This is a genomic window from Sphingomonas sp. T1 (assembly GCF_902506585.1).
Lineage (GTDB): Bacteria > Pseudomonadota > Alphaproteobacteria > Sphingomonadales > Sphingomonadaceae > Sphingomonas > Sphingomonas aerolata.
Genome location: NZ_LR733875.1, coordinates 2,351,733 through 2,409,403 on the forward strand (window position 1 = coordinate 2,351,733; position 57,671 = coordinate 2,409,403).

Annotated in this window: 42 protein-coding genes and 1 pseudogene (2 of these 43 cut by a window edge); 16 read left to right on the forward strand and 27 right to left on the reverse strand. The window is 67.4% G+C overall.

The window, feature by feature from the left end; genetic code table 11:
• From GV027_RS10610 to GV027_RS10635, 6 genes are all read right to left on the reverse strand, one after another.
• A protein-coding gene (locus GV027_RS10610) for a xanthine dehydrogenase family protein molybdopterin-binding subunit (RefSeq protein WP_159511851.1) crosses the window boundary here: on the reverse strand, positions 1 to 1,372 show its 5' portion. 971 nt of this gene lie to the left of the window's left edge; only the first 1,372 of its 2,343 coding nucleotides appear in the window; the start codon lies at positions 1,370 to 1,372; the stop codon falls past the left edge of the window.
• Positions 1,369 to 2,358 (reverse strand): FAD binding domain-containing protein, encoded by a 990-nt coding sequence (locus GV027_RS10615; protein WP_159511852.1) that lies wholly within the window; start codon positions 2,356 to 2,358, stop codon positions 1,369 to 1,371. The genes GV027_RS10610 and GV027_RS10615 overlap by 4 nt, the downstream gene beginning before the upstream one ends.
• Positions 2,355 to 2,885 carry a 2Fe-2S iron-sulfur cluster-binding protein gene (locus tag GV027_RS10620; protein ID WP_159511853.1) on the reverse strand — a complete coding sequence of 177 codons (531 nt, stop codon included), beginning with the start codon at positions 2,883 to 2,885 and terminating at the stop codon, positions 2,355 to 2,357. The genes GV027_RS10615 and GV027_RS10620 overlap by 4 nt, the downstream gene beginning before the upstream one ends.
• 188 nt (positions 2,886 to 3,073) lie before the next feature.
• The gene (locus GV027_RS10625) at positions 3,074 to 3,517 is read right to left on the reverse strand and encodes a VOC family protein (protein WP_159511854.1); all 444 of its coding nucleotides are present in this window, start codon (positions 3,515 to 3,517) and stop codon (positions 3,074 to 3,076) included.
• 190 nt (positions 3,518 to 3,707) lie between these two features.
• Positions 3,708 to 6,743, reverse strand: coding sequence for a TonB-dependent receptor (locus GV027_RS10630; protein WP_236559165.1), 3,036 nt, complete (start codon positions 6,741 to 6,743; stop codon positions 3,708 to 3,710).
• Between the two features lie 212 nt (positions 6,744 to 6,955).
• A complete protein-coding gene (locus GV027_RS10635) occupies positions 6,956 to 7,702 on the reverse strand; it encodes a FadR/GntR family transcriptional regulator (protein WP_031439703.1) in 747 nt (248 codons plus the stop codon).
• Positions 7,703 to 7,978: 276 nt separating this feature from the next.
• On the opposite strand from GV027_RS10635, the gene GV027_RS10640 reads away from it, so the two are divergent.
• From GV027_RS10640 to GV027_RS10665, 6 genes and pseudogenes are all read left to right on the forward strand, one after another.
• Complete coding sequence (locus GV027_RS10640; protein WP_159511855.1) at positions 7,979 to 9,376, forward strand: 3-keto-disaccharide hydrolase; 1,398 nt, start codon at positions 7,979 to 7,981, stop codon at positions 9,374 to 9,376.
• 13 nt (positions 9,377 to 9,389) lie between these two features.
• Positions 9,390 to 10,700 carry a Gfo/Idh/MocA family protein gene (locus GV027_RS10645; RefSeq protein ID WP_159511856.1) on the forward strand — a complete coding sequence of 437 codons (1,311 nt, stop codon included), beginning with the start codon at positions 9,390 to 9,392 and terminating at the stop codon, positions 10,698 to 10,700.
• Between the two features lies 1 nt (position 10,701).
• The gene (locus GV027_RS10650; RefSeq protein WP_236559166.1) at positions 10,702 to 11,556 is read left to right on the forward strand and encodes an FAD:protein FMN transferase; all 855 of its coding nucleotides are present in this window, start codon (positions 10,702 to 10,704) and stop codon (positions 11,554 to 11,556) included.
• On the forward strand, positions 11,553 to 12,824 hold the full coding sequence (locus GV027_RS10655; RefSeq protein ID WP_159511857.1) for a Gfo/Idh/MocA family protein: 1,272 nt from the start codon (positions 11,553 to 11,555) through the stop codon (positions 12,822 to 12,824). The genes GV027_RS10650 and GV027_RS10655 overlap by 4 nt, the downstream gene beginning before the upstream one ends.
• A gap of 14 nt (positions 12,825 to 12,838) precedes the next feature.
• Positions 12,839 to 13,996, forward strand: a complete 1,158-nt coding sequence (locus GV027_RS10660) for a Gfo/Idh/MocA family protein (protein WP_159511858.1) — start codon at positions 12,839 to 12,841, stop codon at positions 13,994 to 13,996.
• Positions 13,993 to 16,229: pseudogene (locus GV027_RS10665) on the forward strand (GH92 family glycosyl hydrolase). Before GV027_RS10660 ends, GV027_RS10665 begins: the two are co-directional and overlap by 4 nt.
• Before the next feature lie 12 nt (positions 16,230 to 16,241).
• Here the strand turns inward: GV027_RS10665 and GV027_RS10670 are convergent.
• Positions 16,242 to 17,396, reverse strand: coding sequence for a cellulase family glycosylhydrolase (locus GV027_RS10670; protein ID WP_159511859.1), 1,155 nt, complete (start codon positions 17,394 to 17,396; stop codon positions 16,242 to 16,244).
• A 258-nt stretch (positions 17,397 to 17,654) separates the two neighbouring features.
• Here GV027_RS10670 and GV027_RS10675 point away from each other — a divergent pair, with 258 nt between their 5' ends.
• From GV027_RS10675 to GV027_RS10685, 3 genes are all read left to right on the forward strand, one after another.
• Entirely contained in the window at positions 17,655 to 18,554 is a 900-nt protein-coding gene (locus GV027_RS10675; RefSeq protein ID WP_159511860.1) for a 2-dehydro-3-deoxygalactonokinase, read from the forward strand.
• Complete coding sequence (locus GV027_RS10680; protein ID WP_159511861.1) at positions 18,551 to 19,186, forward strand: 2-dehydro-3-deoxy-6-phosphogalactonate aldolase; 636 nt, start codon at positions 18,551 to 18,553, stop codon at positions 19,184 to 19,186. The genes GV027_RS10675 and GV027_RS10680 overlap by 4 nt, the downstream gene beginning before the upstream one ends.
• 260 nt (positions 19,187 to 19,446) lie before the next feature.
• A complete protein-coding gene (locus tag GV027_RS10685) occupies positions 19,447 to 19,929 on the forward strand; it encodes a nuclear transport factor 2 family protein (RefSeq protein ID WP_159511862.1) in 483 nt (160 codons plus the stop codon).
• A 230-nt stretch (positions 19,930 to 20,159) separates the two neighbouring features.
• Here GV027_RS10685 and lldD read toward each other — a convergent pair whose 3' ends face one another.
• Genes lldD through fucP form a run of 5 tightly spaced genes read right to left on the reverse strand, consistent with a single transcriptional unit; the run spans position 20,160 to position 25,551 of the window.
• Positions 20,160 to 21,293 (reverse strand): FMN-dependent L-lactate dehydrogenase LldD, encoded by a 1,134-nt coding sequence (gene lldD, locus GV027_RS10690; protein ID WP_159511863.1) that lies wholly within the window; start codon positions 21,291 to 21,293, stop codon positions 20,160 to 20,162.
• A gap of 7 nt (positions 21,294 to 21,300) precedes the next feature.
• Positions 21,301 to 22,590 carry an L-fuconate dehydratase gene (locus GV027_RS10695; RefSeq protein ID WP_159511864.1) on the reverse strand — a complete coding sequence of 430 codons (1,290 nt, stop codon included), beginning with the start codon at positions 22,588 to 22,590 and terminating at the stop codon, positions 21,301 to 21,303.
• On the reverse strand, positions 22,587 to 23,435 hold the full coding sequence (locus GV027_RS10700; RefSeq protein ID WP_159511865.1) for a fumarylacetoacetate hydrolase family protein: 849 nt from the start codon (positions 23,433 to 23,435) through the stop codon (positions 22,587 to 22,589). The genes GV027_RS10695 and GV027_RS10700 overlap by 4 nt, the downstream gene beginning before the upstream one ends.
• Before the next feature lie 44 nt (positions 23,436 to 23,479).
• Positions 23,480 to 24,220 carry an SDR family oxidoreductase gene (locus tag GV027_RS10705; protein ID WP_159511866.1) on the reverse strand — a complete coding sequence of 247 codons (741 nt, stop codon included), beginning with the start codon at positions 24,218 to 24,220 and terminating at the stop codon, positions 23,480 to 23,482.
• Entirely contained in the window at positions 24,217 to 25,551 is a 1,335-nt protein-coding gene (gene fucP, locus GV027_RS10710; protein ID WP_236559167.1) for an L-fucose:H+ symporter permease, read from the reverse strand. The genes GV027_RS10705 and fucP overlap by 4 nt, the downstream gene beginning before the upstream one ends.
• A gap of 118 nt (positions 25,552 to 25,669) precedes the next feature.
• Between fucP and GV027_RS10715 the strand changes: the two genes are divergently transcribed.
• Together GV027_RS10715 and GV027_RS10720 are read left to right on the forward strand one after the other, a co-directional pair.
• Positions 25,670 to 26,524 carry an amidohydrolase family protein gene (locus GV027_RS10715; protein ID WP_159511867.1) on the forward strand — a complete coding sequence of 285 codons (855 nt, stop codon included), beginning with the start codon at positions 25,670 to 25,672 and terminating at the stop codon, positions 26,522 to 26,524.
• Positions 26,521 to 27,297, forward strand: coding sequence for an SDR family oxidoreductase (locus GV027_RS10720; RefSeq protein WP_159511868.1), 777 nt, complete (start codon positions 26,521 to 26,523; stop codon positions 27,295 to 27,297). The genes GV027_RS10715 and GV027_RS10720 overlap by 4 nt, the downstream gene beginning before the upstream one ends.
• 4 nt (positions 27,298 to 27,301) lie before the next feature.
• Here the strand turns inward: GV027_RS10720 and GV027_RS10725 are convergent, their stop codons facing one another.
• Positions 27,302 to 27,640, reverse strand: a complete 339-nt coding sequence (locus GV027_RS10725; protein WP_031396389.1) for an L-rhamnose mutarotase — start codon at positions 27,638 to 27,640, stop codon at positions 27,302 to 27,304.
• A gap of 49 nt (positions 27,641 to 27,689) precedes the next feature.
• Positions 27,690 to 28,502 carry an IclR family transcriptional regulator gene (locus tag GV027_RS10730; RefSeq protein ID WP_159511869.1) on the reverse strand — a complete coding sequence of 271 codons (813 nt, stop codon included), beginning with the start codon at positions 28,500 to 28,502 and terminating at the stop codon, positions 27,690 to 27,692.
• 144 nt (positions 28,503 to 28,646) lie between these two features.
• On the opposite strand from GV027_RS10730, the gene GV027_RS10735 reads away from it, so the two are divergent.
• On the forward strand, positions 28,647 to 28,967 hold the full coding sequence (locus tag GV027_RS10735) for a hypothetical protein (protein ID WP_031441677.1): 321 nt from the start codon (positions 28,647 to 28,649) through the stop codon (positions 28,965 to 28,967).
• A 13-nt stretch (positions 28,968 to 28,980) separates the two neighbouring features.
• Here GV027_RS10735 and GV027_RS10740 read toward each other — a convergent pair whose 3' ends face one another.
• The 8 genes from GV027_RS10740 to GV027_RS10775 form a co-directional block, all read right to left on the reverse strand.
• Positions 28,981 to 30,249, reverse strand: coding sequence for a histidine-type phosphatase (locus tag GV027_RS10740; RefSeq protein ID WP_159511870.1), 1,269 nt, complete (start codon positions 30,247 to 30,249; stop codon positions 28,981 to 28,983).
• Entirely contained in the window at positions 30,249 to 33,149 is a 2,901-nt protein-coding gene (locus GV027_RS10745; RefSeq protein WP_236559168.1) for a TonB-dependent receptor, read from the reverse strand. Before GV027_RS10745 ends, GV027_RS10740 begins: the two co-directional genes overlap by 1 nt.
• A gap of 90 nt (positions 33,150 to 33,239) precedes the next feature.
• Positions 33,240 to 34,166 carry a FecR family protein gene (locus GV027_RS10750; RefSeq protein WP_236559169.1) on the reverse strand — a complete coding sequence of 309 codons (927 nt, stop codon included), beginning with the start codon at positions 34,164 to 34,166 and terminating at the stop codon, positions 33,240 to 33,242.
• Positions 34,167 to 34,173: 7 nt separating this feature from the next.
• The gene (locus GV027_RS10755; protein WP_236559170.1) at positions 34,174 to 34,659 is read right to left on the reverse strand and encodes an RNA polymerase sigma factor; all 486 of its coding nucleotides are present in this window, start codon (positions 34,657 to 34,659) and stop codon (positions 34,174 to 34,176) included.
• A gap of 105 nt (positions 34,660 to 34,764) precedes the next feature.
• The gene (locus GV027_RS10760) at positions 34,765 to 36,177 is read right to left on the reverse strand and encodes an efflux transporter outer membrane subunit (protein ID WP_159511873.1); all 1,413 of its coding nucleotides are present in this window, start codon (positions 36,175 to 36,177) and stop codon (positions 34,765 to 34,767) included.
• Positions 36,178 to 36,187: 10 nt separating this feature from the next.
• Positions 36,188 to 39,367, reverse strand: coding sequence for an efflux RND transporter permease subunit (locus GV027_RS10765; RefSeq protein WP_159511874.1), 3,180 nt, complete (start codon positions 39,365 to 39,367; stop codon positions 36,188 to 36,190).
• 134 nt (positions 39,368 to 39,501) lie between these two features.
• A complete protein-coding gene (locus GV027_RS10770; RefSeq protein ID WP_159511875.1) occupies positions 39,502 to 40,770 on the reverse strand; it encodes an efflux RND transporter periplasmic adaptor subunit in 1,269 nt (422 codons plus the stop codon).
• A gap of 371 nt (positions 40,771 to 41,141) precedes the next feature.
• Positions 41,142 to 42,014, reverse strand: a complete 873-nt coding sequence (locus GV027_RS10775) for an oxygenase MpaB family protein (RefSeq protein ID WP_236559171.1) — start codon at positions 42,012 to 42,014, stop codon at positions 41,142 to 41,144.
• A gap of 117 nt (positions 42,015 to 42,131) precedes the next feature.
• Between GV027_RS10775 and GV027_RS10780 the strand changes: the two genes are divergently transcribed.
• Positions 42,132 to 43,943, forward strand: coding sequence for a DUF885 domain-containing protein (locus GV027_RS10780; RefSeq protein WP_159511876.1), 1,812 nt, complete (start codon positions 42,132 to 42,134; stop codon positions 43,941 to 43,943).
• Between the two features lie 11 nt (positions 43,944 to 43,954).
• On the forward strand, positions 43,955 to 46,597 hold the full coding sequence (locus tag GV027_RS10785; protein WP_236559172.1) for a M1 family metallopeptidase: 2,643 nt from the start codon (positions 43,955 to 43,957) through the stop codon (positions 46,595 to 46,597).
• On the opposite strand, the gene GV027_RS10795 is transcribed toward GV027_RS10785, so the two are convergent.
• Together GV027_RS10795 and GV027_RS10800 are read right to left on the reverse strand one after the other, a co-directional pair.
• A complete protein-coding gene (locus tag GV027_RS10795) occupies positions 46,594 to 48,777 on the reverse strand; it encodes a penicillin acylase family protein (RefSeq protein WP_159511878.1) in 2,184 nt (727 codons plus the stop codon). The genes GV027_RS10785 and GV027_RS10795 overlap by 4 nt on opposite strands.
• An 81-nt stretch (positions 48,778 to 48,858) precedes the next feature.
• On the reverse strand, positions 48,859 to 50,142 hold the full coding sequence (locus GV027_RS10800) for a DEAD/DEAH box helicase (RefSeq protein ID WP_159511879.1): 1,284 nt from the start codon (positions 50,140 to 50,142) through the stop codon (positions 48,859 to 48,861).
• 562 nt (positions 50,143 to 50,704) lie between these two features.
• Between GV027_RS10800 and GV027_RS10805 the strand changes: the two genes are divergently transcribed.
• Both GV027_RS10805 and GV027_RS10810 read left to right on the forward strand, forming a co-directional pair.
• Positions 50,705 to 53,851 carry a TonB-dependent receptor gene (locus GV027_RS10805; protein ID WP_159511880.1) on the forward strand — a complete coding sequence of 1,049 codons (3,147 nt, stop codon included), beginning with the start codon at positions 50,705 to 50,707 and terminating at the stop codon, positions 53,849 to 53,851.
• Between the two features lie 110 nt (positions 53,852 to 53,961).
• Entirely contained in the window at positions 53,962 to 55,629 is a 1,668-nt protein-coding gene (locus GV027_RS10810) for a glycoside hydrolase family 43 protein (protein ID WP_159511881.1), read from the forward strand.
• A 95-nt stretch (positions 55,630 to 55,724) separates the two neighbouring features.
• Here the strand turns inward: GV027_RS10810 and GV027_RS10815 are convergent, their stop codons facing one another.
• The 3 genes from GV027_RS10815 to GV027_RS10825 form a co-directional block, all read right to left on the reverse strand.
• The gene (locus GV027_RS10815; RefSeq protein WP_236559173.1) at positions 55,725 to 56,105 is read right to left on the reverse strand and encodes a hypothetical protein; all 381 of its coding nucleotides are present in this window, start codon (positions 56,103 to 56,105) and stop codon (positions 55,725 to 55,727) included.
• 121 nt (positions 56,106 to 56,226) lie between these two features.
• Complete coding sequence (locus GV027_RS10820) at positions 56,227 to 56,880, reverse strand: alpha/beta fold hydrolase (protein ID WP_159511882.1); 654 nt, start codon at positions 56,878 to 56,880, stop codon at positions 56,227 to 56,229.
• A 66-nt stretch (positions 56,881 to 56,946) separates the two neighbouring features.
• Positions 56,947 to 57,671, reverse strand: partial view of a CitMHS family transporter gene (locus GV027_RS10825; protein WP_056408458.1) — the 3' portion only. Its footprint extends 577 nt past the window's final position; only the last 725 of its 1,302 coding nucleotides appear in the window; its start codon lies beyond the right edge, outside the window; it ends in the stop codon at positions 56,947 to 56,949.

Consider the following 57,671-nt stretch of genomic DNA (forward strand, 5'->3'; position numbering starts at 1 on the left):
GGTTGCGATCCGCCCAGCCGAAATGATCCGCACCGTTGCGCCACGCCTCGACGATATGGCGCGACGAGAAGGCGAGGCCCGAGGTCGGGTCCTTGTCCGGCTCGTTCAGGATCCGCAGTTCGACCGGGTCGATGCCCAGCTCGACCGCCAGCTCGTCGACCGCGCATTCCAGCGCAAAGGTCCCGACCGCCTCGCCCGGCGCGCGCATGAAGGTGTTGGCGAGCATGTTCATCCGCGCGATATCGACCTGCAGGCTGATATTGGGGCAGGCATAGGCGGCGCGCGTGCCGAGGATGAACGGCTCGGGCATGTTGTTGTGCGGCGTCATGATCGACAGGCCGGTATGGACCAGCGCATCGAAGCGGCCCTCCGCCGTCGCGCCGATCGCCACCCGCTGCTCGGTGAGGGATCGCCCGCCGACGACGCGGTACACACCCTCGCGCGACAGCGTGATCCGCACCGGGCGGCCTGCCATCCTTGCGGCGGCGGCACCGATGATCTGGTGATCCCACAAGCCCTTGCAGCCAAAACCCCCGCCGACATAGGGCGAGGTCAACCGGACCTTGTCGGGCTTGAGATCGAAGACCTCGCCGATCGTCTGCGCCTGTGCGGTGACCATCTGGCTCGCGTCGTGAATCACCAGCACGCCGTCGATCCATGCGATCGTCGCGGCATGCGGTTCGATCGGATTGTGGTTGTGGCGCGGGGTGCGATAGACCTGATCGACGACATGCGGCGCCGTGGCCAGCGCGGCGTCGGCATCGCCGATCCGGTTGTGCAGCGGCTGGCCCATGAACAGGCCCGGTTCGATGCCGTTCGCCTTCGCGCCCTTGAGGCTGGTCGTCGAGGGCTCCGCGTCATAGGTGAAGCGGAGCAGCGACGCGGCATGATCGGCCTGCTCCTGCGTCTCCGCTAGGACGCAGGCGATCGGCTGCCCGTTCCAGTGGATGCGGTCGTCCTGCAGGATCGGCAGGTCGGCGGGGCCCACCGCGGTCGGCGACGAGCCGAACACGCCCGGTGTGTTCATCTGTGGCGCGTTGAGGTGGGTCATCACCAGGACGACACCCGGCGCGGCGTCCGCGGCCGCGCTGTCGATCGCCGTGATCCGGCCGCGCGGGATCGTCGCATAGGCGAGTGCCGCATAGGCCATGTCGTCGAAGCGGAACTCCGCGGCAAAACCTGCCTCGCCCTTGACCTTCAGCGCGCCGTCGAGGCGCGATACCGGCGTGCCGATCAGGCCGTGCTTGTGCGCGATCAGCGGATCGGGCCGGCCGCCGGGGATCCAGCTGTCGGGTGCCAGCGGAACGAGCTTCTCCATCGCGCCCTGCATCAGGCCCTGCGCCGCCTGCTTTGCGGTATCGATGATGCTCATGCCACGTCTCCCTTCGCCAGCTCGGCCAGCACCGCGGCCAGCGTTCGCGTCGCCAGTTCGGGTTTGAACGCATTGTCGCGAAGCGGCCGCGCGTCGGCGAACTCCGCGGCCGCAGCCGCCCGGAAGGCGGCCTCGCTGGCCGGTTCGCCGCGCAGCGCGGCCTCCGCCTTCTTCGCGCGCCATGGCTTGTGCGCGACGCCGCCGAACGCAATCCGGACGTCGGCGATCCGGTCGCCGTCCATCTCGATCGCCGCCGCGACAGAGATCAGCGCGAAGGCGTAGCTCGCCCGGTCGCGTACCTTGCGATAGGTCGAGCGCGCCGCGACACCGAGCGGCGGCAGTTCGATCGCCGTGATCAGCTCGCCTGCCGCCAGCACGGTGTCGAGGTCGGGCCGATCGCCGGGCAGGCGGTGGAGCTCGCCAAAGGGCAGCGTCCGCGCGCCGTCGCGTCCCTCGATATGCACGACTGCGTCGAGCGCGGTCAGCGCAACGCACATGTCGGAGGGATGCGTCGCGACGCAGGCATCGGATGCGCCGAGAATCGCGTGGATGCGGTTGAACCCTTCGCGGGCATCGCACCCCGTACCGGGCACGCGCTTGTTGCAGTGCGATCCGTCGGTGTCATAGAAATAGGTACAGCGCGTACGCTGCAGCAGGTTGCCGCCGACCGTCGCCATGTTGCGGATCTGCGCAGACGCCCCCGCCAGGATCGCGCGCGACAGCATGGGATAGCGCGTTCGCACGCCGTGATGCTCGGCGACCGCGGTGTTGGTAGCGGCCGCGCCGATCAGCAGTCCGCCCTCTGCCGTCTCGGTGACCGCAGCGGACAGGCGGGTCACGTCGACCAATGTCTCGTGGCGGGCGACGGTCTCACGCATCAGGTCGACGATATTGGTGCCGCCGCCGAGAAAGGCCGCGGTTTCGCCCGCACCCAGTCGTACGGCATCGTTCACGGTATCGGCACGCAGGTAAGTGAAAGGCGTCATGCCGTCATCTCCGCGCTCGTCTCGGCTGTCGATGCTGGCGCCATCGTCGCCTGGATCGCATCGATGATGCCGTTATGCGCGCCGCAGCGGCACAGATTACCGCTCATCCGTTCCTGGATCTCGTCGCGGGTCAGGATGACGTCGGCGGCGAGGTCGGCGCTGACATGGCTCGGCACGCCGCGGCGGGCCTCCGCGGCCATGCCGATCGCCGAGCAGATCTGCCCGGGTGTGCAATAGCCGCACTGGAACCCGTCATGCTCGATGAACGCCGCCTGCAACGGGTGAAGCGCCGCGGTCTCGGCCAGGCCCTCGATCGTCGTGATCTCACGTCCGTCATACTGGACCGCCAGCGCGAGGCAGGACAGGATCCGCTCGCCATCGACCAGCACCGTGCAGGCCCCGCACGCGCCCTGATTGCAGCCCTTCTTGGTGCCCGTCAGGTGAAGCGTCTCCCGGAGGTGATCGAGCAGCGAGACACGGGGATCCGCCGGTCCCGGGACGGCGTTTCCATTGACAACGAACGACATGGCGATCTCTCCTGTGGCGCACCGCGCCTAGGGGCAGCGTACACCAGTTTATGTGTCGTGCTGATGTCTTTCAGGGGCCGGGGTGCAGCGCAAATCTAAAATGATCAAACAGCGGGCTCGGCTCTCCGGTAAGGCAGGCGGCCAAGAGAGGCGCCGCTCGATACCCTCGGTCGAGATCGGCTGCCACGTCATCGTGGCGCAGCACCGCGTGCGTCCCCGATCTCCAGCCAATAGCCATCGGGATCCTGCGCATAGATCTGGCGGACGCCATCGAACCGGAGCTGCATCGTGTGCGGTGTGCCCGCAAGGTCGGTCCAGACGCGTCCGTGCTGGTCCAGCCAGGCAATGACGGTAGCGAGATCGTCGACGTGCAGCGCCAGATGCTCGTTCCGGTTCGAGGGTTTCGGCGCCGTACGGCCGTCGAGGATGTGGAGCGCGAGGCCGTTGCCGAGATCGAGCCAGCGGCGGTTCTTAAGCGGCGTCGGGATGATCCGCAGGCCGAACGCCTCATGATAGAAGGTCGCGCTGAGATCGATGTCCGCGGCCTGGATCGCGACATGCTCGGCGGTCGCCGCGGGCGCCGCTGTTGTTTGCAACGCTGCAAGCGCGAGAAGAATGGATGGCACGATCATGAGGCCCGGTCCCTGAAATATGTGTTCAGTGCGTGTGTGACGATGAAGGCCCGGACCCGTGCGGCGCGCCGTCGGCACCGTCGTCAAAGAAAGAACCGGGTGCGTCGCACGTGACGTGCAGCGCACCCGGAGATCGGGTCGACATCGGCCGGGGGGGGGGGCGCCGATATCGACCAGAAACGTGAAGTCCTCAGAACTGGAAATTGACCGCGAGCGCGTAGGTGCGGCCGAAATAGGAGGTGTAGAGCGGGTCCTGACGCACCGTGTCGACGGTCAGGCGATTGGTTTCGTCAGTGATGTTCGATACTTCGGCGATCAACTTGATATGCTCGTTGAGGTTGTACGAGGCCGAGGCGTCGACGAAGATCGAACTCGCATTGGCGGTCGAATCCGCGTCGACCGAGCCGCTGGGGACGGCGGTCAGGAAGGCCGCGCGATAGTTGACCGTCGAGCGGATGCTGAACTTGTCGTCTTCATAATATAGCGTCCCGCTTGCCGTTTCGGGCGACAGCCCGACCAGCGGCGCGGTCCGGGACAGCGTCGGCGAGATGACGTAGTTGATGTTCGACCGGACCCGCGTGAAGTTGCCGAGCGCGCCGAAATTGCGCAGCGCACCGGGCAGGAAGGTGAAGGGCAGCTGGACGTTGACCTCGAACCCGCGCAGCGGCCCGCCTTCCGTGTTGTTGCTGCGCTGCACCGTGAACACGTCGGTCGGGCGCAACTGCGTTCCGTTGAGCAGCGTCAGCGGCAGGCCGATATCCTGGAACGCGACCGCTTGGCTGGTCGTCTGGATGTAACTCTCGATATTCTTGTAGAAATACGCGACCGAGATCAGCGAGCCCTTGGCGAAATACCATTCGAGCGCCGCGTCGAACGTGTTGGCACGGATCGGTTCGAGGAAGGGATTGCTGAAGGTTGCAGTCTGGATGACGAGATTCGCGGAGCCTGCGGGGATCAGCTGGCCATAGGCTGGCCGCGACATGACGCGCGCGACCGAGGCGCGCGCGATCAGGTCGGGCGTGATGTCGAGCGCGAGGTTCGCCGACGGCAGCCAGTCGTCATAGCTGCGGCCGACCTCTGATATCACGAACCGCGAGGGATAGAGCGACCCCGCGGGCGCTGCCGAGGTGATCGGGCCATAGGTGTCGAGCTTGGTATGGACGTATCGTACGCCCGCGTCACCGCGCAGCGCGAAGGGCAGCGAATTGGCGGTGTTGAACTTCACCATCGCATAGCCCGAGGCATAATTCTCATCGACGCCGCCATATGTGCCCTTGGCGCATTCGAGGCTGCAATAGACATAGTTGTCGAGCCCGACCGCGTCGCGGAACTTCTCGGGATCGATCGAGACGAAATCCTGCAACAGCCCGTCGAGGTTGCTGCCGATGCCAGTCGTCACGGTGGTGAGGCTGGCGAGCGTCACGCCCGACGGGAGCGCGAGCGGCGTGTTGGTGGCGAGCTGCCGCTCGCGCGCGGTATATTTGTTGGTGCGATACTGACCGCCGATCTGCAGCGTGAAGTCGGGTGCGGCCTCCCATTCGCCGTTGAGTTCGAAGGTCTTGCTCGTGATCGTGTTGCGACGGATGAAGTTCGACAGCTGGCCGCGCTGGTCGCCATTGGCGAGCGGCGGGCCATATTGGAAGAGCGCGGGATTGGTCGTGTCGATCCCGTAGCCGATCTTCGGAATGTCGGGATTGTCGCGGAAGTCGATAGAGAAGTCGCGCGTGTCATTGGCATCGATCGCGACCTGCAGGCGGTCGACGTCGAGCCGCGACTGGTTGATGCCGGCCAGACCATAGACCCGGACGGTGTCGGAGAAGCGGTGGTCGAGGTTCAGATTGACCTGGCGATAGGTCGAGGTGAACTTCTCCTGCTGCATCTCCGACCGCAGATCGACGCCGTCGAACAGCCCGTGGATCAGCGACCCATTGTCATCGACCTCGATCTCGCGGACTGACGTCAGCGGCTGGCCGTTGTTCGAGATCGCGCGCCCGAACGAGCGTGCATCGAAATAGGTGTCGAGCCGATCCACCTTAAACCGCGAATACAGGCCGTCGAGCGAGATGTCGGTATTGTCGCCAGGCTTCCATTGCAGCGTCAGCGTGCCCGCGAGACGCTGCTGTTCCTGGTCGCTTTTCGCGGGTCGCGGCAGACGGGGGAGATAGACGCCGCCGCCCGGACGACCATTCACCCCGGTCCGGCTCATGACATAATCATAGGCCGCCGCCGTGCTCGTGCGCGGATTTCCGGTGCTGCAATTATTGGCGTCCGCGCCGATCGGCGTTCCGTTCGGCTGGGCATAGCCGGCGATCGGGCTGTTCGTCGCGGCCCCGCGAAAGCTGTAGCCGACCGGGGTGCAGAAGGGGAAGATCACGCCGGCGTTCGCGGTGCCCGCAGGCTGCGCCTGGCCATAGACCGTGGTCGGCACGACATCGGCGGCCGAATAGGCATATTCGGCGATATGTCGCTTCGAATAGGCGATGCTTCCAAGGATGCCGAACGTGTCGCCGAACTGCTTGGAGACCAGCGCGGACAGGCGCGGATCGGCCTTCTTGCTTATGTCGTTGTAGATGCCGCGCGCGGTGCCGGTGAGCACGAAGCTCTTCTTCTGGTCGAACGGCTTGGGCGCGCGCAGGTCGACCGTCGCGCCGAGCGAGCCCTCCTCGACATCCGCCGACAGCGTCTTGCGGACCGACAGTGCCGAGAAGATTTCGGTCGGGAAGGTCACGAAGTCGAACGAACGGCCGGTCGCGACGCCGCCGCGAATGTCGGTGCCGCTGACCTGCGACACGCCTTCCATGCCGTTGATGCGGACGCGCGTGAACTGCGCGCCGAGGCCGCGGACCGAGATGTTGCGGCCCTCGCCGCCGTCACCCCGCGACAGCGCGACGCCGGGGATGCGCTGCATCGACTCGGCGAGGTTGGAATCGGGGAACTTGCCGATATCCTCTGCGACGATGCTGTCGATCGCGGCGGTCTCGTTACGCTTCTGGTTGAGTGCGTTGTTCAGCGAGGCGCGGAACCCGGTCACGACGATATCGGCGTTTTCCGGCTCGGACGTGGCCTGGGTTGGGTCGACGGGATCGGACGTGCTGGTCTGGCTGTCTGCCGGTTGCGGCACTTGGCTGCCTGCGGTTCGCTGGGCCATTGCCGGCGCGGCGATTAACAGACCGATGACGCTCGTCGAGATAAGCAGCATGCGCTTATCGAAGCTCTTCTGGCTCAAGGACCCTCTCCCGATAGGCCGGTCGCGCTGAGTCGGCGCGGCCCGACATTGTGCCGCCCCAGTTTTCTAGGGTCGACGTAGGTCGTCAGGTATCAGGGCCGCAGAAATATGACAATATGGAATCATTTGGTCAGACAATTAGTTTGACCAATATTTTGAGGCGCATCCGTAACCGCGATTTGACAGCATGCACTTCTAGACGCGGGGGCGGGTCAGACCGAGCGTCGCGCCAGGGCGCGGCGGCGCTGGACGGTCGCGGCCCGCGCGCGTTCGACCGCTTCGGTCTCGGTGACGTCGAGCAGGTGGTCGATCACACGCGCAAGGTGATCGCGCATCGCGTTGCGCGCATCGACCGGCGAGCGGGCCTCCAGCGCGGTCAGGATCCGGCCGTGCTCGGCCATGCGGTTCTCCGTGCCGAGGCTTCCCGCCTTCGCCAGAACCTCGCGCGCGAGCGGCGAGCGGAAGCGCATGTCCCAGAAGTCGGCCACCGCGGAGATGATCACCGCATTGCCGGTCGCCTCGGCGATCGCGATGTGAAACCGGCGATCCGCGTCCTCTGCCGCGATCGTGTCGTCCTGATCCATCTGCGCCAGCAGACCGCGTAGCTCGACGAGTTGCTCTTCGGTGATCTCGGTCGCGGCGACCGCAGCGACTTCGCCTTCGAGCAGGCGGCGCGCCTCGGTGATCTCGAACGCGCCGATATCGAGTTCCTGCTCCGAGTCGTTCGATGACGATGCCAGCACGAACACGCCCGATCCCTTGCGGGCCTCGACCATGCCCTTCATCTCTAGCGCGATCATCGCCTCGCGGATCGTCGGGCGACTGACCTGGAACCGCTCCGTCAGATCGCGTTCGGCGGGCAGGCGACCGCCGACCTGAAACACGCCGTCCGCGATGTCCGTCATGATCGCCTGCACGATCTTGCGGTAGAGTTTACCGCCGCCTTCAGCGTCCTGCATTGCATTCCTCGTTCGATAGACGGCAGCCTGAACGTCGGCGCCGTCCCCTACATCGCGCGGACACCGGCATCGTCAAGTCCGGTAAGCCCCGAACCGGCGGAAACATTGATAAAATGCCTTACAATCTGTTTGCATGTGGCCCGACCACAAATTAGGGTTGGTTTTGGAGAGACGTACGGCAGCGACATGTCGGCGGTGAAACGATGCGAGACGACCGGACCTGTCCGGATAGGGCTGCTCAGCCCGTGCTCGCAGAAAAGAGAAAAGGGGAGGCGAATGGTTCGAGCACTCGCAATTCTGACCTTGGCGGCCGCACCGTTGCTGCTGCAGACGTCGGTCAATGCGGCCCCTGCGTCTCAATCCTCCACAGATCAGGCAAAAGCGCCATGGCGCGACGTGACGCCGCGCGCGGGGCTGGCCGGCTGGCGAGCGACCGGCGGCAACGCGACCTACGCGTTCGAGAATGGCGAGCTGATCGGGCGCGCCGAGCCCGGCAAGACCAATAGCTGGCTCGTGTCCGAGGCCCAATATGGCGACTTCATCGTCGAGTTCGACGCGAAGACCGACCCTGCGCTCAATTCGGGGATGATGATCCGCGGACAGAGCCGACCCGATTATCGCAATGGCGTCGTGCACGGCTATCAGGTCGAGATAGATCCGTCGGCACGGGCGTGGAGCGCGGGCATGTACGACGAACAGCGCCGGCAATGGCTGTACACGCTCGGCCGCAACGCGCCCGCGCGGCAGACCTTCCGCTCGGGCGACTGGAACCACTACCGTGTCGAGGCGATCGGCACGCGGCTGCGCAGCTGGATCAACGGCGTGCCCGCGACCGATACCGTCGACGATGTCGACGCGCGCGGCTTCATCGCATTCCAGGTCCATGCGATCCCCGACGCGGACGCTGCGCGGCACCCCGAGGTACGGTTCCGCAACGTCCGCGTCATCACCGATACGCCGGCGCGCTACGCGATGCCCGCGACCGCGCTGCCGCAACAGGGCTGGCTGAGCAATCGGCTGTCGGGAGAGGAGCAGCGCGAAGGCTGGAAACTGCTGTGGGACGGCAAGACAGGTGCCGGCTGGCGCAGCGCGAAGGGGACGGCGTTTCCGACGACGGGCTGGACGATGGCCGGCGGCGTGCTGCGCGTGGACGGCGGCGGCGGCGACCTCGTCACGACCCGCGAATATCGCGATTTCGAGCTTTCGGTCGATTTCAAGCTGGCGCCCGGCGCGAACAGCGGGATCAAGTATTTCGTCGATGCCGGCCTGCTGAAGCGCAAGGGCGAGGCGCTGGGGCTGGAATATCAGCTGCTCGACGATGCGCGGCATCCCGATGCGAAGATGGGTCGCGACGGCAACCGGACGCTCGGCTCGCTCTACGATCTGATCGCGGCGAAGAACCTGTCCGACCCGGCAAGCCCGGGCAAGCGGATCAATCCGCCGGGCGAATGGAACCGGGCGGTGATCGTGGTGCGCGGCGCGCGTGTCGAGCACTGGCTGAACGGCTTCAAGATGGTCGAATATGACCGCGGGTCGCCGGCGTTCCGCGCGCTGGTGGCGCAAAGCAAATATGCCGGGATCGCCGGGTTCGGCGACGCCGTGCAGGGGCCGATCCTGCTTCAGGATCATGGCGACCGGGTCGAGTTCCGGTCGATCAAGCTGCGTACACTCTAAGGGGGATCAAGCGATGGACCGTCGGACGATGATAAAGGGCGCGGGCGCAACGCTGGGCATGGCGATGACCGCGCGCAGCTATGCACGGATCAAGGGTGCGAACGACCGGCTGAGCGTCGCGATCGTTGGCGTGAACAGCCGCGGCCAGGCTCATATGAGCGCGTTTACCAAGGTCCCGAACGTCGAGGTCACACATTTCTGCGACGTCGACTCGGCGGTGCTGGCCAAGCGCGCGGCGGCCTTTGCCGCGAAGGGCCATGCCGCGCCGCGGACCGAAGGCGATTATCGAAAGCTGCTCGACAACAAGGCGATCGACATCATCACCGTCGCGACGCCCGATCACTGGCACGCCAAGCTGGCGGTCGACGGGATGAAGTCGGGCCATCACGTCTATTGCGAAAAGCCGATCGGCATTGCGCCGGCCGAGGGCGAGGCGATGATCGCCGCGCAGAAGAGCACGGGGCGCCAGCTGCAGGTCGGCAACCAGCAGCGTTCGAGCCCCGAGACGCGGCAGCTGCTCGCACTGGTTCAGGCGGGCGAGCTGGGCGACGTGTACGAGGCGCAGACCTGGTACGCCAATAATCGCGGATCGATCGGCAAGGGGCAGCAGGTCGCACCACCCGCGACGCTCGACTGGGACATGTGGCAGGGCCCGCGGCCACGTGCGGCGTACCGGTCGAACCTGGTGCCGTATAACTGGCACTGGTTCTGGCAATATGGAACGGGCGAGCTGTGCAACAACGCGATGCACGAACTCGACATCGCGCGCTGGCTGATGGGCCTGACCTATCCGACGAAGGTCGAGGCGAAGGGGGCCAAGCGCTTCCACGCGGGCGACGACTGGGAGATGTACGACTCGCTGTCGCTCGACCTGAACTACGACAACGACCGGGTGATCCGCTGGAACGGGCAGAGCTGCAACGCGATGCAGACCTATGGCCGCGGCCGCGGCGTGCTGCTGCTCGGCACCAAGGGGTCGGCCGTGGTCGATCGCAACGGGTTCGAACTCTATGATCTGGCGGGCAAGTCGATCCGGCAGGTAATGGCCAAGGCAACCTCGGAAACGACCGGCACGGTCGGCGAGGGTGTGCTCGACGTCTATCACGCGAACAATTTCGTCGATGTGATCCGCGGCAAGGCCACCACGCTCAACTCGCCGATCACCGAGGGGCATATCAGCACGACGCTCTGCCATCTGGGCAACATGGCCTATCGCACCAACAGCGTGCTGACCGTCGATCCCGCGACCGGCAGGCCGAGCAGTGCCGAGGCGATGAAGCTGTGGTCGGTCGCGTACGAACCCGGCTGGGAGGTCAAGGCCTGACGTGGGTATCGCCGCGCGGGTCGAGCGCTTCGTCGCGATGGGGACGCGGATCGAGCTTCACGTCTTCGGTGCAGGGTCTGAGGCTGCGATGGTCGCGGCACGGCGGGCGATCGAAAGCGTCGACGACGCGCTGACGATCCACCGGCCGTCGCCGACGACCGTGCTCAACGACGAACTGCTCGCCGGGCACGGCGTCGCGATCGACGATCCGGTACTGATCGACGCGCTGGTCGCGATCGACGAGGCGCATGCGCTGACCCTGGGCCTGTTCGATCCGGCCGCCGATCGGCGGTTCGCCGGGGCGGGCTGGGGCGATCTCGTGTTCGACCGCAGCACCGCGCGGATCGCTGCGACCCGGCCGCTCGCGCTCGATTTCGGCGGCTTCGGCAAGGGCTTCGCGCTCGACCGCGCGGGCGCCGCGTTGCGCACTGCGGGGGTTGTCTGCGCGTGCCTTTCGGCGGGTGAAAGCTCGATCGCGGTGATCGGGGAGCATCCGTTGGGCGGCGGGTGGCCGTTCGCGATCCCCGATCCGTCGTGCACCGACGCGGTGCTCGTCGAGGTCGAGCTGGTCGACGAGGCGCTGTCGATCTCGACGACGGTTGGCGCGGGCACGCAGGCCCCCGAGCGCGCGGCTATGATCCGCCCCACCGATGGCGGGATCGTGACCGCGGCGCGCTGTACCGTGGCGATCGATCGCAGCGGCGGCGCTGCGGAGGCGATGAGCACCGCGCTGCTCGTCGCCGATGCGGCGCGCGCGCGACGCCTGCTCGACGCGGCGCCGGCGCGGCGGTTCCTGTACGATCTTTCCAAGGCCGCGGCGCGGACCGACGACACAGCAAGGATGCAAGCGGCATGACCGACAAGGATTTCAACCTTTCACGACGATCGTTCATCGATCGCGTGCTGACGGCGACGGCGGGCGCGGGGATGGCGACGGCCGCACCCTGGGCGGTGTCCGCGGCCTCCGCGGCGGCGGGCGCCGAGCCGGTCAAGTCGAACCCGGTGCGGCTTGGCGTGATCGGCACGGGCGACCGCGGCCGCGCGCTGATCCAGAACATCGCCAAGTCGCGCAACTGCACGGTCGTCGCGATCTGCGACAGCTATGCGCCGAACCTCGTCAAGGCGCAGCAATGGGCGCCGACCGCGCGGCGCTTTGCCGATCACCGCGCGATGCTCGATGCGCGCGGGATCGACGCGGTGGTCATCGCGACGCCGCTCGACACGCATGCGAAGCTCTGCTTCGACGCGTTCGACGCCGGGCTGCACGTCTGGTGCGAAAAGGCGATGGCGCGGACGATCGCCGATTGCGGCGCGATGATCACGCACGCCAAGGCGGCGGGCAAGATCCTTCAGATCGGGCATCAGCGGATGTTCCACCCGACCTACCTCAACGCACTGAAGCGCGCGCGCGCGGGCGAGATCGGCACGCTGACACAGATCCGCGCGAGCTGGCACCGCAACAATGCCTGGCGCCGCGCGGTGCCTGCCGATGCGAACGACCGGCAGATCAACTGGCGGCTGTACCGCGACCGGTCGGCAGGGCTGATGACCGAGCTCGCGACGCATCAGCTTCAGGTCGGTAACTGGTTTCTCGACGCGGTGCCGACGCGGGTGATCGGGTCGGGCAGCATCTGTTTCTGGAAGGACGGCCGCGAGGTCTATGACCATGTCGCGCTGATCTACGAATATAGCGGCGGGCGGAAGCTGATCTACACCTCGCTGCTCAACAATGCGCGCTATGGCTGCGAGGAGCAGATCCAGGGCAGCAAGGGGACGATCGAGCCGGAGCTGGGACGCATCTATCAGGAAGTGCCCGCCAAGGTGCTGGCGTTGCAACGGATGCACAAGGACGTCGCGCGCGGGCACAAGCGCACCGTGCCGATCGGCGGCGCGACCTGGTTCCCCGAACTGCCCGTGACGACACCCGGCGAGTCGCTCGGCTGGGGCGAATATGACGAGACGATGCTGCAGTTCGACGGCTTTGGCGAGGCGGTGCGCGCGGGCAAGCCGCTGCCCGGCCTGTTGCGGCAGGCCTATCATGCGAGCGTCGCGTCGCTGCTCGGCGAGCAGGCGATGGACCGCAACCAAGCAATGACCTGGCCGACGAACCTGGTCGCGATCTGAAAGGGGATAGAGCTGTGAGCGACACCAACCGCCGGGGACTTCTCGGGCTCGGACTGACCGCAGGACTGGCCGCGGGCTTCGCCGCCGACGCGTTCGCGCAATCCGCCACGCGCGGCGACGCGCCGACCGAGGGCGCGGTGGCCAAGCCCGCGCCCGAGGCCAAATACCGCGTGCCGTTCGCGGTGATCGGGATGGACCACAACCATATCTATGGCATCACCGACGCGGTGATCCGCGGCGGCGGCGTCCTGACCGCCTTCTACGCGACCGATCCCAAGCAGATCGCGATGTTCCGCAAGCGCTATGGCGACATCAAGCTGGCGCGGTCCGAGCAGGAGATCCTCGACGACCGCGCGATCAAGCTGGTGTGCAGCGCGGCGATCCCCGTGCTGCGCGCGCCGCTGGGCATTCGCGTGATGCGCGCGGGCAAGGATTATCTGAGCGACAAGGCCGCGGTCGTGACGCTCAAGCAGCTCGCCGATGTCCGCCGCGCGATCCGCGAGACGGGACGCAAGTTCGCGATCATGTATTCCGAACGGCTCGAGGTGCCCGCCGCGGTGATGGCGGGGCAGCTCGTCCATGACGGCGCGATCGGGCGCGTGATCCAGACGATCAACCTCGCGCCGCACCGGCTGTCCGCGTCGAGCCGTCCCGACTGGTTCTGGGACCCGGCGCGCAACGGCGGCATCCTGACCGATGTCGGCAGCCACCAGGCGGACCAGTTCGTCTATCTGACGGGCAGCAAGCGCGCGCAGGTGCTCGCGTCGCAGACGGGCAATTTCGGCAATCCCGCGCATCCCAAGTTCGAGGATTTCGGCGACATGATGCTGAGTGGTGATGGCGGTGCGGGCTATGTCCGCGTCGACTGGTTCACACCTGACGGCCTGTCGACCTGGGGCGACGGTCGCCTCTTCATCCTCGGCACCGAGGGCTATATCGAGCTGCGCAAATATGTGGATATCGCGGGGCGCCCGGGCGGCAACCACTTGCTGATCGCGGACAAGAAGGGGACGCGCTATCTCGATTGTTCGAAGGTGCCGCTGCCGTTCGGGCCGCAGTTCGTGACCGACCTGGTCGAACGCACGTCGGTGGCGCAGGATCAGGAGGGCGCGCTGCTCGCGGCCGAACTCGTCCTGACCGCGGAGGCGCGTGCGACTCCGGCGAAGCGATGACGGCGCGGCGCGGCGCGGCGGCGTGCACGGTGCTGCGCGTCGTCGGGGTCGGCGTGGCGCTGGCCGCGGCTGCACTGGCCACACCTGGGGCGGGTCGCGATCCGCTGCCGCTCAGCGACTATGTCGATCCCCTGATCGGTACCGGGGACGACGACCGGGGCGACACGATCCCGGGGCCGACGCTCCCCGCAGGCTCGATCCACCCGAGCCCGAACACGATCACCGCGGCGACCAGCAATGCAGGCTATGACCGCGCCGCACCGCTGAGCGGGTTCGCGCAACTGCATACGCAGGGGTCGGGCGGGTGCCGAGCTATGGCACGTTCCTCGTCTCGCCGCAGACGGGGCCGCTCGCGACGACCGAGGCGGAGCATCTCTCGCCCAAGCGCGACGAGCGCGCTCGGGCGAACAGCTACCGCGTGACGCTCGCGCGCTATGACACCGACGTCGAGATCGCGCCCGCGCATCACGCCGCGCTGTACCGCTTCACCTTTCCGAACAGCGGCGACGCGCATCTGCTGTTCGACGTGACGCGCAAGATCATGGGCGAGCTCGGCACCGCGGGATCCGAGGTGACGCTGTTTCCCGAGCAGGGCAAAATCGTCGGTCGCGTCCGCACCCGGCATTACTGGTCGCAGGCGGAGGTCGATATCTGGTTCGTCGCCAGGGTCGACGCGAAGCCGACCGCATGGGGAATCGAACGTGCGAACGTCCGCACCCCCGGCGCGACGCGCGCAAGCGCGCCCGCCGACCAGCCGCTGCGCGCCTGGTGGACGTTCGGCAGCGCGGGTCGCGCGCCCGTCTCGATGAAGATCGCGGTCTCCTTCGCCAGCGCGGCACGCGCCGAAGCGCTGCTCGCGCAGGATCTGCCCGGCTGGGATATGGCCGCCGTCCGCAGCGCTGCGGGGAAGGCGTGGAACGACGCGCTCGGGCGGATCACGATTGACGGGGTCGGCCCGGCGGAACGGCGGCGCTTCTACACCGCGCTCTACCACAGCGTCATCCAGCCGCGCGACCGGACGCAGGACCAGGCGGACAGCGAGCGCGCGTCGCCGCTTTACGACGATCACTATACGCTGTGGGACACGTACCACACGGTCTATCCGCTGATGTCGCTGATCCGGCCCAGCGTCTATGCGGGCGTGATCGGATCGTTCGTGCGGACGTGGGTACGCTATGGCGCGGCAGATACCGCGTTTATCGCCGGGCGCAACTTCCATGTCGGCCAAGCGGGCGACGAGGTCGACAATGTGATCGGCGAGGGGTTCCTGCGCGGTGTTCCCGGCGTCGACTGGCAGAAGGCGGCGAACGTCGTCCTGTTCAACGCGTTCGAGCGGCGCCGGCCGCGCTATCTGGTCGACGGCTATTTCGCGGTCGACGATCGCAGCCCCGAGGGGACGCCGCAGCGGTCGCGCTCGGGATCGGCGACGATGGGCATGGCGCTCAACGACTATTACGCGGCGAAGGTCGCGGCAGGCACGGGGCATGCAGCCGAGGCAGCGCTGCTCAGGACGCGTGCGGGCAACTGGCGCAACGTCTGGGATCCGCGCGCGGCGAGCGACGGCTATACCGGGTTTGTGGGCCCGCGCTTCGCCGATGGCCGGTTCCAGCCGAACGACCCCAAGCGCGGCTGGGACGGCAAGACGCACGCCAATTTCGGCTTTTACGAGGGGACCGGCTGGATCTACTCCTATGCTGCGGTCCACGACGTTCCGGGCATGGTCGCGATCATGGGTGGGCGCGCGGCGTTCACGCGGCGGTTGCAGCATGCGTTCGATGCGGGGCTGATCGACTTTACCAACGAGCCGTCCTTCTCGACGCCCTGGCTGTTCAGCGAGGTCGGGCGCCCCGACCTGGCGAGCAAATATGCCGATATCGTCTTCCGGCGGTTTACCGCGGACGCCTATCCCGGCGACGAAGACAGCGGCGCGATGAGTTCGCATTACGTGTTCAACCGCCTCGGTCTGTTCCCGAAGCTCGGCAGCGACCTCTATTACCTCCACGCGCCGCACCAGCCGCGGAGCCGGATCACGCTCGAGAGCGGGCGGACCTTCACGATCGTCGCGCGCGGGCAGGGGGCGGGGACGCGCTACATCCGCGCGGCGCGGCTCAACGGGCAACCGCTCGACACGCCGTTCGTGTCGCAGGCCACGATCCTGCAGGGCGGGACGCTCGAGCTCGATCTGGGTCGTACGCCGAACGGCTGGGGTCGCGCGGCGTCGTTACTGCCCTGAGACCCGACGGCGTCAGCGCCGGTGTGCGCCGGGCTCGCCGGGAACCACGGTCTTTGGTGCCGCGCTCAGGCGGCGGATCAGGTCAGTTTCCGCCTTGCGATACGGCGTGCCGTCGGCGCGGAAGACCTCGTGGAACCAGATCGTCGGCTCCTCCATCACATAGGGCTTTTTCCAGCTGTCCCAAGGCAGCCGCGTCTGCGTCTTTCCATCGACGAACCCCCAGTTCATCATCGCGATATTGTAGCGCTTGGCGATCGGCAGCGAGCCATCGAACGTGGATCCGTTGCCGCGCGCCATATATTCGGTGCACAGGATCGGCCGGTTGTACGGCAGCAGCTGACGCACTCGCGCCTCGAACGTCTCGGGCCAGCTGTAATCGTGGAAGCTGATGACGTCGGACTGGCCCAGCTGGAGCGTCTCCATCGGCGACAGCTTGCCACCGGTCGGGGTCCAGTCGTCATGCTGCCACACGCCCGACGTCAGCGGCTGTGACGGGTCGGCGTCACGAGCCCAGTCGAACGCCTGCGCGAGAAGCGCGCGGACGAGCGGCTCCTTGCCGTCCTGGCCCTTATACTGGTCGGCACCATTGTCGGGTTCGTTCCAGACATCCCAGCCAAGGATGCGGTCGTCTTTCGCGAACGCCCCGACAATCCCCTGCACATAGGCCTTGTACGCGGGGTAGCGGCTCCGGTCGCGCAACCCCGGCAGGCCCGGACCCTGCACCCAGCCCGAATTGTGGACGCCGGAAATAGGCGGATGCTGGGGCCCGAGCCTGGGATCGGGATCCCAGCAGCTGTCGAACAGCACGAACAGCGGGCGGATGCCGTGCGCGTGCGCGATCGTCAGGAACGCGTCGATGCGGCGCTTGAAGCCTTCGGGATCCTGGACCCAGAGCTGGTCGTGGAGGAACACGCGCATCGTGTTCATCCCGATCGCTTGGGCGAGGCCCAGCTCGTGATCGATCCGCTTGGGATCCCAGGTCGCCGCCTGCCACATTTCGAGCTGGTTGATCGCGGAGGCGGGGGTGTAGTTCGCGCCCACCAGCCAAGGCTGCCTCGCGTACCAGGCCTTGGCCTGCGCCTCGGTCCAGCGCGGGCGGGCATCGGCGGTGCCGACGTTTAGCACACTCGTCGCCGCCGCGAGCGCGGCCATCAATAGCTTGCCCATGTTTTCCTCCCCTGTCGGTCATTCTCGTTGCAGATCAGGTGCGTCAGGCCGAATTGAACGTAGGCCAGGCGGGTCCAACGCGGAACCGGTGAGACAATTGCTTCTTCGTCGCACATAATTATAGGATTAGTAATAGGCGTCGCGCGGGTCAGCGTCGGCCGCGAATGGGAGCCCGGTTCTGGAAAAGCGTTTGATCTCGCCCAATCGGGCGATCGCAGCGGGTTCGCTATTCGCCCTCAGCCACGTCAGGCGCGGTCGATGAGCTATACCGTCGCTGGCGACTGGGGCACGAGCAACCTGCGGCTCTACCGGATCGAGGACGGTGCGGTTGTCGATCGCGTCGCGGGGCCCGGTATCGGGGACCTTGGCGGCCAGACTCCCGAGCAAGTGCTGCGTGGCGCGCTCGCAGGCTGGCGCGAAACATCGGAGCCGCGCGCGATCCATCTCTGCGGCATGGTGGGGTCGCGCAACGGCTGGATCGAGATTCCCTATGTCGACTGTCCTGCCGATCCGGCGACCTGGGCGGCGGGATCGGCGCGCGCGATGGTCGACCGGATTCCCGTCACGATCGGCGCGGGGCTTGCCTGCACGCGCGGCTCTGGCGCACCCGATGTGATGCGCGGCGAGGAGACGCAGATCTTCGGTGCGGTGGCGCTTATGCCCGAGCTTGCATCCGGACGTCATCTGATCGCGCTCCCCGGTACGCACAGCAAATGGGCGACCGTCGAGGACGGCCGGGTGACCGGGTTCCAGACCTTCGTGACGGGCGAACTGTTCGCGCTGCTGCGGCGGCATTCGACGTTGACGCGTGCGGCGGCGGATGATGGTGAGCCCGAGGACGAAGCCATCGGGTTCGACGCTGGCCTCGACCGCATCGCCGAGGGCGGGCATCTGCTCGGCGCGCTGTTCGAGACGCGGGCAGCGCAACTGCGCACGGGCGCCAGCGGCCGCTGGGCGCTGGGGTTCCTGTCCGGGCTGGTCATCGGTGCCGAGATCGCCGAGATCCTGCCCGCGGCCACCGGCACGATCACGCTGATCGGTGATCCGGCGCTCGCCGACCGCTATGGCCGCGCGCTCGCGGCACGCGGCCTTGGCGCTACCGTTCATACCGGCGAAGCCTGTGCGCTTGCCGGCCTTGCCTTGCTGGAGACACCATGACCGTCGATGATCTGCTCGCATCGGGCACCGCGCCCATCGTCGCCATCCTGCGCGGCGTCGCACCCGACGAGGTACTGGCGATCGGCGAGGCGCTGGTCGACGCCGGCATCCGCCTGATCGAGGTGCCGTTCAACTCGCCAGACCCGGCGACCAGCATCCGCATGCTGCAGCAGGCGTTCGGCGATCGGGCCGCGATCGGCGGGGGGACGGTGCTCGACATCGCTTCGGTCGAGGCGCTGGCCGCGACCGGCGGTACGATCATGGTGACGCCCAACACGAACCCCGCCGTCATCGCCCGCGGCGTCGAACTCGGGCTCGAGCCCATGCCTGGGTTCGTCACGCCGAGCGAGGCGTTCCAGGCGATCGCTGCGGGAGCGCGACGCCTGAAGCTGTTTCCCGCGGTCGCGTTCGGGCCCGCTTATCTCAAGGCGGTGCGCGAGATCCTGCCGAAGACCGTCCGTGTCTGGGCAGTCGGCGGCACGGGGGCGGACAATCTCGCCGATTGGCTGGCGGCGGGTGCCGAGGGGATCGGCGTCGGTGGCGCGCTCTACAAGCCCGGCGACAGCGCCGCCACCGTCGGCACGCGCGCCCGCGCGCTCGTCGCAGCCTGGCAGGCGGCCCGCTCGGCGTAACGCGGGGCAGGGCACCTTGCGCCAGGACGGATTTAGCTTTCTGGCCAAGGCAGGCCGACAGTTCGACTCAATATCATTGCGCATCAACGACAAGTAACGGCGCCCATTATTGCTTCTCTCGCGATCTCTTGCACATTCGCCGGTCCATTCGGTCCGTCTAAGGCTGGAGATTAGACAAAGCAGCGACGTCTTCAGGCAAATCGACGCGTAACCCAACATGGATCGTTGCGCTGGTGTTATGATGAATTAGCATCGCTGGCATGATTGCATATCGCCATACGGTCGCCATCCTGCTCGCAGTTTGCGGTCCGGTCTCGGCGGCGGTCCACGATGAGACCGAGCAGGCGCCCTGTCCGGGACCGATCCTTGCATCGAACGCCGAGGTTGAGCGATACACTCGGACAAGCGAAGACGACTGGGCCAAGTCCGTCGCGACCAGCGATACATCCGTCGTCGAGCGGATTCTCGCGGATGATCTTTTATGGGTGTTCGATGGGCAGGTCCTAGACAAGACCGCCGCGGTTGCCGCGGCGGCGGACGGCCCCGGCCCGTTTCTGAGCAACGTCCCGAACGACGTCCAGGTCAGGTTCTTCGGCACGACGGCCGTTGCGCAGGGAAGCGAGACATGGACCAAGCGTGACGGCCGACGCGGGAAATTCATCTGGACCGACACCTGGGTAGGCCGGCGCGGTTGCTGGCAGATCGTTGCCGCGCAGGATACCGTTGTTCCGCTCGCGCCATGACCGCGCGAACCGTCGGACGTCGGATTGACAGGGGATGAGCCCGGGCAGGCCCATTGCCGCCAAACCTCGTCGGCACGCGCATGACAGCGTTAGGCGAAAGCGCACGTTCGCCGGCTTTGGCCGCACAGGACGTAACGAGCCAGAGTACCGAAGGAGGAGAGATACGCAAACGCGCCGACGCTCCCCGACGCGGACGAGCCCTGGCTAGGGTCAGGCGATCTCCGGCAACCCTAGGCCAGGATGGTCCGATCGATATCGGCGATCCGGCGGACGCCCGTCAGCGCCATCGCGACGCGCATCTCGCGTTCGATCAGCGTCAACAGCAGGTCGACCCCGGCCTCGCCCCGCGCGGCCAGTGCATAGACCCAGGCGCGGCCGAGCAGCACGCCCTCCGCGCCGAGTGCAAGCATCCGCACGACGTCTAGCCCCGACCGTACGCCGGAGTCCGCCAGCACCGTGACCTGGCCGCGGACCGCGTCCGCGATCGCCGGCAGTGCGCGTGCGGTCGACAGCACGCCGTCGAGCTGGCGGCCGCCATGGTTGGAGACGATGATGCCGTCCGCGCCGATCTTCACCGCCTCGCGCGCATCCTCGACGTCGAGGATCCCCTTGATGATCAGCGGCCCATCCCAGGCCGAGCGGATCCATTCTAGATCGGCCCAGCCGATCGACGGATCGAAGTTCGCACCGAGCCAGCCCATATAGTCGTTGAGCCCGCTGTTGCTGCCGAGCACGGGTTCGAGATTGCCGAGCTTGTGCGGCCGTCCGCGCAGACCGACGTCCCACGCCCAGCCGGGCCGGCCCATCGCCTGCAGAACGCGCTTCAGGGGTGCGCCCGCGCCCGACATGCCGGAATGCGCGTCGCGGTACCGTGCGCCCGGGACCGGCATGTCGACGGTGAAGACGAGCGCTTCCGCGCCGATCCGTTTCGCCGTGGCGATCAGGTCGCGCATGAACGCCCGGTCGCGGATCACGTAGAGCTGGAACCACAACGCACCCGTGCCGCTCGCCTGCTTTACCTCCGACAAGGGGCAGATCGAAACCGTCGACAGGCAGAAGGGCACGCCCGCGGTGGTCGCCGCGCGGGCGGCCTGGGTTTCACCGCGCCGATGATACATGCCACTGATCCCGACAGGACCCAGCGCGACGGGCAGCGCCATCGTCCGCCCGAACAGCGACGTCGTCAGATCGATGTCGGCGACATCGCGCAGCACGCGCTGGCGCAGCGCAATGTCGGCGAGGTCGTCGACATTGCGCCGCAGCGTCTGCTCCGCATAGGCGCCGCCATCCGCATAATCGAACAGGAAGCGCGGCAGCCGCCGTCGGGCGGCTTCGCGGAAGTCATGCGTCGAGGCGATGATCATGACGCGATCAGTATCGCACTTCAGCCGACACAGCATAACGTTCGAGCGACTCGGGCTTCATCTCGATCGAATAGCCCGGCCGCGTCGGCGGCATATAGGCGGCATCGCGGATGACGCAGGGATCGACGAAATGCTCGTGCAGATGATCGACATATTCGATCACGCGACCCTCGCGCGTGCCCGAAAAGCACAGATAGTCGATCATCGACAGGTGCTGGACATATTCGCACAGCCCCACGCCACCGGCATGCGGACAGACCGGCAGGTCGTGCTTGGCCGCCATCAGCAGGACCGCGAGCACTTCGTTGACGCCGCCGAGACGGCACGCGTCGATCTGCACGACGTCGATCGCGCCCGCGTCCATGAACTGTTTGAACAGGATGCGGTTCTGGCACATCTCACCGGTCGCGACCTTGACCGATCCGATCCCGCGGCGGATCTTGGCATGGCCCAGCACGTCGTCGGGGCTGGTCGGCTCCTCGATGAACCACGGATTTGCGAAGGCGAGCGCGTTGACCCATTCGATCGCCTGGTCGACCTCCCAGATCTGGTTGGCGTCGATCATCAGCTTCGCGTGCGGACCGATCGCCTCGCGCGCGATCCGCAGCCGGCGGATATCGTCGTCCAGATCGCGCCCGACCTTCAGCTTGATATGATCGAACCCGGCATCGACCGCCTCGCGTGCCAGCCGGTAGAGCTTCTCGTCCGAATAGCCGAGCCAGCCCGCCGACGTCGTGTAGCAGGGAAAGCCCTCGGCCTTGAGCGTCGCGACGCGCTCCGCCTTGCCCTCGGCGCGCTTGGTCAGCAGTGCGAGCGCCTCGTCGGGCGTGATGCAGTCGGTGATGTAGCGGAAGTCGATCGTGCGGACAAGTTCCTCGGGCGTCATGTCCGCGACCAGCTGCCAGACCGGCTTGCCGACGCTCTTCGCCCACAGATCCCACACCGCGTTGACGACGGCGCCGGTCGCCAGGTGGATCGCGCCCTTGTCCGGGCCGATCCAGCGCAGCTGGCTGTCATTGGTGACGTGGCGCCAGAACCGCCCGGCATCCGCCGCGATCCAGTCGAGCTCGAGCCCGATCACCCGCTCGCGCAGCGCGCCGATCGCGGCGACGCAGATCTCGTTGCCGCGCCCTATCGTGAACGTCAGTCCGTGTCCTTCGAGCCCGGCCGTGTCCGTTTCCAGCACGACATAGGCGGCCGAGTAATCGGGGTCGGGGTTCATCGCGTCCGAGCCGTCGAGCGAAAGGCTGGTCGGGAAGCGGACGTCGCGAATGCGCAGCCCGGTGATCGTCGTCATGCGCGCGATTCCACGACGCGCTGGGTCTGCTCGCCAAGGCCGTCGATGCCGAGCCGCATGACATTGCCCACCGCCAGATATTTCGGCGGCTTTTGGCCGAGGCCGACGCCGGGGGGCGTGCCGGTCGAGATCACGTCGCCCGACCGGAGGCTCATGAAGCGGCTGAGATAAGACACGATCTCGGCCACGCCGAACACCATCGTCGCGGTCGTGCCGTCCTGATACTTGTGACCATCGACCTCGAGCCACAGACGCAGCGCCTGCGGATCGGGCACCTCGTCGGCCGTGACCAGCCAGGGGCCGATCGGGCCGAACGTGTCGCAGCCCTTGCCCTTGTCCCAGGTGCCGCCGCGCTCGAGCTGGTACTCACGCTCGCTGACGTCGTTGATGACGCAATAGCCGGCGACGTGCGCCATTGCATCGGCTTCGTCGATATAGCGCCCGGGCTTGCCGATCACGACGCCGAGCTCGACTTCCCAGTCGAGCTTGGTCGAGCCGCGGGGCATTTCGACCGCGTCGTCGGGGCCGCAGATCGCGCTGGTCCATTTGTTGAAGATGACCGGCTCCTTGGGCACATCCATCCCGCTTTCGGCGGCGTGATCGCTGTAATTGAGGCCGATGCAGATGAACTTGCCGACCGCGCCGACGCACGCGCCGTAGCGCGGCGTGCCGTCGACCAGCGGCAACGTCGCCGGGTCGATCGCCGCCAGCGTCGCGATCCCCTCGGGCGTCAGCGCATCGCCGGCAATGTCGCCCACGACCCCCGACAGATCGCGGATCGCACCATCGGCATCGAGCATGCCGGGCTTTTCATGGCCAATCGGGCCGTAGCGTAACAGTTTCATGGAGCGAACGTCCTCTGGTTCTAGGTCGTGGGGAAGGGGGGTGGTTAGTTGACCCAGCCGCCGTCGATGACATGGGTCGTGCCGGTGGTGAATGCACTCTCGTCGGACGCAAGGTACAGCGCGAGGGCTGCGATCTCCTCGGGGCGGCCAAGGCGGCCGACGGGCTGGCGCGCGACGAAGGCGGCGGTCGCCTCTTCGAGCGGAATGCCGGCCGCGCTCGCCTGCTCGGCGACACGCTGGCGCAGCGACGGGGAGTCGATCGTGCCCGGGCAGATCGCGTTGCAGCGGACGCCGCGCAGGACATAATCCGCCGCGATCGCCTTGGTCAGGCCGATCACCGCGGCCTTGGTCGTGCCATAGGCGAAGCGGTTGGGAATGCCCTTCACGCTCGATGCGATCGAGGCGAGGTTGACGATCGATCCGCTGCCCTGCGCGAGCATGCCCGGCAGGAAGGCACGGCACAGCCGGTACATCGACGTGACGTTCAGGGACATCGAAAACGCAAAGGCGTCCTCGTCGCAGGCCAGGATATCGCCCGCATGGACATAGCCTGCGCCGTTGACGAGGATGTCGATGTCGCCGATCTGCGCCGGCAGCGCCGCGACCGCTTCCGCGTCGGTGACGTCGAGCATGATGGGCGTGACGCCCGGGACGGTCGCGAGCAGTTCGCCGTTCACATCCGCGGCGTAGACCGTCGCGCCCTGTGCGACGAACGCCTCCGCGATCGATCGGCCGATGCCCTGTGCCGCAGCGGTCACCAGCGCGCGTTTACCGTTCAGTCTCAATGGATCGTCCTCATGGTAGGGGAAAGGGGGGCGTCGGTCGCACCGCGCGCGAACAGCGCGACGACCGCGAAACAGATCAGCGGCAACGCCATCGCGACGTGCAGGCCACCCGCTGCGCCCGCGATCAGGCCCATCACCGGGGGCACCAGCGCGCCACCGATGATCGCCATGATGATCAGCGAGGAGCCGATCGTCGCGCGCGGTCCGAGATCGCGGACGCCGAGCGCGAAGATGGTCGGGAACATGATCGACATGAAGAAGCTGGTCAGGCCGAGCGCACCGACCGCGATCCAGCCGCCCGACAGCATCGCGACCGCGCAGAGCGCGATGTTGGCGACCGCGCACCCGAACAGCAACCGGGTCGCCGGCAGCCTGTGCATCAGCGCAGCGCCGATGAACCGCCCCGCCATGAACAGCACGAGGCTGAGCGACAGGAGATAGGCGGCCGAACGCTCGGGCGTGGCGGGCAGGCTGTCCTTCACGAAATCGACGAAGAAGCTCCAGATGCCGACCTGTGCGCCGACATAGAAAAACTGTGCGACGACCGCGCGCCACAGCCCCGGCGCGCGCAGGACCGTGAACAGCCCGTCATGCGCGCTGTCGTCGGTCTTGGTGTCGAGCGCGGGAAGGCGGACCAGTGCGATGGCGACGCCGACCAGCACGACGATGATCGCCAGCAGAAGATACGGCACCTGCACCATGCGCGCTTCGGCGACGCGATACGCAACCAGCTGCGCCTGCGGCATCGTCGTCAGCGTCGCCGCGTCATGCTCGACGCCTGAGAAGATGAACAGACCGCCGATCGTCGGGGCAAGCACCGCGCCGAAGCCGTTGAACGCCTGGGCGAGGTTAAGACGCTGCGAGGCGCGCGCCGGGTCGCCGAACGCGACGATATAGGGGTTGGCGGCGGTTTCCAGAAAGGCAGCACCCGACGCCAGCACGAACAGCGCGCCGAGAAAGGCCGCATATTCGCGGACTTCTGCGGCGGGCCAGAACAGCAAAGCGCCGATCGCGTACAGCGCCAGTCCCGTCAATATGCCTGCGCGGTATCCGAAGCGGCGCATGACCAGACCCGCGGGCAGCGCCATCACGAAATAGCCGACATAGAAGACGAACTGGATCAGGCCGGCCTGCGCGCGGTTGAGGTCGAGCGCCTTCTGGAACTGGCGAATCAGGATGTCGTTGAAGTTGTTGGCAAGCGCCCAAAGGAAGAACAGGCTGGTGACGAGGATGAAGCCCGTCCGAAATCCCGGCCGGATGAAACGCCCGGTGCTCGTCGCGGTGTCAGCTATGTCGGCCATGTGGCTCGAGCCCTTCGCAGCGTGTGCCATGACATCCTCTCTTCGTCGCCTCTGGTGCGATTGCCGCCATCATAGGCCTTGAGAGAGGTTTGCATATATAAAAAATCATGTCACAGGTGAGCAACAAGTGAAGGGATGCAAAAGCCCGATGGTGAAGAGGATCGATGCGCACCAGCATTTCTGGTGTTATCGCGCGGCGGAGTATGGCTGGATCCAGCCCGGCAGCGTGCTCGCGCGCGACCGGCTCCCGGTCGACGTCCGGCCCGCACTGGAGGCCGCCGCGTTCGACGGCTGCATCGCGGTGCAGGCCTGCCACGGCGCGGCGGAGACCGACTGGCTGCTCGCGCTTGCCGAGGCAAACTCGTGGATCATGGGTGTCGTCGGCTGGGTCGACCTGACCGCGCCCGACGTCGCAGTCCAGCTCGACCGTCACGCATCGCGGTCGCTTGTGGGTATACGGCACATCGCGCAGGATGAACCTGATCCGCGCTATCTGCTACGCGAGGATGTCCTGCGCGGCGTGCGGACGATCCTGGCGCGCGGCCTCGCCTATGACATACTCGTCCGCGGGCCGGCACAGCTCGCATGCGTTTCCGACCTGCTCGAAGCGGCCGGGCCGGGGTCGCTGGTGCTCGATCATGGCGGCAAGCCCGACATCGCGGGTGGCGAATGGGGCCCCTGGGCCCGGACGATCGCAGCCATCGCCGCCTTTCCAGGCGTCACCTGCAAACTGTCGGGGCTGGTGACCGAGGCCGATCACGCCGCCTGGTCGCAGACCGACATCGCGCGGTATCTCGACCATCTGCTCGCCTGCTTCGGACCGGACCGGCTGATCTTCGGATCCGACTGGCCGGTGTGTTTGCTTGCCGCCGAGCATGCGGCGGTGGTCGACCTGGTCGAAACCTTCGTCGCGCGCGCGTGCCCGGGGCATCGCGATGCGATCTTTGGCGGCACGGCGGCGTGCGTCTACCGCTTATCAACTATCGAGGATGGACTATCATGAAGCTCGGACTCGACGGTAAACTGGTGATCGTCACCGGCGGTGGCGCCGGGATCGGCGGCGCGATCTCGACCCTGCTCGCGGAGGAGGGCGCGATCCCCGCGATCCTCGGGCGCAGCGCGCTCGACCCCGCGTTCGAGGCGAACATCCGTGCGCTTCAGCCCGCGACGATGTTCATCCGTACCGAGATGACCGACGACGCCGAATGCGCCGCGGCAGTCGCGCAGATCGTCGCGGCGGGGCACGGCATCCACGGCCTGGTCAACAATGCGGGCGCCAATGACGGGATCGGGCTTGAGGCGGGAACGGCGGCCTTCCTCGCGTCGCTGGTCGCCAATGTCGGCCATTATTACGGCATGGCGCACCATTGCCTGCCGCACCTGAAGGCCAGCCGCGGCGCGATCGTCAACATCTCGTCGAAGACCGCGCTGACCGGGCAGGGTCAGACCAGCGGCTATGTCGCCGCCAAGGCCGCCCAGCTCGGCCTGACGCGCGAATGGGCGGCGGCGCTGGTTGGCGACGGCGTCCGCGTCAACGCGGTGCTCCCTGCCGAGGTGATGACGCCGCTCTACCGCGCGTGGATCGACACGTTCGACGATCCGCAGGCCAAGCTCGACGAGATCGCGGGCAACATCCCGCTTGGCCGGCGGCTGACGACCGACCGCGAGATTGCCGATACCGTGGTGTTCCTGCTGTCGGCGCGGTCGTCGCACACGACCGGGCAGTGGATCATCCCCGATGGCGGCTACACGCATCTCGACCGCACGCTGACCTGACCGGTCAGCCCTGCTCGTCGAGCGCGAAGATGCGTTCGGCGGGCAGCCATTTCTCGCCCGGCTGCGCGCTCGGCAACGGACGCTGGAGGCGCGACATCGCGGCTTCCCACGCGACTACGGCGGGATCGGACGCGTCGGCTGCGGCCTTTGCCTCGGGGTCGAAATCGGGGCCGGTCCGCATCATCATCACCAGCCGGTCATCGCGCTGATAGATGTCCATCGCCTCGATCCCCGCCGCTCGGATCGAGGCGAGCACGGCCGGCGGCACCGCGCGGTGGCGATCGCGATACGCCGCGATCAGCGCGGCATCGTCGTGAAGGTCGAGCAGAAGGCAATGCCACATGATATGGTGTTCCATCGTAAGTAGGAAGTAGGCGACGCGCTTGCAGCGTTCAGCCGTCGGATCCAGCGTCCGACACGCCATGGTCGACGACCCGCTGATACAGCCCGTCGCGCACTTCGGGGGACAGTTGCTCGGCGATCGTCGCGGCGGCGTGGCGCAGCACCGCCTGCGATGCGTCCAGCGTCACGCGTGCGCCCGGGCCATCGACGAACGGCACGGTCAACGCTGCCCGCGCGGACCCCATCACCAGAATCGGCACCGACATGTCGGTGATCGCATTCAGGACCGGACTTGGGGTGGTGTGCAGACCCTTCGCTGCGATCGCGTCCAGCTCCGCCGCCAGCGCGGCCGTGTCGAAATCCGCACCGGCCAGACGCACGTCGTCGAGCATGGCCTGGCGCACGTCCGCCGACTGGAACGCGAGCAGGACGCGTCCCGACGCCGAGCGATGCAGCGGTCGGCGATAGCCAACCCGGATGGCAAAGCCCGACAGGCTGGGGGCCTCGACGCCGACGATCACGACCATCTCGGCACCCGACGCCACCGCCATGTGACAGCTTTGCCCGGTCCGCCGCGCGACTTCGCTCATCACCGGGAGCGCGATGCCGACAAGGTTGCGGACCGGCGGCTGGCTCATGCCGAGCGCGAACAGCCGGTTGGTCAGGCGGTAACCGTCATCGCCCCGCGCGATATAGCGGTGTTCCTCGAGCACCTGCAGCATGCGGAAGATCTCGCTGACCGACCGGCCGAGCGAGGTCGAGATATCCGACATGTTGAGCGGCGCGGTGGCGGCGGCCAGCAGCTCAAGGATCTCGAGCCCCTTTTTGAGCGCGGGCGCCTGATAGCGCGATTTCGTCGTCATGGCTCCCCCGGTGCGCTTTTTGCGGCTTCTACGATCACCCACGCCAAGAACATAGCGGCTCCGTCGCAGGCTGTTAATTCAGGCCCCGCTATGGCGTGCGATCGGACGCATGGCATGCCGTGACAGACCTGCTAAGGCGGCGGCATGTCGAAAAATCTCAGCACTTCCGGTACCATCGACGTCGATGGCACCACCTATGACTGGCGCCTCGAGAGCGAGCCGCAATGGTCGGACGACGACGGGTGGAAGGGGATGGTCCTTTCGCTGCTCGAAAAGGACTGCCAGCGAGAGGCGATGCTCGAATTTCCCGCCCCCAAGCGCCTGCTGAAGGGCTTGCCGCGCGGGCGGCTCCAGATCGACGATCCGACCATTTCGCGCGGTATCCGGGCGGCGTTGGGCGCAGGCTGGGAGCCGATGTCGCGCGGCAAGCCCGTCGTATTCGTTGTCGACGCCGAGGGCAATTAAGCGCGCCTCCGCGCTACTCCTTCGGTGGGGGCGACACCTGATCGAGGACGTAGCGCGTGAAGCGGGGGAGTGGGCAGGGGTCGCCGCAGCGGGGGACCGGGATCGCGACGGTTTCGGGCGGAGTCTGCGCTGACAGCGGGATGCGGTAGCGCATCTGGTCGAGCCCCTGCGCGACATAGCGGACCTGTACGACGCTTTTGCCGGTCGCGCCACGACGCCACAGCTCGAACACCAGCCCGCCGCCAGGGGCCGCTTCGCCCGCAGCATAATTGCGTAGCGTCCAGTCGAGACCAAGCAGCCCGGCGAGCATCGTCACCGTGCCGTCATGGCCGCTGACGACGACGATCTTCTCTGCGTCGCCGATCGGGTCGGCCAGCGCGGTCGCGCCGGCACCGCGCTGAAGCGTCGCGAGCAGCCGCATCGCGAGATAGCTGCTGGTCTGGCGGCCGACTTCCGGGGTGCGCGTGCGCAGGTCGATGCCGGCCCCATGGACGGTGAGCGCCTTGCCGATCGTCGCTGCGTCGATCCCTCTCCAGCCGGGGAAGGCGAGCCCGTCCGCATAGGCCATGACGAGGCTTTCGGCGATCCCGGCGACCTGCAGGCTGGGCGAGGTGAGGTCGGGCTTGCCCGTCGCGTCGATCCGCATCGTGATCGGCGTATCGCCCAGCCGGCGCTGGACCCGGGTGCGCTCGGTCGTGGAGCACGGGATACGGCGGCATTGCAGCATCAGCGCCTCGAACCGGTCGCGGTCGGGGGTCTGGCGCGCGTCCCACGCCGCCAGATCGCCGTCGACCCGCGCGGAGATCGCCGCGAGCATCCGCGGGGCGTCGAGCGGCGCGAGCGGGGTCTGCGGCGCCTCGAACAGCGGATCGGGCGCGGCCGCCGACTGGTGGATCGGCGCCGCGCACCCCGGGGTCAGGCCGGCGGCGAGCGCGGTCGCGGTCGCCTCGGTGCGCTGCGTGTGGTTCGCCCAGTAATAGACCGCGCAGTCGCTCGCGCCGAGCAGCCCCAGCTCCCGGTAGCGGGCCGCGTACCAGCCGCCGAGCATCGTCACGAGCGTCGCGCCATTCGCGGTCAGGTGCCCCGCCGGCACCTTGAAGCGCGGAAAGGCGCGGCGGCTGTAGCGGCCCAGCTCCACGGGGCTCGACATCGCGCTGCGCACGCCGTGGCGCATGACGATGACGACGCGTTCAAGTTTGTCCTCTCGCGACGGCGGCGTTTGAGCCGGCGCGAGGGACGAGGCGACAAGCGCAAGGCCGGCCGCCAGCGAGGCGATCCGCATCAGAACTTCGCCCTGACGCCGGCCATGAACGTCCGCCCGTAATCGGTATAGCCCGCAAACTGGTTGTCGCGGACATATTGCCACTGGATGCCGCCGGCGACGTTGATGCCCTGCACGACGAAGGTCACGTTCGGCGTCACCTTGTACGACATGTCGAAATCGAGGCTGCCGAACGCGCTGTCGTTGTTGGCGGCGAGCCCTGCGCCGCCGACGTCGCGCAGCACGTTGCCGCGCCAGCTATAGCTCACCCGCGCGCCGACGCGCTCCTTCTCGTAGAAGCCGGTCAGGTTGAAGCTGTCCTTGGCGACGTCGACCAGCGCATCGCGGAAAACGCCGCCGGTCGCCAGCGCATAGGTACCGCCGGTCTTGGTGTGCGTATAGTTGGCCTGCGCGCCGAGCCCGTCGAACGGGGCGGGGAGCATCTTGAACAGCTGCTGATACGCGATCTCGACGCCGGCGACATAGGCGTCGCCGCCATTCTTGGGCGCGGTCAGGCGATAGGTCTGGCCGTCGAGGACGAAGTCGCGCGTCTGCTGGAACACGAAGGTCGTGATGTCCTTGTAGAACACGCCGCCGACCAGCGCGCTGCCCGGCGCGAAATACCATTCGACCGTGCCGTCATATTGCCACGCCTCGAAGGGTTTCAGCTCGGGATTGCCGCCGACCGCGGTGAGGACGGTCGGGCTCGAATTGATCGTGAGGCGCGGCGCCAGGTCGGCGAGCGACGGCCGGGTGATCACCTTCGACGCAGCGAAGCGCATCTGCAGATCGGATGAGACCTCCGCGACCAGATTAAGCGAGGGCAGGAAATTGTCATAGGTCTTGTCGTAGCTGACGGGCAGCGCGACCTTGCCGTCATCGGCATAGCCCGACGAGGTCTGACGAGTCCGGGCATAGCGCACGCCGATATCGCCGCGCACCGCGATGCCGGCGAGCGGGAACGCGAAATCGGCCATCGCGTAGCCCGCGAGGATCTCCTCGCCGATCGCATAGCTGTTGCGCAGATCGCCGCGCGCAAGCGGTGCGGCGAGCAGCGCCTCCTTGCCGGTGGCGGCGGCGAGGAACTTCGCCGGATCGGGCATCGCCCAGCTGGTCGGCAGGTTGCCGTTCGCGCCCTTCAGGAAATCATCGACCGGAAACGGGACGAAATAGCTCGCGTCGAAATATTTGCCGGCGATGCCGCTGGTGAAATTGATGTCGCGGCGATCATAGGCGCGCGTTCGCTTCTGATACTTCACCCCCGCACGCAGCGCGCTGACCACGCCGGTCAGGTCGCGCGTCACGTCGAGCTTCGCGGCGCGTTCGCGGTCCTTCGAGTCGTTGACGCGGTATTCGATGCGCCGTCCGGGCAGCAGCGCCGGGTTCGACAGGTCGGCGCTGAGCAGCGTGACGTTGGGCAGCCGATCGCCCGCCTTGCCGAAATCGAACGTCGTCGCGCCCACCGTGCCGAGCAGGCGCGTGCGGTAGATCGGCTCGGGCGTGTTCGAATAGGCCTGGCCGATGCTGCCATCCGCGGCGATCGTCCAGCCGCCGGCCTGCCAGCGGGCGTTCGTGCCGACCAACCAGTTCTTGTACTGGAGCACCGACGTCTCGCGGCCGATCTGCGTGGTCGAGGCGGTCGTCGTCGCACCGGTCAGCACGCCGTTCTCGATCACCGCGCTGCCCGGCACGATCCCGCGCGGCAGGTTGGAGCCATCCGCCGCCGAATAGGTCAGCTCGTCATAAGCGACGTTCAGCCGGCTCCACAGCCCGTCGACGTTCAGCTCGAACCGGTCGTCGGGCTTCCACTGCACCGCGCCGTTGATGCCGATCCGGTCGCGGTTCTCGCGCTCGAGCGTCGGGCGGATCGCGGTTGGGATCAGGATCGTTTCGCTGTCGAGCGAGCCATTGCCGTCGTTGTCGATCTTGCCGTCCGCCCAGCCGACGCCGGTGATCCGGTCCTGCCGCGTGGTGCGCTCGTCATAGACGCCGGCGATCAGCGCGCCGAACTTGCCGTCCGGGCTCGCCCAGCTCGCCATGCCCGACAGTCGTGGATCGACCGCGTCGGCGAGGCGCGGCGAACTGGCCGTGGCGGATAGCGACAGCACCGGCTTTTTCAGGTCGAGCGGACGGAAGGTGCGCAGGTTGATCGTGCCGCCGATGCCGCCTTCGTCGAGGCTCGCGCGCGGGCTCTTGATCACCTCGACCGCGGACATGAGCTCGGACGGCAGCGTGTCGAACCGGAACTGGCGCCCGCTCTGGCCACTGTCGCGCACATTCTCGTTCACCGCAACCGAGCGATCGTTGAGCGTCACCACCTGGAAATTGGCGCCAAGCCCGCGGATGCGGACGAACACGCCTTCGCCGCGATCGCGGACGATCGACACGCCGGGGACGCGCTGAAGCGCCTCGGCGATATTTTGCGCGGGAAACTTGCCGATATCCTCGGCCTTGACGACGTCGATGACGTTGGTCGCCTTGCGCTTCTGCGCCAGCGCGCCGGTCAGGCTGCTCGCATAGCCCGTCACGACGATCTCGCGGGTCTCGTCGTCCGGCGTGGTCGCTGCGGTCTGCGGCGCTGCAGTCTCGACCGTCGCGGCAACGATCAGCGCACCATTGGGCTGCTGACGGACCATCAGCCCGGTGCCGGCGATCAGCCGCTCGACCGCGGCGTGCGGTGCCATCGTGCCGTCGATCGCGGGTGCGGTCCGACCGGCAACCGCAGCGGGCGTGAACAGGATGTCGATGCCGCTCTGGCGGGCGAGCGCTTCGAGCGACCGGCCGAGCGACTGGGCACCCAGATGCAGGCGTACCATCTTGGCCTGCGCGATCGCCGCGGCGGGTGCAAAGGCGGTCGACAGCGCGGCGCAGGCTGCGCCCATCACGAACGAACGGCGCAGGCGCCGGCGGTTGGTCGTCACGGTGTTCATCCCCCCAAGGAAGGCGGCGATACTGCCGCACCTCCTCGACGGGCGAGCCGCGATCTACCCCACCCCGCTGACGCGAATTTTTTATCCGCCGAGCAGGACGGCACCGTCCATCGTTCGCAACCGCAAACCGAGCAGCGTCGCGAGCGCACGCCCCAGTGCGACATTGTCGCCCATCCGGTACATGCCGCTCACCTGCAGTCCGGCGACCGCCGGGTCGGCGATCACCAGCCGCGTCGCGCTGTACCGGTTCGCCTCCTCGGCAACCGTCGCGAGCGTATCGCCGTGAAACGCGGCGCGACCGCTGGTCCAGGCGCGTGTCGCCGCAAGGTCCGGACGATCGATCACGCCGTTCCGCAGCCGCGACCCGTTGGTCAGGAGTTGCGCAGCGCCAGTCGACGTCGTATCAGCGATCGTCGCCCGCCCCTCGATCGCGGTAAAGGCCGCCCCGTCGCGCGCGTCGCAGCGCAGGTCGAACCGGCCCGCACCGGCGGTCATCGCCCGGTCGGCCGCGGTGATCGTGAACGGGGTCGCGAATGGCGCCACCGTCAGGTCGATGCGGCCTTGCGTCAGCCAGAGCCGCCGCCGCCGCTCGGTCGCGACCACGTGCAGCCGGGTGACCGCGTCGAGCAGCAGGGCCGAGCCGTCGGGCAGCACGATCCGTCGCTGCTCGCCGATTCCCGTCCGATACGGCGTCGCGGCATAGGCTGCCTGGAACACGCCGGTCCCGGCGACCGCGGTGACCGCGAGTGCCGCGACCCCGCCCAGCGCGCGGCGGCGCGTCACCACCGGCGCGCGCGACGGTGCGGTTCCAGGCACCATGTCCCACAGGTCGGTCGCGCGCTCGAACCGTTCGGCCTGCTCAGGGTTCGCGGTCAGCCACTGCCGGAAGACGATCGCGTCCTGCGCGCTGACGTCGTCCGCGTTGAGCCGCGCGATCCATTCCGCTGCGGTGCGTTCGGGCGCCGCCTTGTCCGAAAACATCCGGTCTAGGGATTTGCGGCCATGCATTGCGTGCTCACCAATCCTCCGTCCAATCGACCAGGAAGGTCATCGCCTTGGCCATGTGCTTTTCGACCGCACTCTGGCTGATTCCCAGACGCGCAGCAATCTCGCGATATTTATACCCGTCGAGCCGCTGCATCAGGAAGATCTCGCGGGTCCGCGGGCTGAGACGATCGAGGCCCTCGCGCACCCGGTCGAGCCGCGCCTTCGCGATCAGCACCTCGTCCTGGATCGGCGAACAGTCGCGCAGCCATTCGATCGTCCCCGCGTCTTCGCTCGCACCGCGAACCGCCTCGCGCCGGAATGCATCGCGGCCACGATTGACCGCCGCATGGACGAGAAACGCCTCGTCGTTGCGCGGCGCCGCGGGCAGTGTGGCCATGCTGACATAGGCGTCGTGCAGCAGATCCTCGCCATCCGCCCGCCGCGTCAGCCGTTCGACCTGCGCGCGCAGACGCGACCAGCCCGCCCAGAGGCGACCCGCCCCCGTATCGACCATGCTGAGCTCGGACGTCCCCATCGGCCCAGGCGGTATGCGCCCGCCGGTACAGTTTGATGACGTGTCGGGGACGGATCATTGACACGCGACGATGCCGCGCCGGTGTCAGCCGGCAGGGCGCCCCGGCGCCTGCCATCCCCCGCCGAGTGCACGGAACAGATCGACCTGCGCCCCCGCGATGCGGGCGTCCGCCGCGGCAAGCTCGGTATCGGTATCCGCCAGCGTCCGCTCGGCGTCGAGGACGTCGAGAAAGTCGATCTGGCCCTCACGCTGGCGCGCACGGGTGATGCGCGCGGCGGTGGCGGCGTTATCGTGCGCAGACTGCAGCTGCGTGCGGCGATCGAGTTCGCGCGCATAGTTGGACAGCGCGGTCTCGGTTTCCTCGAGCGCGGTCAGCACGCTGCCGTCGAAGCTGGCGAGCGCGCCGCGCGTATCAGCCTCTGCACCGGCGATGCGCGCGCGCGCCGCGGACTGGTTGACCGTCCAGTTGAGCAGCGGGCCAAGCAGCCAGCGGACCGGCCCGCCGGTGAAGACGTCGCCGACGCTGAGCGCGGTCGAACCGATCGACCCGCCGAGCGCAATCTGCGGATAGAGCTGCGACGTCTGCACCCCGATCCGCGCGGTGGCCGCGGCGAGCCGGCGTTCGGCGGCGTGGACGTCGGGACGGCGAGCTAGCAGGCTCGCGCCGTCGCCGATCGGGATCGGCCGGTCGAGCCGCGGCGTGGTCGTGCGCGCGCCGGCGCTGGCGGGCAGCTCCTGCGGCGTGCGGCCGGTGAGCGTGGCGAGCCGGAAGAGCGCGGCCTGGCGCTCGGCCTCGATCTGCGGGATGTTCGCGGCGCGCTGGTCGCGCAGGGCAGCGATCCGGACCTGATCGAGACGCGCGGCGCGACCCGCATCGACCCGCTTGCCGGTCAGCGTGTTCGATTTCTCGAGCAGGTCGACGATCCGCCGGGCGACCGCGAGGCGTTCGGCGGACGAGGCGGCGTCGACATAGGCGCGGGTGGTGGCGGCGACGATCGAGACCCGGACCGCGTCGGCATCGGCCTGCGCCGCGCCGACGTCGCCGCGCGCGGCCTCGACGTTGCGGCGGACGCGGCCGGCCAGATCGACCTCGTAGCTGACGTCGAGCCCGACATCGTAGGTGGCGCGCTCGCGGTCGAAGCCGGGCAGGTTCTGAAGCTGCGAGGTGCGGGCGTAATTGCCGCTGCCGCTGGCGTTCACCTGCGGCTCGCGATCGGTCTTGGCGCCGCGCAACGACGCGCGGGCGCTGTCGAGCCGCGCTACCGCAACGCGCAGGTCGGTGTTCGCCGCCAGCGCGTCCGCGACCAGCCCGTCGAGGACCGGGTCGCGGTACATCCGCCACCAGTCGTTATCGGGCGCGGTCGTGATCGTCGCGGCGTTCGCGGTAGCGAACGATGCGGCGGCCTTGGGCGGGGCGATCGGCACGACATAGTCGGGACCGGCGGCGCACGCGGCGAGCGTCAGCGCCGAGAGGCTCGCGAGAAGCAGGGACTTCATGAGGCTGGTCCTATTCGGCTGGCTGAAGCGTGGGCTGGGCAGCGGCTGGCTTGCGGCGTTCGAACCGCATCGCCAGCGCCCGTGCGACGACATAGAAGGTAGGGGTGAAGAGCAGCCCGAAGCCGGTCACGCCGATCATCCCGAAGAACACCGCGGTGCCGAGCGCCTGGCGCAGTTCGGCGCCAGCCCCTTCGGCGATCACCAGCGGCACCGCGCCGAGGATGAAGGCGAAGCTCGTCATCAGGATCGGCCGCAATCGGTCCTTCGCCGCGCGCACCGCTGCCTCGACCGGGGACAGGCCATCCTGCTCCTCGGCCTGCTTGGCGAACTCGACCACGAGGATCGCGTTCTTGGCGGCGAGCGCGATCAGCACGACCAGCCCAATCTGCGTGAGGACATTGTTGTCCATCCCCCGCAAATTTACCCCGGTCATCGCCGCGAGCAGGCACATCGGCACGATCAGGATGATCGCGAGCGGTAGCGTCAGGCTCTCATATTGCGCGGCGAGCACGAGGAAGACGAACAGCACGGCCATCCCGAAGACCAAGGCGGCGGTACTGCCGGCCGCCTTTTGCTGGTAGGCGATGCCGGTCCATTCATGCGCATAGCCCGCGGGCAGCGACGCATCGGCGAGCTTCTCCATCGCCACCAGCGACTGGCCCGAGGAATAGCCCTTGGCGGTGTCGCCATCGACCTCGACCGCGGGGAAGAGGTTGTAGCGCACCACGCGGTACGGGCCGGTCTTGTCGCGGAACGTCGAGACCGATCCGACCGGAACCATCTGGCCCGAGTTGGAGCGCGTCTTGAGGTTGGCGATGTCCGCGGTGGTGTTGCGGAACGGAGCGTCGGCCTGGGCGGTGACGCGGTAGGTGCGGCCCAGCAGGTTGAAGTCGTTGACGAACGCCGAACCGAGATAGACCTGCAACGCCTCGAACACGCGCTCGGGGGGGACGCCGAGCAGATTGGCCTTGGCGCGGTCGACATCGGCGAAGATGCGCGGCGTGGCGGTATCGAAGAAGGTGTAGACCTGCGCCAGGCCCTTGGTCTGGTTCGCCTTGCCGATCAGGTCGTAACTCGTCTTGCCAAGGTCGCCATAGCCGTGGCCGCCCTGGTCCTGCACCATCAGGCGATAGCCGCCGGCCGAGCCGATGCCCTGGATGAGCGGCGGCGGGACGATCAGTAGCCGCGCCTCGGTGATGTCGCCCGTCGCCTTCTGCGATTCCGCCATGATGCTGGCGAGCGTGACGCCAAGCTTCTTGCGTTCCTCGAAGCTTTTCAGCGGGATGTACGCAGCGGCACTATTGGGCGCGAGCGTCTGCGACGGGCCGTCAAAGCCTGCGAGCATGACCGCGCCCTTGACGCCGGCGAGCGGCAGGATGCGTTTGGCGACCTTCTGCATCACCGCATCGGTACGCTCGACCGACGAGCCGGGCGGCAGCTGAATGACGGTCAGGAAATAGCCCTGGTCCTGCGCGGGGACGAAGCCCGACGGGGTGACCATGAAGACACCGACCGTGACCGCGATCAGCGCGGCATAGGCGACCATCATCCGCTTCGGCGCGGCAACGAGGCGTGCGGTGAGGCGCGCATAGCTTTCGCTCATCCGCTCGAACCCGCGGTTGAACGCGTCGCCTGCGCGGCGAGCGGCGCGGGTCAGGCGGTTGCCCGAGCCGGCAGGGGCGGTGGGCTTGAGCAACATCGCGGCGAGCGCCGGCGACAGCGTCAGCGAGATGAGCAGCGAGATGATCGTCGCGGTCGAGATCGTGACCGCGAACTGGCGGTAGAACGCGCCCGACAGTCCGGTGAGGAACACCGTCGGGATGAACACCGCGCACAGCACGAGCACGATCGCGACGAGCGCACCCGATACCTCGTCCATCGACGTGCGCGCGGCCTCCAGCGGCGAAAGCCCGTGTTCGAGGTTGCGCTCGACATTCTCGACCACGACGATCGCGTCGTCGACGACGATCCCGATCGCGAGGACGAGGCCGAACAGCGACAGGTTGTTGAGGCTGTAGCCGAATGCGGCAAGCACCGCGAAGGTGCCGATCAGCGAGACCGGGATCGCCACGATCGGGATGATCGCCGCGCGCCATTTCTGCAGGAAGACGAGGATGACCAGCACGACGAGGATCATCGCCTCGAACAGCGTGTGCTTCACCGCGTCGATCGACTGCGCGATGAATTCGGTCGGGTTGTAGATCACCTTGTATTCGAGGCCCTTGGGAAAGCGCTTCGACATGCTCTCCATCTCGGCGGTGACGGCCTGCGCTGCGCCGAGCGCGTTCGAGCCGGGACGCTGGAAGACCGCGGCGATGACGGTGGGCTTGCCACTGAGATAGGTGTTGGCACCATAATCCTGCGCGCCGAGCTCGACGCGCGCGACGTCCGAGACGCGGACCTGGCGGCCTTGCGCGTCGGTGCGGATGACGACGTCCGCGAACTGCTTGGGATCGGTCAGGCGCCCTTGCGTCTCGACGTTGAGCTGAAACGCGCTGTTGCCCTTGTCATAGGGCGGCTGGCCGAGCGTGCCGGCGGCGACCTGGACGTTCTGTGCGCGCAGCGCTGCGACGATCTCGCCCGCGGTGAGGTCGAGCGCGGCCGCGCGGCCGGGGTCGATCCAGACACGCATCGAATAATCGCGCGCGCCAAACAGCTGCACGTCGCCGACGCCGTCGATGCGGCTGAGGCGATCGCGGACCTGGGTCAGCGCGTAGTTGGAGATGTAGCCGCGATCGAGCGAGTTGTCGGGCGAGACGAGGTTCACGACCATCAGGAAGTCGGGCGAGGTTTTCCGCGTGACGACGCCCAATCGCTGGACATCCTCGGGTAGCCTCGGCACCGCGACCGCGACGCGGTTCTGGACGAGGACCTGTGCGGCATCGAGGTCGGTGCCGATCTTGAAGGTGACGGTGATCGTCACCTTGCCGTCGCCGGTCGATTGCGACGACTGGTAGAGCATGTTGTCGACGCCGTTGATCTCCTGCTCGATCGGCGCGGCGACGGTTTCGGCGACCGTCTCGGCCGACGCGCCCGGATAGGTCGCGCTGACGGTGACGGTGGGGGGCACGATGTCGGGATATTGCGACACCGGCAGCGACATATAGGCAATCGCACCGACGATCGTGATGATCACCGCGATCACGCCCGCAAAGATCGGCCGGGTGATGAAGAAGCGCGAGAAGCGCATGGTTTGTGTCCTCGATAGAGGGCGCGCGCACTTTTCCGTTCCCCGGCGGAGGCCGGGGCCCAGTTGGGCGAACCGCGGTGATTACATCGAAACGCTATCCCACCTGTGCCCCGGCCTTCGCCGGGGAACGGTGGTTACTTGGCGAGTGTGGCCTCACCCGAGATGGGCTGGACCGAAGCCGGCGCTGCCGCCCCGGTCGCGACCGCGATCCGGCCCGCCTTCGGCGCAACCGTGGCACCCGGCATCGCCATCTGCGTGCCCTGGATGATCACCCGGTCGTTCGGCCCGATCCCCGAGCGGACGATCCGCAGGCCATCGACCACCGGCCCCAATTCGACCGGTTTCTGGCTCACGACGTTCTTCGCATCGATCGTCAGCAGCACCTTGCGCGCCTGATCGGTCTGCACCGCATCGTCCGGCACCAGCAGAGCCTGCCGCGTGCCCGCACTCGCGAGGCGCATGTTGCCGAACATCCCCGGCGTCAGGAAATAGCCGGGGTTGGCGAGCACCGCGCGGCCGCGGATCGTGCCCGATCGCTGGTCGAGCCCGTTGTCGGTGAAGTCGAGCTTGCCCTTCCAGCGATGCTCGGTCTCGTCCTGCAGCTGGATCTCAACTGCCGCGGCGGCCGCGCCGGGCTGCCGCGCGCGCTGCGTCTTGAGGTAGAGCGCCTCCGACCCGTCGAAATTGAAGTAGATCGGGTCGAGCGCGTTGATCGTCGTCAGCACGGTGCCGCCGGTGCCTTCGCCGCCCGCGACCTGGTTGCCCGCATCGACCCGGCGATCGGAGATGCGCCCGCCGATCGGCGCGCGAACCTGCGTGAAGCCGACGTCGAGTGCGCGGGCACGTTCGCGCGCCTGCGCGGCGGCGAGTGCGGCGCTGGCGGCTTCGAGCTTGCCGCGCAGCGCATCGACTTCGCCCGCCGAGACGGCTTCGTCCGCGACCAGCCGCTGCGCGCGGCCGAGGTCGGTCCGCGCGAGCGACAAGGCGCTCCTGGCGCTCGCGACGTTGGCATGCGCCTCGGCCAGCGCGGCGGCGAATGGGCGCGAGTCGATCGTGAAGAGCAGCTGTCCCTTGCGGACGATATCGCCGTCGTGGAAGTGGACGCCGGTGACTTCGCCCGCCACGCGCGGCCGGATCTCAACGCTGCGGCTCGGCGCGAACCGGCCGACATAATCGTCCCATTCGCTCACCTGCCGTACCAGCGGGGACGCGACCGTCACCGATGCGGGCGGGGGCGCCGCCATCGCCGCATCGGGCTGATCGAGCAGCCGGACGCCGATCGCACCCACCAGTGCGACCGGCACGAGCAGCATCGCGCCGCGCTGCCAAACGGGTCTGCGTCGGGGGGCAGGGGCCTCCACCGGCGTGGCGTCGGCCGTCTTGATCGGGGTGAACACGGTCATGCCGCATCGCTCCGTGATCGATCGGCTGACGTGCACGTGAATCTGGGATATGCCATGGGATTGCCCCCCGTTGTAATGGACATGCGTCACCGATCGTCGGTGCTCGCGGCATCGACAGTCCAGATGACAAGCGTGGACGATATCCGGTCGCCGGCATTACGCCGTAACCGGTCTGAAAACTGCGGAATTCTTGGCGTTCGACTAGGACAGTGTCGGCAACTTCGCTGGCCGGAAGACGATTGACGGACGACAACTTGACCGACCATCGGCCGGGACTGTTTGTCTACCGGCTGGTATATAAAGCGCCGCGGAAACCTGTCAACCAGATTAACATACCGGCTGGTAGTTTAATCGCGATGGCCGCGGATCGGCTATTGCTCGACAAACGCCCAGCGCAATGTTTTCGCCAGGTTGCGCGTGCCCGACGTGACGACGGGCCGCATCAAGGCCGGCGACCCCGCCAACCCATGCATTCGCCGCGCCCATTCGGGCAGCAGATCGACCGCCGACTGCATCACGATACGCTGGACGGGCAGGGCAAGCGGGTTGGCGGGTGTCTGCTCGAGCACGAACCGGGCAACTTCGCGCGTCCGGGCATCCGCGACGAGCTGCGGGCGCATGGTCTGCAGATAACGGTCCGTTCCCGCCCGATCCCGCGGCAGCGATGCGGCGCCAAGCAGTTCGCCGACCTCGGCGAACGCCGCATAATAGGCGTCCTGCTCGGCCATGCCGAGCCGGTGGTCGCCGAAACGCTGCCACGCGGCGAGGAAGCACCAGGCCTCCGAGACATGGACCCAGGCGAGCAGTGCGGGATCGTCCGCGCGGTAGGGCGTGCCGTTAGGGAGCGTACCGGCGATGTGCGCGTGCACCGCGCGGACACGCGCGATCACCGCCTCCGCATCGGTGCGCTCGCCATAGGTCGTGACCGCGATGAACCGCGCGGTGCGCCGGAGCCTGCCGAGCATGTCTGTGCGGAAGTTCGAATGATCCCAGACGCCCGCCAGAACCGCCGGGTGCAGCATCTGCAGCAGCAGTGCCGCGACGCCGCCGACCATCATGCTGACCACGTCGCCATGCACTGTGCCGATCACCGCATCGGGCGCGAACATCGCCGCAGCGCTGCGCTCGACCGGCGCCTCGCCCCGCGCCTGGTCGTTGAACAGCGCACGCACCTGCCCGACGATCCGGGCCTTGGCGCCGGATCTGGCCCGCTCGCGCAGCAGAGTAGGAAGGTCTTTCATCATGGCATGAACGCGCGATCGGCAATTTCGCGCCTGACGACGAAGGCCATGCAATTGGCGGTCCGTGATTGCGCTGACGGGATCCGCGCGCGACAAGCACGCATTCGACAGGAGAATGTAATGCGTCTTGCCTTTGCCCTATTGCTGCTGCCCACCGTGCCGATCGTCCTCGCCGCCGCCCCGGTGCCGGTGGAGACCCAGCGCGTCGCGGCGCAGGATGCGGCACTGCTCGCTTTCCTCGACAAGGCCTATGACGAACAGCTTGATCTCAGCCCGGAATCGCTGACCCAGCTCGGGCTGAAGACGCATTATGACCGGCTCGACGATTATACCGACGCCGCCGCGGTCCGCGCGCAGGCCCTGTCGGAGCGGCAGCTGAAGGCCATGCGATCGCGGTTCCGTCCCGACGATCTGGGCGAGAGTGCGCGGGTCAGTTACCGGCTGTTTGAATATGAGGTCGACCGCGGGCGGCAGTCGCTGCGCTTCCGCAAGCTGCGCTTCCCCGTCACGACCAACGGCAGCCCGGCGGGCGACATCCCGGTGTTGCTGATCAACAACCACAAGGTCGATACGCTCGCCGACGCGCAGGCCTATATCGCACGCCTGCGCGATACCGAGCGCGTCATGCGCGAGGTCAGCACGACGATGCGCGAGCAGGCGGCGGCGGGAATCATTCCCAATGCGGTGAACTTCGCGCCCGCCCGCGCCGATGCACGCGCCGTGCTGGTCGGTGCCCCGTTCGACGCTGGCGCGGATTCGACGGTCATGGCCGATTTCCGCAAGAAGGTGACCGCGCTGGCAGTGCCCGCGGCGACCAAGGCGGCGTTGCTGGAGGAGGCGCGCGCGGCGCTGACGGGGCCGTTCCGTGCCGGCTACGACCAGCTGTTCGCGACGCTCGACGCCATCGAGCCGCAATCGAAGGGCAATTTCGGCGCCTGGAATCTGCCCGATGGCGCGGCCTATTATGCCGACCGGCTGAAGACCTCGACCACGACCGCGCTGACCGCCGACCAGATCCACGATCTGGGCCTGAAACAGGTCGCCGCGATCCGGCAGGAGATGGAGGCGATCAAGCGCGAGGTCGGCTTCACCGGCACGCTCGAACAGTTCTTCGACAAGATCCGTACCGATCCCCAGTTCAAATATCCCAACACCAGTGCGGGGCGCGAACAATATCTCGGCGACGCGCGCGGCGTGATCGCGTCGGTGATGGCGGCCGCCCCCCGCTATTTCCGGACCCTGCCCAAGGCGCCGCTCGAGGTGCGCGCGGTCGAGAAATGGCGGGAGGGCACGGCGTCCACCGCCTTCTACAATCCACCGTCCGCGGACGGATCGCGGCCCGGCATCTATTACGTCAACCTGGTCGACATGAACCAGACGCAGAAGGTCCAGGTCGCCGGCATCGCCGCGCATGAGGGCGCGCCGGGGCATCATTTCCAGATCGCACGCCAGCAGGAGCTGACCGGCATCCCCAAATTCCGCAAGTTCGGCGGCTATGGCGCCTATATCGAGGGCTGGGGGCTGTATTCGGAGCGGCTCGCGAACGAGATGGGGGTCTATAAGGATCCCTATGCGCGGTTCGGCATGCTGTCGCTCCAGGTGTGGCGCGCGATCCGGCTGGTGCTCGACACGGGGATCCATGCCAAGCGCTGGAACCGCGACCAGGCGATCGCCTATTTCAAGGCGAACAGCTCGGTTTCCGACAAGGATATCGCGCGTGAGGTGGACCGGTATTTCAACTGGCCGGGGCAGGCGACCAGCTACATGGTCGGTCAGCTCAAGATCGCCGAACTGCGCGCGCGCGCCGAACGCGAACTGGGGTCGCGGTTCGACATTCGCGATTTCCACGAAGCCGTGCTCGATCAGGGCGCGCTGCCGCTCGACGTGCTCGACGAACAGGTCGGTCGCTACATCGCCGCGCACCGGCAATAAGGGGCGCGACGATGCATCCGGACACGCCGCGCGAAGCGGACCGCCGCGCCCTGTTGAAGGGCGCGCTCGCACTCCCGGCGATCGGCTGGCCGGGCATGGCGCAGGCGGCCGTCGCCGCCGATCCGCTGACCGGGCCGGGCATATCGCTCGCACTGGCGCAGCGGCGGGCGGCGCAGATCGCGCGGGTCCGCTACGCCATCTCGCTCGACGTCACCGCCGCCGACCGTGCGGTCGGGTCGGTCGTGATCCGGTTCGACCGGGTCAGGGACAGCGGCGACCTCATCCTCGATTTTCGCGGGACGATACTGACCGGGCTGGAGGCGAACGGCGTGGCGGTCCCGGCCACTGGGCGACGCGATGGCCATCTCGTGCTGCCCGCGCGCGTGCTGAAGACCGGAGCCAACAGCGTGACGGCGCGCTTCGAGACCCCGATCGCCAGCGCAGGCGCCGCGATCATCCGTTTCAAGGACCCGGCCGACGGACGGACCTATCTCTACACATTGCTGGTCCCGTCGGATGCCAATCTGCTGTTTCCCTGCTTCGATCAGCCCGACCTGAAGGCCCGCATCTGCTGGGACGTCGTCGCGCCCGAGGGCTGGACGGTGATCGCCAACGGGCCGGTCGCCGCGAAGACTCCGACAGGCGCCGCGACCCGCTGGCGGTTCGCGGAGACTGCGCCGATCTCCACCTATCTCGCCGCCTTTGCCGCCGGGCCCTGGGTCGGCACGACATCGGCCCCCGCCGGGGGGCAGCCGATCACGCTCTACGCCCGCCATTCGCGCGCCGCCGAGGTCGATGCCGAGACACAGCTCGCGACCAATCGCGCGGCGGTACGCTGGCTCGCCGAGTGGTTCGGCATCGCCTTTCCCTTCGCCAAGCTCGACCTGGTGCTCGCGCCGGCCTTTCCCTTTGGCGGCATGGAGCATGTCGGCGCGGTCTTCTACAATGAGGACCGCTTCGTCTTCCGCGAGCCGCCGACATTGCCGCAACGGCTGGCGCGCGATCAGACCATCTATCACGAGATCAGCCACCAGTGGTTCGGTGACCTCGTCACGATGCGCTGGTTCGACGATCTGTGGCTGAAGGAAGGGTTCTCGACCTTCATGGCCGCGCGGATCCAGGCGGATCTGCAGCCGGACAGCAACGCCTGGACGACGTTCCTGCTGTCGATCAAGACGCCCGCCTATCGCGCCGACGCGACCAGCGGCACGGCGCCGCTCTGGCAATCGCTCGACAATCTCGACGCCGCGAAGAGCAATTACGGACCGATCGTCTACAACAAGGCGCCGGCGGTCATCAAGCAGTTGGCGTTCTTCGTCGGCGAGGACGGGTTCCGGCGCGGCCTGCACCTGTTTCTCACCCGGCATGGCTATGCCAATGCGACCTGGCAGGACCTGCTCGGTGCGGTGGGTGAGGCGTCGGGTATCGATCTGGCTGCGTTCGGTCGCAACTATGTCCTGCGCGCAGGGCTGCCGCGGATCGAGACCGCGTTGACGCTCGCGCAGGGGCGTATCGACGCGCTGGTGCTGAAACAGCGACCGGAGAGCAGGCTGCCGGGCGAACCGGGTGGCGCCTGGCCGATGAAGGTGCGCGTCCGCCTCGGCTACCACGCCCGCGAGGACATCGTGCTCGACGCACGCTTCGAGGGGGCGGTCGCGACCGTTGACAAGGCGGCCGGCCTGCCCGCGCCGGATTATGTCTGGGCGAATGACGACGACCAGGGTTACGGCCTGTTCATGCCCGACGACCGGACGGTCGCGTGGATCGCCGCACACGTCGGCAGCGTGACGGACAGCCTGTTGCGCGCGATGCTGTGGAGCGCGCTCTGGGACGTCGTCCGCGACCGCCGGCTGCCGCCCGAACGCTATCTTGCGGTGCTGTTGCGCGAGCTTCCCGCCGAGCGCGACGAACAGATCTCGCGCGCGATCCTGTCGCGCGGGGCAGCGGCGCTCGACGTCTATCTCACCGAGGCACGCGGCGCGGGGCTCCGGGCGGGCTGGGAAACGGCGCTGCTCGCGCGGATCGACGATGCGGCGATCGGTTATGGACTGCGCAAGGACGCGCTCGACCGTCTGATTGCGACCTCGCGGACGCTGCTCGCGCTCGACCGCCTGCGCGCCCTGCTCGACGGCCGCGCGCGACTGGCCGGCGAGCTTATCCGGCAGCCGACACGCTGGGCGATCGTCCGGCGGCTGATCACGATCGACGCGCCCGACGCGGGCACGCGCTTCGCCGCCGAGCGCGCGCGCGATACCTCGACCGAGGCCGCCAAGGATGCCTTTGTCGCGGAGGCGGCATCCCCGCGGGCTGCGGTGAAGACCACCTATTTCAAGCGCTATTTCGACGATGCTGCGCTCAACGAGGCATGGGCGAGCGAAAGCCTCGGCGCGTTCAATGCGGACGGGCAGGCGGCGCTGACCATCGGGTTCCTGCGGCCGGCGCTCGATCGGCTGCTGTGGATCCGGCAGAATCGCCGCATCTTCTTCCTGCCCGCCTGGATCGACGCGTTCATCGGCGGGCAGGTGAGCCCGGACGCGCTGCGGATCGTCGACGATTTTCTTGGCGAGCAGCGGTCGTTGCCGATCGACGTGCGCCGCAAGATCCTGCTGGCGCGCGACGAACTCGCGCGCACCGTCGCCATTCGAAAGACCTAGCCGCCGGGACGATATCGCCGGGCGACATGCCCCTTGAGCTCGTCGGGATGGAAATAGACGGGACGCAGTGTGCCGCCGGCGTAGCGCGCGGTCTGGTCGGCGAAGTGCGGGGACGCGGGATCGCCGCTCTGCCCGCCGACCATGACCGCCGTCGCCTTCACGCGCGGTCCGAATTCGACGACCGCGACGAAGCTGTTGCCGCTGTTCCCGTAATAGCGCTTCGTCCCCGGCCAGCGCTTGGCACCGAACGACGCGAGGCTGCCCCATTGCGCGGAGGTGAAGGGGATGGGCGTCGACGCGCGCGTATCGTCGAAATGCGGCTGGATCGCGTCGTCGAGCCGCTGGAAGCGGTTGATCGCCTGCCACGGCGTTCGCCAGTTGCCAAAGTCGCGGGTCAGCCCATCGACCGCGGCCGACAGCGCGGCGATCTTGGCCTCCGGCGTGACGCGCGTCGCAATGTAGTCGGGCACGTTCGTCCGCTCTCCCTGTGCGAACCCGCCGACCTCGCGCCACAGCTGGTCGCCCCAGAACACCGCCAGGCTGGTAGCCACCGAGTCATAGCCCCAGCGGTGATCCCAGCGATCGAGCAGCGCGATCGGCGCCGCGAGTTTCGCCCGGCGTGGATCGCTAGCCGGCAGCGCCCGCCAAGCGTCGACCAGACCAGGGAGCAGCCGCGCAAAGGCGGGAAGGTAAGAGTCATAGGCGGCGGCACGCAGCGTCTCCGCGGTCCAGCCGCGTTTCCCGGTCAACAGCAGATCCGCATGGACGCCGCGCGCATTGCCGCCGACCTGATCCATGTAGCGGGGATAATCCGCCGCCCGCGGACTATCGGGTCCGGCCGCGCTCCAGGGCCAGTCATTGGTGTTGTGCACCCAGCCGGTGCGCGGGTTCGCGACGCTCGGCAGCGTGGCGAGCCCGTGCAGGCCGCGCCAGTCGGTCGCCGGGTCACTGCCGTCGACGGGCCGGGTATAGTCGAACCGGTCGCTTCTGATCGGCATGAACTGCGGCATCAGGAACGCGATCTCGCCCTTGGTGTCTGCGAACAGCGTGTCGTTCGACGCATTCGCCTTGCGCTGCGCGACCGCCATATAGCCCGCCAGATCAGTCGCCTTGGTCCGCAGATAGCTTTGCTCGAGCGCAGGCACGGGCTTCCACATCAGCGCGGTCGCGATCCAGCGTCCCGCCTTGCTCGCGACGATCGGGCCGTGATGCGTGCGATAGGTCGTGAAGCGGCGCGTGCCCGACGTGCCGTCGGCGTTGCGGACGCGTAAAGTGACGACCCTCGTGGTGACTGGCCGCAACGTCTTGCCGTAGCGATAGCGGTAGCCCGCGTCGCCGCGGACGACCCGTTCGGCGAAGTCGTCGACATTGTCGACCGTCGATGACGTGTGCATCCAGCCCGCAGACGGGTTGAAGCCCTGATAGATGAAGAACTGGCCCCAGGTGCTCGCGCCATAGGCGTTGAGCCCCTGGTCGCTCGTCATCTGCGCTTCCGAGCGGAAATAGAAGCTGGTGTGCGGGTTGATCAGCAGCAGCGCATGACCGTTCGCAGTCAGGCGCGGCGCGATCGCGATGCCGTTCGACCCCGACGGTTCGCGCGGCACCATGCCCATCTCTTCGGGGCTAGGCGGCGTCGGCGTGCCGTAGAAGGTCTTGAGGTCGCTCAGCGATATGCGCTCGATATCGCCGCCGATGCTGCCCTCGGTAAAGCTCAGCGCCATCCACGGCTCGAACCGGGTGAGGACCCGTGGCTTCCGCTGCGGATGGGTCGCCAGATAATAGTTCAGCCCGTCGGCCCAGGCCTGCATCAGCGTCCGTAGCCACGCCGGGCTCGCCGCATAGTCGCGCTGGAGTTCAGCTGGGTCGACGAACAGCCGCTGCCGCAAATCAGCCCAGACCGCGTCCTCGCCGTCCGCCTCCGCGCTCCGGCCGAGCGCGGTCAGGTAATTCGCTTCGATCCGCGCAAAGTCGTCCTCGGCCTGTGCGTAGATCAGCCCGAACACGGCATCCGCGTCGGACCGACCGCGGATATGCGGGATCCCCCAATCGTCGCGGGTGATCGTCACGCGTCCCGCCTGCGCCTCCCACCGTGCCCGCTCGGTCGGCGGGGCACTGGGCGCGGTCGTCAGCATCGCCAACAGGATCACCGGCGTGCGGGCGTGTCGAAGGATCATGGCCATCGCGGCAGCCTAAGCCGCAAACCGAGGAATGACCATGCGTCGCCCCCGCCGTCACGACGGGGTCGACACGGTGCCCCGCGGTTAGGCGGCCTGGGCGGCCATACGCGCGGCGAGCTTCTCTTCCTCGGTCCACACCTTGCGCTCGCGCGGCGGCTTGGGCGCCTTGACCTGCTTGACCGGACCACCGCCCAGCACCGGCGCACGCTTGGTCGAGTGACGCGCGACTTCGCAATGCCATTCGTGATCGTCGTGCACGGTCAGCGTGCGCCCGATCTCGCGCTCGACGTCGTGGAGCCATGCGCGCTGCTCGGCGTCGCACAGCGTGACCGCAAAGCCGCTGCGGCCCGCACGTCCGGTCCGGCCGATCCGGTGGACATAGCTTTCGGGCAGGCTCGGCAGGTCGTGGTTGAAGACGTGCGTCACCGTGTCGACGTCGATCCCGCGTGCCGCAATGTCGGTCGCGACGAGCACCTGGACGGTGCCGGCACGGAACGCGTCGAGCGCACGCTCGCGCTGGCCCTGCGACTTGTTGCCGTGCAGCGCCTCGGCGGTGATCCCCGCTTCGCCGATGAACGCGCAGACGTCGTTGGCGATGTTCTTCTGGAGCGTGAACACGACCGCCTGGCCGATGTCGGGCGTACGCAGCAGCGCGAGCAGCGCGTCCTTCTTGTTCGCGGCATCGAGGAACATCACCGATTGCTCGATCCGGTCGACCGTGGTCGAGGGCGGGGCGATCTCGACCTTCGCCGGATCGCGCAACAGGCTGTCGGCCAGCGTCGCGATCGACTTTGGCATGGTTGCCGAGAACAGCAAAGTGTGCCGGTCCGCGGGCAAGGTCGCGACGATCCGCTCGATCGGCTTGGCAAAGCCCATGTCGAGCATCTGGTCGGCCTCGTCGAGCACCAGCGCCTCGAGCGCCGACAGGTCGCAAAGCCCCTGTTCGACCAGATCGAGCAGACGGCCGGGCGCCGCGACGATGATGTCGACGCCCGCCTCGAGCGCCTTGACCTGGTGGAACTGGCTGACGCCGCCGAAGATCGTAATCACGCTCGGCTTCAGATGGCGGCCGAAGCTCTCGAACCCGGCAGCGATCTGCGACACGAGTTCGCGCGTCGGCGCGAGGACGAGGATGCGTGCGCCGCCCCTGGGGGCAGGGCGGGGATCGGCGGCGAGCCGGTGGAGCAGCGGCAGCGCGAACGCGGCGGTCTTGCCCGTGCCGGTCTGCGCCATGCCGAGCATGTCGCGGCCTTGCAGCAGCTGCGGGATCGACTGCGCCTGGATCGGGGTCGGATGGGCATAGCCCTGCTCGCCGAGGGCTTCGAGCAGGAAGGGCGCCAGAGCGAGGTCGGCGAAGGTCGTGGTCATGGTAAAGCGGCGCCTCCGGCGCTGGGCAAGGCCGCGCCTGGTCGGGCTTAGCATTTCGGGAGCGCGCGCTGGTAGGTTTTATGCTGCACTGCGTCAATCTGGAATAGCGGCAACGTGCCAAGGGCATTCGCTTACCGGCGGCAGCGGGCAACCCTTGAGACCAAAATGCGCCACGGACCGCCCCGATCGGACGTCCTCACGGCCCGCAGAAAGGGCCTAAGGGATTGGCCAAACCAAAACCGGCTTGACTCGCTAACCAATCATGGCGAGATACCGGTAACATCAGACTGCGTCAGACGGTTTCATGAGGGATAGGATGAGTGACCATGAAAGTGTCCGGCCAATGTCGCGGCCGCCAGATCGGCCGGCGGATGCGCGCGCGGGATGTCGCGCCGGCGCGCTTCCACCTGAATCAGCTCGGCGAGCCCCGATAGCCTGACCGGCCGACCGAATCCGTACATAGCATCACGTTTTAGCCAAACCGGGACCCGCTTTCCGCGCCCCAGTACCGACTTCGTATGCCGCAACGAACGGCGACGACCCCACAGAGAGGACCCTGATCATGAAGGCATTTCAACAGCCGCGTCTGACGCGTGCAGCCTTGTTGTGCGCTACCACCCTGGCCGTATTGGCGCCGTCGATCGCGCTGGCGCAGACGGTACCGCCGCCGCAGGAGCAGGTGCCCGACAATGGTCAGGATCCAGCCCCGGCAACGCCGCCCGCGCCGCAGACCGAGGACACGCAGGGCACGCCCAGCGAGGACATCGTCGTCACCGGCTACCGGTCCAGTCTCGCCAAGTCGACCGATGCCAAGCGGGCGTCGACCGGCTTCACCGATTCGATCTTTGCCGAGGACATCGGCAAGTTTCCCGACACCAACATCGCCGAATCCTTCAACCGCATTCCCGGCATCACGATCACGCGCGACGTGACGGGTGAGGGGACCAATGTCGCGATCCGCGGGCTCGGATCGAACTTCACCAACGTGACGCTCAACGGCGCGACGATCGCCGTCGCGTCGTCGGGCGCGACCGACGCGCAGGGCACGGACCGCTCGGTCGACCTGAGCTTCTTCCCGACCGAATTGTTCACCAAGCTGACCGTCAACAAGAGCTATACCGCCGACCTGCTCGAGGGCGGCGCGGCGGGCAATATCGATCTGCGCTCGGCACGTCCGCTCGACCGCGCGACCGGATTCCTGAACTATAACGTCCAGGGTACGCGCCAGTCGCCCGAGGACCGGATCGGCGCGCGCGGCGCGCTGATCGGCAGCTGGCGGACCGACACGTTCGGGATCCTGGCCGGCGTGTCGGCACAAAGGCTGTTCACCGATACGCGCGGGTTCGAGACGATTGGCTATACCAATCCGGCGCTCACCGCGGCGCAGTGCGGCGCCACGTCGGGCTGCAACACGACCGGCGGCGGCAACTGGACGATCCCGGCGGTGGTGCCAGTCGGCGCCGGTTCCGGGCTGGTCGCGGGAACGCCCATCGACCGGGCGTTTCTGCTCGCGAACAACCCGGGCGCGACGATCCAGCAGATCGACAATGCGCTGCTCCCGCGGCTCGGTCGCACGACCAGCATCCGCGGCCCGCGCGACCGGATCAACGCGATCGTCAGCACCGAATGGCAGCCGACCGATGCGCTGCATTTCTACATCGACGGTCTGTACGGCTACAAAAAGAACGAGCTCACGCGTGAGAACATGGCCTGGATCGTCCGCAACGGCGCGATCATCCCGACCAACCTGACCTTCGACAATCCCGATTGCACGATCGGGTGCGTGGTGACCGGCGGGACGTTTGCAAACGCGCAGTTCTTCAACGAATTCCGCCCTTATACCGAGACGACGAAGCTGGTCAGCATCAACCCGGGCGGCGAATGGGAGATCTCGCCGACGCTCAAGGCCTCGCTGCAGGGCAATTATGCGCGGTCGACCTTCCACCGCGAGAGCCCGACCGTGGGCCTCACCACCCCGCTCGGCGTCGGCAACACGGTCACCTACAGCAACACCGGCGGAATCCCGACGATCCAGAGCGGGCTCGACCTCAACGATCCCGCGAATTTCGGCTGGAACGCGGGCAGCCGGGTCGGCATCCAGGACGAGCGGCGTCTGAACAAGAGCAAGGGCGCGCGTGGCGATCTGACCTGGGGCGGCAAGGCGCTCAACCTCAAGATCGGCGGCGCATTCGACGACGTGTCGCGGCGGATCCGCGGGTTCGACAACAGCCAGGCGTGGCAGAATGCCGTCTGCGGCAACAATCCCAACGTGTTCGTCGCATCGCCCAACACCCAGCCGCCCTGCGCAGGCCTCGACGCCCCCGGCGCCGCGCCGGCGGGCTATCCGAGCTATCCCGGCTATGGCACGGGCGCGACCACCGGCCTGGCGGGGCCGGTCAGCTATGGCGGCTCGCTGGTCCCCAATGCGGCGGTGCCCGGCTATCTGAAGCCCGGCCCGGCAGGGTTCGTCACGGTCGACTGGCCGGCCTTTGCCGCCGCCACCAACTATGACAGCTTCCACGACGCGGCGCCCGAAACGGGGGCTGCCAACACCGGCGCCAGCGGCGGTGCGATCCGCGAGGTCGTAAAATCCGCCTTCGCCACGCTCAACGGCGCGCAGCAGATCGGCGACAACACGCTGCGGTTCAATGTCGGTGTACGCTACGTCAACACGATCCAGACGATCACGGGCCGCGTCTCGCTGCCGGATCCGCGCAACACGACCAGCACGGGCGCGAGCTTGCCCGACGGCAGCCGTTACGTGAATATCGTCAGCGAGGTGTCGACGCGCAACGTCTATTCGAAATGGCTGCCCGCTGCGACCTTCGCCTATGACCTTGGCGACCAGGCGGTGGTGCGCGTCGCCGGCTCGCGTACGATGACGCGTCCCGACCCCTCGGCGCAGCTGCCCGGCGTCAACTTCGGTGCGCCGTCGGCGGATCAGGCGAACATCGGCAACCCGGCGCTCAAGCCCTATATGTCGACCAACCTCGACCTCGGTTTCGAATATTATACCGGCCGTGAAGGCGTCGTCAGCTTCAACGCGTTCCGCAAGTCGATCGAGGGGTTCACCAACACCGCGATCAACACCGTGCCGTTCGCGGCACTCGCGCAATACGGCATCACCTTCGACACGCTCAACGCCAACCAGCAGTTCGCGATCCAGTCGCGCGGCGGCCCCGGCGTCGCGCAGGTCCAGGTCACGTCGCAGGTCAACGTCCCCAACAAGCTGACGATCAACGGCCTCGAATTCCAGTGGGTCCAGCCGCTCGACTTCCTGACCCGGATGATCGGCGTCACGGGCTTCGGCTTCAATGCCAATGCGACGATCGTCGACCAACGCAGCGATGGCCCGGCAACGGCGTTCGGCGTGTCGCCCTTCACCTACAACATCACCGGCTTCTACGAGAAGAACGGCGTGATGCTCCGGGTGGCGACGACCTCGCGTCAGGGCGCACAGAATAGCGGCGCGGCGCAGAACGGTATCCCGGCGGCGGCGCTGTTCGGGACGGACTATACGACCTACGACTTCTCGTCGTCGTTCGATCTCGACAAGATCTTCGGCCTGGCGGGCGCACCGCAGCTGACGGTCAACGTGTCGAACTTCACCGACGCGACGCTGCGGTCCTATTTCCAGTTCGAGAATGCGACCTTCACGCAGTATAAGCCGGGTCGTCAGTTCCTGATCGGCCTGCGCGGCACCTTCTAGGACCGACGGTCGGGACGGTCGCCACTGCGCGATCGTCCCGGCAGCCGCCGAAGGACACGAACGACCCAGTTTTGGTACCGCCGCCCGCCCCGGATAAAGGATTCCCCCTCATGCGCATCCTCACCCTCGCTCTCATCGCGCTCGCTGGCACCAGCGTCGCGCAGGGCGGTCCGGCACAGACCGCCGCTGCGCCATCCGACGCATCGCCCCGGTTCAGCCGTTTCAGCTATGAGGGGCGGTCGCCCGGCGCGGCACCGTTGCAGCGCAACCAGTATCGGAACCCGATCCTGTCGGGCTATTATCCCGATCCGTCGGTCACCCGGGTGGGCGAGGACTATTATCTCGTCAATTCGTCGTTCGCGCATTTCCCCGGGCTGCCGGTCTTCCATTCGCGCGACCTCGTGAACTGGACTCAGATCGGCAACGCGATCGACCGCCCCGATCAGCTCGACTTCACCGGCATGCGGACGTCGCAGGCGGTCTTTGCGCCCGACATCTCCCATCACGACGGCGTCTTCTACATCGTCAACACCTGCGTCGAGTGCAAAGGCAATTTCGTCATCACCGCGCGCAATCCGGCCGGCCCCTGGTCCGCGCCGATCTGGCTGCCGTTCGAGGGCATCGACCCCTCGATCTTCTGGGAAGGCGACAAGGCCTATATCGTCAACAACCGCGCCCCCGCCGAACCCCCACGCTATGACGGGCACCGCGCGATCTGGATCCAGGAATATGACTGGCGCAAGGGACAGATGGTCGGCGAGAGCACGCAACTCGTCAATGGCGGCGTCGACCTGTCGAAAAAGCCGGTCTGGATCGAAGGGCCGCACATCTTCCGCAAGGATGGCTGGTATTATCTGACCGCCGCGGAGGGCGGCACGAGCGTCAATCATTCTCAGGTCGTGCTCCGGTCGCGGACCTTGCGCGGCCGCTATGAGCCCTATGCCGGCAACCCCATACTGACGCAGCGCGATCTCGATCCCGCAAGGTCGCAGCCGATCACCTCGGCGGGGCATGCCGAACTTGTCCAGACGCAGACGGGCGAATGGTGGGCGACCTTCCTCGCGGTCCGGCCCTATGCCGGCGACTATTACAATATCGGTCGCGAGACGTTCCTGCTCCCCGTGACCTGGAAGGATGGCTGGCCGATCATCCTGCCTAAGGGGCAGCGCGTTCCCGAAGTCGCGGCCTCGCCCGGACTGCCTGCGCAGCGCCCGGGAACAGTGCCGACGGCTGGCGCCTTTTCCTATGTCGACGAGTTCGACGGCGATCGGCTGGCAATGCAATGGGTCGGAGTCCGCACCCCCAAGGCACCCTTTTATCGCCTGACCGGAGGCGAGCTCGTACTCGGCCGGGGGGCGCCGATGGGCGATCTCGCGGGCGTCCCCGCCTTTATCGGCCGGCGCCAGCAGCATCACGACGCGACGATCTCCACTACGCTGCGCTTTTCGCCAAAGGCCGGCGATCGTGCCGGCCTCGCCGCGATGCAGAGCGACAAGGCGCATCTCTTCTTCGGGCTGACGCGGATTGCGGAGAAACCTGTCGTCGCCCTTTACACAACGCAGGAAGGCAAGGAGCAGCTCGTCGCAAGCGCGCCGGTCGATCCGGCGGGCCCGGTTACGCTGACGATCGACGCTACCGGGGGTACGATGCGCTTCAGCTACACGACCGGCGCAACGCCTCGTACGCTCGCATCAGATGTCGACGTCCGGTTCCTGAGCACGCGGGTGGCGGGCGGTTTCGTCGGGACGCTCGTCGGCCCCTATGCCTGGACGCGCTGACCTCGCGTGGCACCGCTACGTGGCACCGCTGCGGACGTGATGCCGAAATAAGAAAAAGGCGCGGGCCGGCTGATTTGCCGGCCCGCGCCTGAACCTCAGGCCTTCTTGCGCGCGCGCTTCGGGCTTGCGGCTGCGGCGACGTCCTCTTCCTCGTCCGGGCTGTCCTCGCCCGCTTCGGTCAGCGCCTCGCCGAGCGCACGCAGCTTGTCCTGCGACGTGTCAGCTTTTTCCGCGATCTTGGTCGTCGCGGTACCAAGCCGGTGCAGCAGCGCATGGACGCGGTCGGCGTCCGGCGTGTCCTTCTCGAGCTGCTTGCGCAGCGATGCCAGGTCGCGAAGAATGCCCTTGGCGCCGGGTGTCTCGATATCGGCGAGTGCGGCTTCCCAATCCTCGACCATGTCGGCGCCCTTGGCGGGCTTCGTCGCGTCGAGTCCGCGATTGATCGCGTTCATCGTTCCTGCAAATTTGACGGCCATGTCTGCTCTCTCCTAGCCGGTATCGGCGAGCATCAACGCGGTCGGGCGGCGCGAATGTCCCGCCATTCCTATCAACCTGCATCAACATGATCGCATTTTGTTCGCGCGCCCGTCGCGTGCGTCAGCGCAACCAGTCGCGCAGCAGGGCGGTGACCTCGCCCGGCCGTTCGAGCGGGGCGAGATGGCCGCAGCCCCGCAGCTCGTGGAATCGCGCGCCCTCGATCAGCGTGGCCAGCGCACGCGCATCGTCGGGCGTGCAGATCCGGTCGCGATCGCCCACCGCGACGAGCGTCGGCACGTGGATCGCGGCGATCGCATCGCTGATGTCGGGTCGTTCGAGCAGCGCGCGTTGCTGGCGTTCGAAGACCGCCTTGCCGACCCGGTCCGCCATCGCCTGCACCGGGCCCGCCACGATCGCGGTCAGCCGCGGATCGGCATGCGGGGCGGTCGCGAGCAGCCCCTGGCCGTCGACCGTCCGCGGACGCATCGTCATCGACGCGCGCGTGCCGAACAGCGCGACCCGCAGGACCCGGTCGGGCGCCTGCCGCACCATCTCCATCGCGACATAGCCCCCCAGGCTGACCCCCGACACCGCGAAGCGCGGCGGCGCCTTGGCGAGCACGCGCGCGGCCATCGCCGACAGCGTGTCGTCCCGCGACAGGTCATGAAACTCGGGCTCGGCGAGCGCGGCAAGATCCATGATCTGCCGTGCCCAGAGTCGCCCGTCACAGCCCATGGCGGGGAGCAGCACGAGCGGGATCGGCGAACGGGTCATGCGGTGTCTCCGGTGGCGGGAAGCAGAGGGCGGATGGCGGGGGGCATCATCGGGCGGCCGGACGGGTCAGGCGACGAACGGGAAGGCGAGCGCGATCATGCCCACCACCGTCATCACCGCGCAGACCAGGATCGCCGGCACCAGCGTGAACCGCTGATGATCCGCCAGATCGATCCCGACCAGGCTGACGAGCAGATAGGTCGACGGCACCAGCGGGCTGAGCAGATGGACCGGCTGGCCCATCAGCGACGCGCGCGCGATCGCCTCGGGTGCGACGCCGTAATGCGCGCCCGCCTCGGCGAGGATCGGCAGCATCCCGAAATAGAAGGCGTCGTTCGAGATAAAGAAGGTGAAGGGCAGGCTGAGCGCTGCGGTGATCGGCGCCATATAGGGGCCCATCGCCGGCGGGATCACGCCGACCACCGCCTTGCTCATCGCCTCGACCATCCCGGTGCCGCCGAGGATTCCGGTGAAGATGCCGGCCGCGAAGATCAGCGACACGACCGCCAGCACATTGCCGGCATGCGCGGAGATGCGTTCCTTCTGGTCGGCGACGCCGGGATAGTTGACGATCATCGCGATCGCGAAGGCGAGCATCATCAGCACCGACAGCGGCAGGATGCCCCAGACCAGCAGCGTCAGCAGCGTGACGACAAGGGCTGCGTTGAACCAGATCAGCTTGGGCCGGCGCGCTTCGGGATATTGCGACACCGCCATGCCGGTGAACGTGTCGGTCGCGGTGATGCCCGCTTCGCCCATGCGCGCGCGCTCCTTGCGGCCGAAATACACCG

Coding starts and splice junctions, on each gene's coding strand:
- GV027_RS10640 (WP_159511855.1), top strand. CDS start 7,979: ATGGTTCGAGCACTCGCAATTCTGACCTTGGCGGCCGCACCGTTGCTG.
- GV027_RS10780 (WP_159511876.1), top strand. CDS start 42,132: ATGCGTCTTGCCTTTGCCCTATTGCTGCTGCCCACCGTGCCGATCGTC.
- GV027_RS10725 (WP_031396389.1), bottom strand. CDS start 27,640: ATGTGGCATTGCCTTCTGCTCGACCTTCACGACGATGCCGCGCTGATC.
- GV027_RS10625 (WP_159511854.1), bottom strand. CDS start 3,517: ATGATCGTGCCATCCATTCTTCTCGCGCTTGCAGCGTTGCAAACAACA.
- GV027_RS10615 (WP_159511852.1), bottom strand. CDS start 2,358: ATGACGCCTTTCACTTACCTGCGTGCCGATACCGTGAACGATGCCGTA.
- GV027_RS10750 (WP_236559169.1), bottom strand. CDS start 34,166: ATGCATGGCCGCAAATCCCTAGACCGGATGTTTTCGGACAAGGCGGCG.
- GV027_RS10810 (WP_159511881.1), top strand. CDS start 53,962: ATGCGCATCCTCACCCTCGCTCTCATCGCGCTCGCTGGCACCAGCGTC.
- GV027_RS10805 (WP_159511880.1), top strand. CDS start 50,705: ATGAAGGCATTTCAACAGCCGCGTCTGACGCGTGCAGCCTTGTTGTGC.
- GV027_RS10795 (WP_159511878.1), bottom strand. CDS start 48,777: ATGGCCATGATCCTTCGACACGCCCGCACGCCGGTGATCCTGTTGGCG.
- GV027_RS10645 (WP_159511856.1), top strand. CDS start 9,390: ATGGACCGTCGGACGATGATAAAGGGCGCGGGCGCAACGCTGGGCATG.
- GV027_RS10635 (WP_031439703.1), bottom strand. CDS start 7,702: ATGCAGGACGCTGAAGGCGGCGGTAAACTCTACCGCAAGATCGTGCAG.
- GV027_RS10800 (WP_159511879.1), bottom strand. CDS start 50,142: ATGACCACGACCTTCGCCGACCTCGCTCTGGCGCCCTTCCTGCTCGAA.
- GV027_RS10820 (WP_159511882.1), bottom strand. CDS start 56,880: ATGACCCGTTCGCCGATCCCGCTCGTGCTGCTCCCCGCCATGGGCTGT.
- GV027_RS10740 (WP_159511870.1), bottom strand. CDS start 30,249: ATGCGGATCGCCTCGCTGGCGGCCGGCCTTGCGCTTGTCGCCTCGTCC.
- fucP (WP_236559167.1), bottom strand. CDS start 25,551: ATGGCACACGCTGCGAAGGGCTCGAGCCACATGGCCGACATAGCTGAC.
- GV027_RS10760 (WP_159511873.1), bottom strand. CDS start 36,177: ATGAAGTCCCTGCTTCTCGCGAGCCTCTCGGCGCTGACGCTCGCCGCG.
- GV027_RS10765 (WP_159511874.1), bottom strand. CDS start 39,367: ATGCGCTTCTCGCGCTTCTTCATCACCCGGCCGATCTTTGCGGGCGTG.
- GV027_RS10815 (WP_236559173.1), bottom strand. CDS start 56,105: ATGGCCGTCAAATTTGCAGGAACGATGAACGCGATCAATCGCGGACTC.
- GV027_RS10670 (WP_159511859.1), bottom strand. CDS start 17,396: ATGGGCAAGCTATTGATGGCCGCGCTCGCGGCGGCGACGAGTGTGCTA.
- GV027_RS10620 (WP_159511853.1), bottom strand. CDS start 2,885: ATGTCGTTCGTTGTCAATGGAAACGCCGTCCCGGGACCGGCGGATCCC.
- GV027_RS10700 (WP_159511865.1), bottom strand. CDS start 23,435: ATGAAACTGTTACGCTACGGCCCGATTGGCCATGAAAAGCCCGGCATG.
- GV027_RS10695 (WP_159511864.1), bottom strand. CDS start 22,590: ATGACGACGATCACCGGGCTGCGCATTCGCGACGTCCGCTTCCCGACC.
- GV027_RS10735 (WP_031441677.1), top strand. CDS start 28,647: ATGTCGAAAAATCTCAGCACTTCCGGTACCATCGACGTCGATGGCACC.
- GV027_RS10685 (WP_159511862.1), top strand. CDS start 19,447: ATGATTGCATATCGCCATACGGTCGCCATCCTGCTCGCAGTTTGCGGT.
- GV027_RS10770 (WP_159511875.1), bottom strand. CDS start 40,770: ATGACCGTGTTCACCCCGATCAAGACGGCCGACGCCACGCCGGTGGAG.
- GV027_RS10680 (WP_159511861.1), top strand. CDS start 18,551: ATGACCGTCGATGATCTGCTCGCATCGGGCACCGCGCCCATCGTCGCC.
- GV027_RS10655 (WP_159511857.1), top strand. CDS start 11,553: ATGACCGACAAGGATTTCAACCTTTCACGACGATCGTTCATCGATCGC.
- lldD (WP_159511863.1), bottom strand. CDS start 21,293: ATGATCATCGCCTCGACGCATGACTTCCGCGAAGCCGCCCGACGGCGG.
- GV027_RS10715 (WP_159511867.1), top strand. CDS start 25,670: ATGGTGAAGAGGATCGATGCGCACCAGCATTTCTGGTGTTATCGCGCG.
- GV027_RS10730 (WP_159511869.1), bottom strand. CDS start 28,502: ATGACGACGAAATCGCGCTATCAGGCGCCCGCGCTCAAAAAGGGGCTC.
- GV027_RS10775 (WP_236559171.1), bottom strand. CDS start 42,014: ATGATGAAAGACCTTCCTACTCTGCTGCGCGAGCGGGCCAGATCCGGC.
- GV027_RS10675 (WP_159511860.1), top strand. CDS start 17,655: ATGAGCTATACCGTCGCTGGCGACTGGGGCACGAGCAACCTGCGGCTC.
- GV027_RS10785 (WP_236559172.1), top strand. CDS start 43,955: ATGCATCCGGACACGCCGCGCGAAGCGGACCGCCGCGCCCTGTTGAAG.
- GV027_RS10720 (WP_159511868.1), top strand. CDS start 26,521: ATGAAGCTCGGACTCGACGGTAAACTGGTGATCGTCACCGGCGGTGGC.
- GV027_RS10755 (WP_236559170.1), bottom strand. CDS start 34,659: ATGGTCGATACGGGGGCGGGTCGCCTCTGGGCGGGCTGGTCGCGTCTG.